At 42.4% G+C, this 45,418-nt stretch carries 49 protein-coding genes and 1 riboswitch (1 of these 50 running past the window's edge); of the genes, 38 read left to right on the top strand and 11 right to left on the bottom strand.

All coding sequences use genetic code 11. The features are described 5' to 3' along the window. Positions 1-139 precede the first annotated feature (139 nt). Entirely contained in the window at positions 140-781 is a 642-nt protein-coding gene (locus KJS58_RS19305) for an NUDIX hydrolase (protein ID WP_213534978.1), read from the bottom strand. A gap of 131 nt (positions 782-912) precedes the next feature. Here KJS58_RS19305 and KJS58_RS19300 point away from each other — a divergent pair, with 131 nt between their 5' ends. Then, positions 913-1,218: a hypothetical protein gene (locus tag KJS58_RS19300; RefSeq protein ID WP_213534976.1), complete on the top strand. Its 306-nt coding sequence runs from the start codon at positions 913-915 to the stop codon at positions 1,216-1,218. Here the strand turns inward: KJS58_RS19300 and mscL are convergent. Then, positions 1,215-1,718 (bottom strand): large conductance mechanosensitive channel protein MscL, encoded by a 504-nt coding sequence (gene mscL / locus KJS58_RS19295; RefSeq protein ID WP_213534998.1) that lies wholly within the window; start codon positions 1,716-1,718, stop codon positions 1,215-1,217. The genes KJS58_RS19300 and mscL overlap by 4 nt on opposite strands. A 197-nt stretch (positions 1,719-1,915) precedes the next feature. After that, positions 1,916-2,016, top strand: a riboswitch (purine riboswitch). Between the two features lie 188 nt (positions 2,017-2,204). Here mscL and KJS58_RS19290 point away from each other — a divergent pair. Together KJS58_RS19290 and KJS58_RS19285 are read left to right on the top strand one after the other, a co-directional pair. Continuing rightward, positions 2,205-2,792, top strand: coding sequence for a xanthine phosphoribosyltransferase (locus tag KJS58_RS19290; protein ID WP_213534974.1), 588 nt, complete (start codon positions 2,205-2,207; stop codon positions 2,790-2,792). Beyond that, complete coding sequence (locus KJS58_RS19285) at positions 2,792-4,129, top strand: nucleobase:cation symporter-2 family protein (protein WP_213534972.1); 1,338 nt, start codon at positions 2,792-2,794, stop codon at positions 4,127-4,129. The genes KJS58_RS19290 and KJS58_RS19285 overlap by 1 nt, the downstream gene beginning before the upstream one ends. A 123-nt stretch (positions 4,130-4,252) precedes the next feature. On the opposite strand, the gene KJS58_RS19280 is transcribed toward KJS58_RS19285, so the two are convergent. After that, positions 4,253-4,591: a DUF4870 domain-containing protein gene (locus tag KJS58_RS19280; protein WP_213534970.1), complete on the bottom strand. Its 339-nt coding sequence runs from the start codon at positions 4,589-4,591 to the stop codon at positions 4,253-4,255. Between the two features lie 199 nt (positions 4,592-4,790). Next, the gene (locus KJS58_RS19275) at positions 4,791-5,075 is read right to left on the bottom strand and encodes a transposase (RefSeq protein ID WP_213534968.1); all 285 of its coding nucleotides are present in this window, start codon (positions 5,073-5,075) and stop codon (positions 4,791-4,793) included. 414 nt (positions 5,076-5,489) lie between these two features. Here KJS58_RS19275 and KJS58_RS19270 point away from each other — a divergent pair, with 414 nt between their 5' ends. The 14 genes from KJS58_RS19270 to KJS58_RS19205 all read left to right on the top strand — a co-directional run bounded on the left by KJS58_RS19270 (position 5,490) and on the right by KJS58_RS19205 (position 18,603). Next, positions 5,490-5,678: a hypothetical protein gene (locus tag KJS58_RS19270; RefSeq protein ID WP_047911489.1), complete on the top strand. Its 189-nt coding sequence runs from the start codon at positions 5,490-5,492 to the stop codon at positions 5,676-5,678. A 163-nt stretch (positions 5,679-5,841) separates the two neighbouring features. Then, positions 5,842-6,591 (top strand): type I methionyl aminopeptidase, encoded by a 750-nt coding sequence (gene map, locus KJS58_RS19265; protein WP_213534966.1) that lies wholly within the window; start codon positions 5,842-5,844, stop codon positions 6,589-6,591. A gap of 497 nt (positions 6,592-7,088) precedes the next feature. Beyond that, positions 7,089-8,174 (top strand): cytochrome c oxidase subunit II, encoded by a 1,086-nt coding sequence (gene coxB / locus KJS58_RS19260; RefSeq protein ID WP_213534965.1) that lies wholly within the window; start codon positions 7,089-7,091, stop codon positions 8,172-8,174. A 56-nt stretch (positions 8,175-8,230) separates the two neighbouring features. Further along, the gene (ctaD, locus tag KJS58_RS19255) at positions 8,231-10,081 is read left to right on the top strand and encodes a cytochrome c oxidase subunit I (protein WP_213534996.1); all 1,851 of its coding nucleotides are present in this window, start codon (positions 8,231-8,233) and stop codon (positions 10,079-10,081) included. Next, the gene (locus KJS58_RS19250; RefSeq protein WP_213534963.1) at positions 10,078-10,704 is read left to right on the top strand and encodes a cytochrome (ubi)quinol oxidase subunit III; all 627 of its coding nucleotides are present in this window, start codon (positions 10,078-10,080) and stop codon (positions 10,702-10,704) included. Before ctaD ends, KJS58_RS19250 begins: the two co-directional genes overlap by 4 nt. A gap of 3 nt (positions 10,705-10,707) precedes the next feature. Then, positions 10,708-11,028: a cytochrome C oxidase subunit IV family protein gene (locus tag KJS58_RS19245; RefSeq protein WP_213534961.1), complete on the top strand. Its 321-nt coding sequence runs from the start codon at positions 10,708-10,710 to the stop codon at positions 11,026-11,028. A 93-nt stretch (positions 11,029-11,121) separates the two neighbouring features. Beyond that, positions 11,122-12,030 carry a cytochrome c oxidase assembly factor CtaG gene (ctaG, locus tag KJS58_RS19240; RefSeq protein WP_213534959.1) on the top strand — a complete coding sequence of 303 codons (909 nt, stop codon included), beginning with the start codon at positions 11,122-11,124 and terminating at the stop codon, positions 12,028-12,030. Between the two features lie 47 nt (positions 12,031-12,077). Further along, positions 12,078-12,542: a DUF420 domain-containing protein gene (locus KJS58_RS19235; protein ID WP_213534957.1), complete on the top strand. Its 465-nt coding sequence runs from the start codon at positions 12,078-12,080 to the stop codon at positions 12,540-12,542. Between the two features lie 388 nt (positions 12,543-12,930). After that, entirely contained in the window at positions 12,931-13,662 is a 732-nt protein-coding gene (locus KJS58_RS19230; RefSeq protein ID WP_213534955.1) for an ABC-2 transporter permease, read from the top strand. 81 nt (positions 13,663-13,743) lie between these two features. After that, complete coding sequence (locus KJS58_RS19225; protein WP_213534953.1) at positions 13,744-14,151, top strand: GntR family transcriptional regulator; 408 nt, start codon at positions 13,744-13,746, stop codon at positions 14,149-14,151. Continuing rightward, the gene (locus tag KJS58_RS19220; protein WP_213534951.1) at positions 14,148-15,074 is read left to right on the top strand and encodes an ATP-binding cassette domain-containing protein; all 927 of its coding nucleotides are present in this window, start codon (positions 14,148-14,150) and stop codon (positions 15,072-15,074) included. Before KJS58_RS19225 ends, KJS58_RS19220 begins: the two co-directional genes overlap by 4 nt. Next, positions 15,071-15,973 (top strand): ABC transporter ATP-binding protein, encoded by a 903-nt coding sequence (locus KJS58_RS19215; protein WP_213534949.1) that lies wholly within the window; start codon positions 15,071-15,073, stop codon positions 15,971-15,973. The genes KJS58_RS19220 and KJS58_RS19215 overlap by 4 nt, the downstream gene beginning before the upstream one ends. After that, positions 15,966-17,279, top strand: a complete 1,314-nt coding sequence (locus KJS58_RS19210) for an ABC transporter permease (protein WP_213534947.1) — start codon at positions 15,966-15,968, stop codon at positions 17,277-17,279. The genes KJS58_RS19215 and KJS58_RS19210 overlap by 8 nt, the downstream gene beginning before the upstream one ends. Positions 17,280-17,397: 118 nt before the next feature. Continuing rightward, positions 17,398-18,603: a TraB/GumN family protein gene (locus KJS58_RS19205; RefSeq protein WP_213534945.1), complete on the top strand. Its 1,206-nt coding sequence runs from the start codon at positions 17,398-17,400 to the stop codon at positions 18,601-18,603. Between the two features lie 136 nt (positions 18,604-18,739). Here the strand turns inward: KJS58_RS19205 and KJS58_RS25680 are convergent, their stop codons facing one another. Both KJS58_RS25680 and KJS58_RS19200 read right to left on the bottom strand, forming a co-directional pair. Further along, complete coding sequence (locus tag KJS58_RS25680; RefSeq protein WP_283771306.1) at positions 18,740-18,865, bottom strand: hypothetical protein; 126 nt, start codon at positions 18,863-18,865, stop codon at positions 18,740-18,742. Then, the gene (locus KJS58_RS19200) at positions 18,858-19,190 is read right to left on the bottom strand and encodes a hypothetical protein (RefSeq protein WP_213534938.1); all 333 of its coding nucleotides are present in this window, start codon (positions 19,188-19,190) and stop codon (positions 18,858-18,860) included. The genes KJS58_RS25680 and KJS58_RS19200 overlap by 8 nt, the downstream gene beginning before the upstream one ends. 292 nt (positions 19,191-19,482) lie before the next feature. On the opposite strand from KJS58_RS19200, the gene KJS58_RS19195 reads away from it, so the two are divergent. Next, positions 19,483-20,007: an HPP family protein gene (locus tag KJS58_RS19195; protein WP_191800153.1), complete on the top strand. Its 525-nt coding sequence runs from the start codon at positions 19,483-19,485 to the stop codon at positions 20,005-20,007. Here KJS58_RS19195 and KJS58_RS19190 read toward each other — a convergent pair. Further along, positions 20,004-20,912, bottom strand: a complete 909-nt coding sequence (locus KJS58_RS19190) for a LysR family transcriptional regulator (protein WP_213534936.1) — start codon at positions 20,910-20,912, stop codon at positions 20,004-20,006. The genes KJS58_RS19195 and KJS58_RS19190 overlap by 4 nt on opposite strands. A 235-nt stretch (positions 20,913-21,147) precedes the next feature. Between KJS58_RS19190 and KJS58_RS19185 the strand changes: the two genes are divergently transcribed. From KJS58_RS19185 to KJS58_RS19170, 4 genes are all read left to right on the top strand, one after another. Then, positions 21,148-21,741 carry an ankyrin repeat domain-containing protein gene (locus KJS58_RS19185; protein ID WP_213534994.1) on the top strand — a complete coding sequence of 198 codons (594 nt, stop codon included), beginning with the start codon at positions 21,148-21,150 and terminating at the stop codon, positions 21,739-21,741. Positions 21,742-21,793: 52 nt separating this feature from the next. Continuing rightward, positions 21,794-23,176, top strand: a complete 1,383-nt coding sequence (locus KJS58_RS19180) for a uracil/xanthine transporter (RefSeq protein WP_249717645.1) — start codon at positions 21,794-21,796, stop codon at positions 23,174-23,176. A 350-nt stretch (positions 23,177-23,526) separates the two neighbouring features. Then, the gene (locus KJS58_RS19175) at positions 23,527-23,856 is read left to right on the top strand and encodes a four-helix bundle copper-binding protein (protein ID WP_213534932.1); all 330 of its coding nucleotides are present in this window, start codon (positions 23,527-23,529) and stop codon (positions 23,854-23,856) included. 180 nt (positions 23,857-24,036) lie between these two features. Next, the gene (locus KJS58_RS19170) at positions 24,037-24,249 is read left to right on the top strand and encodes a TM2 domain-containing protein (RefSeq protein WP_213534925.1); all 213 of its coding nucleotides are present in this window, start codon (positions 24,037-24,039) and stop codon (positions 24,247-24,249) included. 52 nt (positions 24,250-24,301) lie between these two features. Here KJS58_RS19170 and KJS58_RS19165 read toward each other — a convergent pair whose 3' ends face one another. Further along, the gene (locus tag KJS58_RS19165; protein ID WP_213534924.1) at positions 24,302-25,327 is read right to left on the bottom strand and encodes an LCP family protein; all 1,026 of its coding nucleotides are present in this window, start codon (positions 25,325-25,327) and stop codon (positions 24,302-24,304) included. Between the two features lie 309 nt (positions 25,328-25,636). Between KJS58_RS19165 and KJS58_RS19160 the strand changes: the two genes are divergently transcribed. From KJS58_RS19160 to KJS58_RS19140, 5 genes are all read left to right on the top strand, one after another. Then, complete coding sequence (locus KJS58_RS19160) at positions 25,637-26,944, top strand: hemolysin family protein (protein WP_213534922.1); 1,308 nt, start codon at positions 25,637-25,639, stop codon at positions 26,942-26,944. A gap of 72 nt (positions 26,945-27,016) precedes the next feature. Beyond that, on the top strand, positions 27,017-28,063 hold the full coding sequence (locus KJS58_RS19155) for a hemolysin family protein (RefSeq protein ID WP_213534920.1): 1,047 nt from the start codon (positions 27,017-27,019) through the stop codon (positions 28,061-28,063). Between the two features lie 145 nt (positions 28,064-28,208). Beyond that, positions 28,209-28,646 carry a MarR family winged helix-turn-helix transcriptional regulator gene (locus KJS58_RS19150; RefSeq protein WP_213534919.1) on the top strand — a complete coding sequence of 146 codons (438 nt, stop codon included), beginning with the start codon at positions 28,209-28,211 and terminating at the stop codon, positions 28,644-28,646. A gap of 54 nt (positions 28,647-28,700) precedes the next feature. After that, positions 28,701-29,642 carry a ring-cleaving dioxygenase gene (locus tag KJS58_RS19145; RefSeq protein WP_213534917.1) on the top strand — a complete coding sequence of 314 codons (942 nt, stop codon included), beginning with the start codon at positions 28,701-28,703 and terminating at the stop codon, positions 29,640-29,642. Positions 29,643-29,663: 21 nt separating this feature from the next. Further along, on the top strand, positions 29,664-30,719 hold the full coding sequence (locus KJS58_RS19140) for an LLM class flavin-dependent oxidoreductase (RefSeq protein WP_213534915.1): 1,056 nt from the start codon (positions 29,664-29,666) through the stop codon (positions 30,717-30,719). 118 nt (positions 30,720-30,837) lie between these two features. Here the strand turns inward: KJS58_RS19140 and KJS58_RS19135 are convergent, their stop codons facing one another. Further along, positions 30,838-32,811: a glycoside hydrolase family 127 protein gene (locus KJS58_RS19135; RefSeq protein ID WP_213534993.1), complete on the bottom strand. Its 1,974-nt coding sequence runs from the start codon at positions 32,809-32,811 to the stop codon at positions 30,838-30,840. A 122-nt stretch (positions 32,812-32,933) separates the two neighbouring features. On the opposite strand from KJS58_RS19135, the gene KJS58_RS19130 reads away from it, so the two are divergent. The 9 genes from KJS58_RS19130 (at position 32,934) to KJS58_RS19090 (ending at position 42,579) form a co-directional block, all read left to right on the top strand. After that, complete coding sequence (locus KJS58_RS19130; protein ID WP_213534913.1) at positions 32,934-33,761, top strand: helix-turn-helix domain-containing protein; 828 nt, start codon at positions 32,934-32,936, stop codon at positions 33,759-33,761. Between the two features lie 102 nt (positions 33,762-33,863). Continuing rightward, complete coding sequence (locus KJS58_RS19125; protein ID WP_160035186.1) at positions 33,864-34,100, top strand: DUF6953 family protein; 237 nt, start codon at positions 33,864-33,866, stop codon at positions 34,098-34,100. A 191-nt stretch (positions 34,101-34,291) separates the two neighbouring features. Beyond that, positions 34,292-35,953 carry a hybrid sensor histidine kinase/response regulator gene (locus KJS58_RS19120; RefSeq protein ID WP_213534911.1) on the top strand — a complete coding sequence of 554 codons (1,662 nt, stop codon included), beginning with the start codon at positions 34,292-34,294 and terminating at the stop codon, positions 35,951-35,953. 167 nt (positions 35,954-36,120) lie between these two features. Beyond that, positions 36,121-36,690: a TetR/AcrR family transcriptional regulator gene (locus KJS58_RS19115; RefSeq protein ID WP_213534909.1), complete on the top strand. Its 570-nt coding sequence runs from the start codon at positions 36,121-36,123 to the stop codon at positions 36,688-36,690. Positions 36,691-36,786: 96 nt separating this feature from the next. Beyond that, a complete protein-coding gene (locus tag KJS58_RS19110) occupies positions 36,787-38,211 on the top strand; it encodes a DHA2 family efflux MFS transporter permease subunit (protein WP_213534991.1) in 1,425 nt (474 codons plus the stop codon). A 166-nt stretch (positions 38,212-38,377) separates the two neighbouring features. Continuing rightward, positions 38,378-38,758: a BlaI/MecI/CopY family transcriptional regulator gene (locus tag KJS58_RS19105; RefSeq protein ID WP_213534907.1), complete on the top strand. Its 381-nt coding sequence runs from the start codon at positions 38,378-38,380 to the stop codon at positions 38,756-38,758. Beyond that, entirely contained in the window at positions 38,755-40,872 is a 2,118-nt protein-coding gene (locus KJS58_RS19100; protein ID WP_213534905.1) for a M56 family metallopeptidase, read from the top strand. The genes KJS58_RS19105 and KJS58_RS19100 overlap by 4 nt, the downstream gene beginning before the upstream one ends. A gap of 145 nt (positions 40,873-41,017) precedes the next feature. Next, complete coding sequence (locus KJS58_RS19095) at positions 41,018-41,749, top strand: cupin domain-containing protein (protein WP_213534903.1); 732 nt, start codon at positions 41,018-41,020, stop codon at positions 41,747-41,749. A 263-nt stretch (positions 41,750-42,012) separates the two neighbouring features. Then, positions 42,013-42,579, top strand: a complete 567-nt coding sequence (locus tag KJS58_RS19090) for a GNAT family N-acetyltransferase (RefSeq protein WP_213534989.1) — start codon at positions 42,013-42,015, stop codon at positions 42,577-42,579. Positions 42,580-42,645: 66 nt separating this feature from the next. Here the strand turns inward: KJS58_RS19090 and KJS58_RS19085 are convergent, their stop codons facing one another. Both KJS58_RS19085 and KJS58_RS19080 read right to left on the bottom strand, forming a co-directional pair. Then, the gene (locus tag KJS58_RS19085; RefSeq protein ID WP_213534894.1) at positions 42,646-43,905 is read right to left on the bottom strand and encodes an ABC transporter permease; all 1,260 of its coding nucleotides are present in this window, start codon (positions 43,903-43,905) and stop codon (positions 42,646-42,648) included. Between the two features lie 19 nt (positions 43,906-43,924). After that, positions 43,925-44,359, bottom strand: a complete 435-nt coding sequence (locus KJS58_RS19080; protein ID WP_213534893.1) for a MarR family winged helix-turn-helix transcriptional regulator — start codon at positions 44,357-44,359, stop codon at positions 43,925-43,927. 300 nt (positions 44,360-44,659) lie between these two features. Here KJS58_RS19080 and KJS58_RS19075 point away from each other — a divergent pair, with 300 nt between their 5' ends. Further along, a complete protein-coding gene (locus KJS58_RS19075) occupies positions 44,660-45,229 on the top strand; it encodes a hypothetical protein (protein WP_213534891.1) in 570 nt (189 codons plus the stop codon). Beyond that, positions 45,230-45,418, top strand: the start of a protein-coding gene (locus KJS58_RS19070; protein WP_213534889.1) for a hypothetical protein. Its footprint extends 372 nt past the window's final position; the window shows 189 of its 561 coding nt (coding positions 1-189); its start codon is at positions 45,230-45,232; its stop codon lies beyond the right edge, outside the window.

Here is a 45,418-nt window from a genome sequence, read left to right as displayed (position 1 = left end):
ACTCATGAAAAATACTCCGTTCTAAAAAATTGTAATGTTAGTATAACGGGACTTTTCTAGAAAGAAAATAGAAAAACCCCGAATGGTAGTCACTTTTTAAGTGTCTACCATTCGGGGTTCAGTTCAGCAGTCGACTAAGTTACCTTTTCATTTCCTTTAGTTTCTCAAATATGGTGAGATAGTAACTAGGCTGCCTTGTCACAAACTGTTCTGCTCTAATGGTTTCCATGAAGAGTGCTTCTGGATTACCTTCGTTCTGACTAAGAATTCCAATTGCTTGCACTTCCGATACTTTATTCTCGAACAACTCCATCAGATCGGATAGAAGAGCTTCGTAAAGTCCTTGTACTTCACTTTGCTGCAGATGATATTGATATAGCGGCTGAGTATGAAGATAACCAAATACGGAGCTGATTTCTAGGTCTTTGAAGGGTATCCCGTTTACTTCACCATATAACTCCTCTTTTATCTCAAGCAGAGGTGTAAGCTGAGAGTAGGGAACGGCAAGTCCCAGTTCTTCCTCTAGTTCTCTTGCGGCATCTTGTACCGTTTCGCCTGCAGAGAGGTGCCCTGCAGCGGTAATATCATAGCAGGAAGGAAAGGTATCCTTACTGCTCACCCTTTTTTGAAAAAGCAGTTTACGCCCTTCTTCTGTATCTCGTATGAGCCAGCAGTGAAACGATTTATGCCAGTATCCTTTTGCGTGTACTTCAGAACGGGGGGCGGTGCCGATCCACTTTCCATCTTCATTGTAGATATCAAATTGCTCTTCTATTATCATAAGTTTGGTACCTCCCGTGTAATAATAACGTCTTACTACAGATTTACTGAGTTTTCTGTTAGCATGATTACATACAGTTTGGGGAAATGTAGTTATCATATAGGTTTAAACGAATAAGGGGGAGATAAAGAATGGAATGCATCGTTCGTTTTCAAGTTATCTACAAAAATGAAGAGACCAAGCACTTAAGAGGTCTTATTATGCTCGGAGATAAACAGGAAGCTTCTACAGATCAATTGATCCCAATGTTTAAAAAAATAGGATTTGATGTCATGGTTGAAAATAAAGATGATCTTACTTTTAAACCGGTTCGTCCGGATGAACCGTATACTCGAATTCGTGTCACAGAACTCGATACCGGGGAAGAAGTCTACCGGGAAGATGCAAATCTAAGACAGATCCTCGAAAATCTCATTCCTAGATCCCCAGGGCTTTAAGCTTTTGCCTTTTCTGTCCCAAGGATTGGTTCAATCAAGGATGTGCAGTATGAACAGCGTGTCGCTTCAAGCGGTATATCAGATATACAATAAGGGCATGCCCGTGTCGTTTTCTTCGGCTCGGGTTGTTCTTCTTTACGTTTAAATCGGTTGATCGCCTTGACGAACATAAAGATGCAGAAAGCCACAATCATAAAATCGAGAACAACATTAATGAACTGACCGTACCGGAGTACGGGGATTCCGGCTTCTTCTGCCATTGCAAGCGTAGTATATTTGCTTCCTTCAAGGGTGAAAATTCCTTTTTCCAGCGGCAAAAACAGCTGTTCAAAACTGCGATTTCCTAGAATTAGTCCGATCGGCGGCATGAGTATATCGTTAACGAAAGACGTTATAATTTTTCCAAATGCCCCGCCAATAATGACACCAACTGCCAAATCAATGACATTCCCTCGTACGGCAAATTCTTTAAATTCACTTATGATTCCTTTCAAGCAGATGCACTCCTAACATCGTATTATCGCTACCTTCATCTATTTAATCATCTGATAGACTCTCTTGGAAAGCGAAAAGTGAAAAAAATACTGAAAATAACACTTTCTTTTGCAGTATCAATTCGGTATACTTCTACCATCGACCTAACATAAGCTGTCTGTACCTGGATTCAGGTAGATAAAGAGACGCTTTACATTATTTACAAAATACACTTACGTTATCTCGTATATGTGCTGGAATAGGCCAGCATGTCTCTACCCGATCACCGCAAATGATTGGACTACGGGAGAATTAATATAAGGTTACGATAGATAGAAGAGACTTATCGCTAAAGTACCGTCAGTTCTGACGATAGTTAGGGATGGAATTTTGCTTCTATCAGATACCTATGTTCTTCTCCCTTGCTTTTCTGCCGGTTGGGACGGTGGAAGAGAAGGGACTTTTTTGCGTTTAGAGATAACAAACACGATAGCACCAAGGAGGAACAGATGATGAAGCTGTTAAAAGAGAAAGTATTAAATGAAGGAATTGTATTGTCGGATCAAGTATTAAAGGTGGATTCTTTCCTGAACCATCAGATGGATCCGATCTTGATGAAAGAGGTAGGCCGTGAGTTTACGCGAAGATTTGAAGGAGAAGAAATCACTCGTGTACTGACAATTGAATCCTCTGGTATAGCACCGGGCATTATGACAGCACTGGAGCTTGAAGTACCGCTTATTTTTGCACGCAAACAAAAATCACTGACTCTTCGTGAAGATATTCTGGTTGAGAAGGTGTACTCTTTTACAAAACAGGAATCCAATGAAATTACCGTTGCCAAAAAATTTATGAAGCCAGGGGATCGTGTGCTTATTATTGATGATTTCCTAGCGAACGGCGAAGCCGCTTTTGGACTTGCTCGGATCGTGGAACAGGCGGGAGCAGAGGTAGTCGGCATTGGTATCGTGATCGAGAAGGCATTCCAGCCGGGAGGTAAACTTTTGAAAGAGAAAGGGTACCGTGTAGAGTCACTTGTTCGTCTTGCTGCACTTAAGGATGGACAGGTTACTTTTGCCGAAGATGAGGTTCAAGTCTAATGACCCGTGAACGAATATTCGATCGTCATCGTCATCCAGCGAAGACATTTTCACTTGGTCTTCAGCACGTTTTGGCTATGTATGCCGGGGCCGTTATTGTTCCACTAATCGTGGGCAGTGCGCTTGAATTATCTTCGTCCGAACTAACTTACCTCATTGCAATTGACCTGCTGGCCTGTGGTCTTGCTACGTTATTGCAGGTCTGGGGAGGTAAATATTTTGGTATTGGACTTCCGGTTATGCTCGGTTGTGCATTTCAAGCCGTGGCTCCCATGATTCTAATTGGAAAAAACTTTGGCATGTCCTATATTTACGGAGCGATTATCGCATCGGGAATATTCGTTATGATTTTTGGCGGATTCTTCAGTAAACTGATCCGGTTTTTTCCGCCTGTTGTAACGGGGTCGGTAGTAACGATCATTGGCCTTACCTTGATTCCAACCGCTTTGAACGATCTTGGGGGAGGTCAGAATGAGGCCGATTTCGGGAGCATTCTGAATTTGTGTATCGGTTTTGGTGTTCTTATTTTTATCATTCTCATGAATCGTTTCACAAAAGGTTTCCTGCAATCTATTTCTATTCTGCTTGGTCTTGTTGTAGGTACCATCGTGGCCGGCTTCTTCGGTAAGGTAGACTTGACGCCAATGCTAGAAGCAAGCTGGTTCCGTGCACCAGAGCCGTTTCACTTCGGCACACCCAAATTTAATATCTCTGCCGTTCTGACGATGATCCTGGTTGCGATTGTCAGTATCGCAGAATCCACAGGTGTGTTTATGGCTCTCGGTAAGATCTTGGACAAAGATCTGAATTCGAAAGATCTAGCCCGCGGATATCGTGCAGAAGGTCTTGCGATAGTCGTCGGCGGTATTTTTAATTCATTCCCTTATACAACGTATTCTCAGAATGTAGGGCTTCTGCAAATGAGCCGCGTAAAGACGCGCGACGTCATCGCGGTGGCAGGCGGACTGCTTATTATCATTGGTTTTGTACCGAAGATTGCAGCTACCGCACAGATGATTCCTCATTCGGTACTCGGCGGCGCTACGGTAGCCCTTTTCGGTATGGTGGTATCATCCGGTATTCGTATGCTTGCTGAACAGGTGGACTTTAATCGGTATGAGAATCTGCTGATTATCGCTTGTTCTGTGGGAATGGGACTTGGTGTTACGGTCGTTCCTGATTTATTCGCACAGCTGCCAGAAGAGGCTGGGATTCTATTAAACAACGGAATTGTAGTCGGCAGCTTTACGGCAATTTTCATGAATCTCATCTTTAACGGGCTGGGTCCGGCAAAAGAAGTCCCTGGAACCAAGTCTACTGGTGATGAAGCAGCTTAATGCATATGTAAAAAGTAAAAGCCGGTTACGTGATCTCTTTTAGATCATGTAACCGGCTTTTTAATTACATTACACATTTTTTGATAAAAGACTAAGGTGTTTAATGAGATGATACATCCTCTATTACAGTTTACGCATTTGTTTATCAGCTAAATCCCCAACAATAGGCAGTTTTAGCCACTTTCCTTGCAGTGTCGTCACTAACATTACAATCCAAATAACAAAGCCGAGAAGAGATAACAGAGCTGCGAGCAGCGGACCAAATAAGGGAACAAGCCCGCTAAGAATGTGTCCAACTACGATAAAGCCAAAAGCAAACAAAGATTGCAGAGCATGAAACATGACAAATCGGCTTCGTTTCTCCAGTGCAAGCATCACAATTGCTCCTATAAAGGTGAACAGGTAGCATATTGCAGCAGCAATATTCTCATCAAGACCTGTAGATGATTTGAATGGAGACATTGTTCTTCCTCCCTTTGTACAAGGTGCTATAAGTTAGCATATGACGGGGGAGGAGATATTTGAACAGATACAGGAAAATTAATCGCTGATACAAAAATTAGATAAAAATAAATTAGGGTACCCCGTGAACCGGCAAAGCGGCTTAAGTGGATACCCTAATTTCTATAGAAGTAAACTTACCTCACCTAATAAAAGTAAATTAGGAAGGATCTCCGCCTTGTTGCTGACGTCTTGGATTCGTGATTTTTCCTTGTTTATCTGTGTCATTTTCCTTAGGAACCAGTCTAGGATCGGTGATCCCCTCATGATGATTCTCAAACATAAACTCGGTTAATTCCCATTCTGTAGCACCCAATACTGGATCCGATGGGAAATGTTGACCTCTGTAAAGATGCTCTGTAAGTCCTCGTTCATTTGTATAAACTCCGTCAACCTCAACTGTTTCCTTGGATATCGGGAGCATCTCCTTATCTTTTCCGCTCATGATTGGAATGCCTCCTTGAAAGAAATAGTAACCATTATTTCATAAAAATCGTGAAGCGCCAGGCTTCTGGCTTTAAGGTAACCTGATTCAGACATAATTATTCCAAGTAGAGAGACAATAACCATAAAGGAAAGCCATCCGAGGCAAAAATTCGAACTTTGGTAGATAAAATGTAAATTAATTACTTTTTATAAAGTTGTAAAGCTGTACGACTGCTTTGAATATGATACAATGGAAGTGTGATTCAAAAGGAATCATATCGGGTAATTATAGTGTCAGGTACCTGTCTTCTCAGGAGTCCCGGCCTAAAGCTGAATATTGCCGCGCACACTTCTTCATGGTATCAATTTAGATCTTTCTTTTTGCATTCTCTAAACGGAGCATTCACTTTCAACGTTTTGGGAGGGAGTTATCATGGCAACAAAAGGTCATAATGAGGTCAAAGAAAGTTTACGGGAAATGACTCGTATATTCAGGCCGAAGGATCCTAAAAAATTCGTGAAGGAGTATGTGAAAAAATACCGGATAACAGGAGGGTATGAAGAGGAACTGACGCTTGTAGTTGAGCGTGAATTAACCAGACTGAATTCCTCAGTCTCCTGATTCGTTTTTTTGTAAGGCATTCCCGTTGTATTTGCTGATTATATTGCTTTGTTGTTTATAGAACCGCCACCCTGATGAATTTGAAACAGAGAGGCGGTTTTTTTTGCGTCCTTCTCAGCATATATATGGTAAAGATTCCATAAATATAGAGGGGGACGGCCATATGTCGGTAAAGCTTAAAACAAAAGAAGAGATCGGTTACATGCGTGAGGCCGGACGAATCTTAAAAGAATGCCATCGTGAAATTGAGAGAAAACTTGCCCCAGATACGACAACCCAAGAGATTGATGAATTCGTAGAAACCTTTCTCGCTCGAAATGGAGCGGTTCCTGAGCAAAAAGGCTACAAAGGTTATCCCTATGCAACCTGCGCGTCGGTTAATGATATCGTGTGTCACGGATTTCCGAGTGAAAAGCCGCTGAAATCAGGTGACGTTGTCACCATTGATATGGTTGTTAACAAGGATGGATGGCTCGCAGACTCTGCGTGGACCTATGCCATCGGAAAAATCGATTCAAAAACCCAGCGTTTTCTTCGTCGAACCGAGAAAGCTATGTTACTCGGTATTGAAGAAGCGAGGCCGGGTAAAACGATAGGGGACATAGGATACGCCATTGAGAAAAATGTAAAACTATGGCGTTACGGCATTGTTAAACCGCTTGTAGGACATGGTATTGGCAGGTTAATGCACGAGCAGCCAGATGTGTTTCCTTACGGAAAAAAGGGAACAGGGATGAAGCTGGTTGAGGGTATGGTGATTACCGTCGAACCTGTTCTGACCATGGGAAGAACAGGCGCTGTTTATTGGGAAGAGGATGGCTGGACCGTTAGATCAGCAGATGGAAGTATTGGTGCTCAATATGAGCACACGGTAGCGATTACGAAGGATGGTCCGTTGCTTCTAACGATCTAGACTACCAAGTTGCAGGGAAGTGGTTAGGAATCCCGCTCTATCACAAAGCGGGTTTTCTTTTTTGTGGTAAATGATGGATAAAAATACAATAAAGCTCCGTGATAAATGCACATGACAGCATAGAATAGGGATTAGACTCTATAAAATGATACTAGGTTTAATATCTATTTATTTGCACTAATATACATAAATTAACCTATTGGAAAAATAGCTCGAATCCTCCCGTTTTATCCGTATATTGGAAGAAAACAATGGACAAACTCCGGTTTATATCAAACTGAAATCGTTCACAAATCGGGCAGTGGCGCGGTTTTTTTGACTTGGTGAACAATTTGTGAACATGTGTCTAAAGATTGACAAAAAGTTGACGTCAACTTATATTTAATAAGTGATTGTATTAATTGACAGGATTACAACAAAGGTACTAGAACAGGTAGAATAATCGCTTTCTGGAACCAGATGGTAATCAGCGAAAACGGGAAAAGTGGGGTAGATAGGTGATGAAAAGGTGGCAGTACGGAAAACGGATCCTCCTTTTACTGACAGCATTCTCTTTATTATTGTTGTCCGCTTGTGGTCGAGAGGATTTATCTGTAATGAACCCGCAAGGTCCTGTAGCACAAGGTCAGCTTGATTTGATGAAACTTGCTATAACGATCATGGTCGTCGTATTGCTTGTGGTATTTGCCATCTCAGCTTACGTATTGGTCAAGTTCAGACGCAAAAAAGGACAGACTGAAGTACCGGAACAAGTTGAAGGCAATTTCAAGCTTGAGGTGATCTGGACTGTGATTCCGCTCATTCTTGTTGTTGTACTCGCTATTCCTACGGTTGGACAGCTCTCCGCACTCGGTAAAGATTACACCAAAGACAAAAATGCCCTTCAGGTTAGAGTAACGGCTCACCAATACTGGTGGGAATTTAGTTATCCTGATTTGGGTGTGACGACCGCACAAGATCTTATTATTCCAACGAACAAGACGATTTCTTTTGTCCTTGACAGTCAAGACGTAATTCATTCCTTCTGGGTCCCATCCCTTTCCGGTAAGATTGATACCAACTTTGCAGGGGATGACGATACAAAAGGGACAACAAACAAGTTCCATTTTTCCGCACCGAATGAAGGCGTTTACCGGGGGAAGTGCGCAGAGTTATGCGGACCATCTCATGCTTTCATGGAATTCAAAGTCAAATCAGTAAGCCCGGAAGAATTCGATAGCTGGGTTGCTTCTATGAAAGCACCGGCCGTTCTTCCCGAAGATGAGCAGCTTGCAGAGAAATTCAGATCTGCCTGCCTAACATGTCACGCTGTGGGAGATCAAGGGACTCCAGTCGGTCCGAATCTCACAGGAATCGGCAGCAGAGAATCAGTAGCCAGTATGCTTCTGAACGAACGTGAAGGCCAAGAGGGAGCTTCTGTTGAAGATAACATGAAACAGTGGCTTCATGATCCGCAAGAAGTGAAACCAGGCAACGAAATGCCGAATCCTAGTGATCTAGGACTCACGACAGAAGAAATTGATGCCCTTGCTGAATACTTGGCGAGTTATAAGCTTGAATATGAAACGAACAGTGCGGATTGAGAAGGAGGTACACAACGTTGGCTCACGCTCATACGGTTAAACGGTATACCGGACTGATGGATTGGATTACGACGGTTGACCATAAGAAAATTGCAATACTTTATTTGATGGCAGGCGCTCTGTTTTTTGGTATCGGCGGTATCGAAGCGATTTTGATCCGTCTCCAGCTGATGGAACCATATAGCAAGATTGTTAGTACACAGCTATTTAATGAACTGATTACGATGCACGGTACAACGATGATCTTCCTAGGCGTTATGCCGATTATCTTTGCTTTTATGAATGCAATCCTCCCTCTTCAAATTGGGGCGCGGGACGTAGCATTTCCATTCCTTAATGCACTGGGTTTCTGGACGTTTCTCTTCGGAGGAATCCTGCTGAACCTGAGCTGGGTGATGGGCGGAGCTCCGGATGCCGGATGGACTTCTTATGTGCCGCTGGCAAGTTCCGCATACAGTGAGACACATGGGGTTGATTTTTACACCATTGGACTGCAGATTGCGGGTCTCGGTACGCTGATCGGGGGGATTAACTTCCTCGCTACGATTATTACGATGCGTGCACCAGGGATGTCCTTTATGCGCATGCCGATGTTTGCTTGGACGACATTTATTACATCCGCTATGATTCTATTTGCTTTTCCAGCGATTACGGTTGGGCTTGTCCTGTTAACTTTTGACCGGATTCTGGGTGCAAACTTCTTTAGTATAGAAGGCGGCGGTAACCCTGTATTATGGCAGCATATATTCTGGATCTTCGGGCATCCCGAAGTATATATCTTGATCTTGCCGGCCTTCGGTATTATTTCAGAAGTTATTCCTACCTTCTCAAGAAAAAGATTGTTTGGATACAGCTCGATGGTATTTGCAACGATCCTGATTGCATTTTTGGGATTCATGGTATGGGCGCATCACATGTTTACGACCGGTCTCGGTACGATTGCTAATGCACTATTCTCTATTTCTACCATGCTGATTGCCGTACCAACCGGGATCAAAATATTCAACTGGCTCTTTACGATGTGGGGAGGACAGATTCGCTTTACAACAGCGAACTTGTATGCGATCGGTTTCTTACCTACCTTTGTAATGGGCGGGGTGACGGGTGTTATGCTCGCATCAGCACCTGCGGACTTTCAGTTCCATGATACATACTTCGTTGTAGCACACTTTCACTATGTTATTGTGGGTGGTCTCGTACTGGGCATATTTGCAGGACTCACCTACTGGTGGCCAAAAATGTTTGGACGTCTTCTTAATGAGACGCTTGGCAAAATTACGTTTTGGTTCTTTATTATTGGGTTCCATCTCACCTTCTTCGTTCAGCATTTCCTCGGTCTTTTGGGAATGCAGCGCCGGGTTGCAACCTATGCGCCGGATCAAGGGTTTGATGAACTGAACTATATTAGTACCATCGGAGCATTTTTGATGACTATCGGCGTTATTTTGTTCTTAATTAATGTGGTTATTACTTTCAGAAAACCAGCGGATGCACCTAATGATCCTTGGGAAGATGGCCGTACACTGGAATGGTCCATTCCATCTCCGCCTCCAGAACACAACTTTACGCAAATTCCGTTGGTACGTGGTCTTGATGCTTGGTGGAAAGAAAAAATGGCAGGCAACACAGAAATGACACCTGCAGAGCCGCTTGGTCCTATTCACATGCCTTCTGCCACACCGCTTCCATTCCTGATGTCTGTAGGGATTTTCATTGCAGGTCTGGGTTTTATGTTCTCAAACGACGAGTTTGGCAACGGATTTATGAACTTCCTATTCAATAATTATATCGTGGTTATCATTGGTCTTCTCATTACATTCGGATCTATGGCCGCACGTTCCTTGTTCGATGATCATGGATGGCATATTGATCCCGAGGAACTGGAAGATAAGGGGGCTAAGCTATGACATCACCACATACAGAAGCTGTAAACGGTCAGCTGCCTCACGAACCTGAAAAAGCAACACTGGAAGGACGCAACAAGGTCCTTGGTTTCTGGCTTTTCCTTGGAGGAGAGGCGGTACTGTTCGGTACTTTGTTTGCTACATTCCTTGCGCTTCGTAATCAGACAGTAGAGGGTCCTACAGCAAATGAACTGTTCCATCTGCCCCTTGTGGGAGCTGCCACATTCATTCTGTTAGTGAGTAGTTTAACGAGTGTTTTCGCTATTCAAGCCATGCACAAACATGATGTTAAAAAGCTGATTTTCTGGCTTATTGTTACGGTTATCCTTGGACTTGGCTTTCTTAGTTTAGAGATCTATGAATTCTATGAATACATTGTTCACAAGAACTTTGGTATGACAACAAGTGCTTTTAGTTCCGCCTTCTATACGCTTGTTGGATTCCACGGTGCTCACGTCGCATTTGGTATTGCCTGGATTGGCATACTAATAGGGCAACTGTACAAAAAAGGGTTGACGGTCGTCACCGCACCCAAGATCTATGTGTCTGCGATTTATTGGCACTTTATCGATGTGGTATGGGTATTCATCTTTACGGTCGTTTATCTACTGGGAAAGGTGGTTTAATCCATGGCAAGTCATGAACAGGCTGGCAATAACAGTGTCAAGCATCGTCATCGCCCGGAAGGGCCAGAAAAGCATGTGGTTGCCTTTATTTTCTCCATAGGTTTAACTTTGATCGCTTTTGGAGCAGTGGCTGCAGGCGGAGTGAACACAACCTTTACGATCATTCTCTTGCTCACAATGGCGGTTCTACAAGTGGTTATCCAGATGGCTTACTGGATGCACATGAAGGACAAAGGACATTTTATTCCTCTCATCTTTATGGCATTCGGATTTTTCGTGGCCTTTACGGCCATTATTACCGCGTTATTTTGGGTATGGTGGTAACAACAGTAGAAGGCGGCGAATCTTTTTCGCTGCCTTTTCTCCTTTTCATAAATCCATTTATTTACTGTCATGAAGCAAGGCAGGAGGGAAATTATGCTTGGACTAGAATACTTTAGTTTTGGGGACGTATGGAGTCCATTATTTTTGGCTTTGATGCTTATACTGACAGCACTTTATTTTGTAATGGTTGGCCCGCTTGCTTATGGTGCAGGAATAACGGAGAAGACGACCTCACGGCAGAAAATTATGTTTGTATGCGGGATGTTTATTCTCTATATGGCACAAGGAGGCCCGATTAGCCTACTGGGACATACCATGTTCACCTTTCACATGATTAGTATGGCGCTGTCTTATATCGCTGCACCGCCGCTGCTTATGAGAGGGATTCCATCCTGGGTTTGGCGTAAAGTTCTTGACTATCCATTAATAAAATCTTTTTCCTTCTTAGGAAAACCTATTGTGGCGGCACTTTTATTTAACGGACTATTTTCGATCTATCATATACCGATCGTGCATGACTACGTCATGCTGAACTTTGCAGTACATAGACTTTATTACATCGTTCTATTCATTGCGTCGCTCCTGATGTGGGGATCCTTAGTTCATCCTGTTCCAGAGCGGGACAGGGGATCAAGCCTTGCTAAGATCGGGTTTATTTTTCTAAACATGGTACTGCTTACGCCGGCCTGCGGGCTTATTATCTTTGCTTCAGAACCATTGTTTGCAACTTATAGTGATCCAAACGTTTGGGCGACTGCGATGGGGTACTGTTACTCGGGTGATCCTCAGATCCTCTTGCAATCTGTCGGCGGACCCTCTTACTTTAATTTGTTACCGAATGCACAGCAGGATCAGCAGGTAGGCGGAGTGATCATGAAGATGATCCAAGAATTGATTTTTGGAATTATGCTCGCGTATGTCTTTTTTCAGTGGTACAAGAAAGAGCGGAGTGAAGAGGAAGAGATTATTCCAAACGTATCTAAGCAGGTAGACGAGATATAGGGTATTACGTAAGATTCACCAGCATGAAGGACACGGGGGGAAGGAACATGGATTTATATTTTTGGCTGCCTACACTAAGTACGGCTTTTATCGTGATAAGTGCAGTACTGGTGGGGATCGGATGGGTACTTATTATCCGGGGGCAACGAGAAGCGCATAAGAAAATGATGCTTGCCGGTGCCTGGGCAGCAATTCTGTTCTTCATTATCTACAGTTCGCGCACAATCATTGTAGGAAATACGGCTTGGGGCGGGCCAGATCATTTAAAGTTATTCTATCAAGTGTTTCTTATTTTCCATATTGTAATGGCTACCGTGGGAGCGATATTCGGAATTACAACCCTCCTATGGGGCTACAAAGAAAAATATGCAAAACACAGGCGGCTCGGCAGAGTAACTTCTATGATCTGGTTCTTCACTGCCACAACAGGGGTCCTTGTGTATACACTGCTCTATATCCTTTATCCAGGAGGACATACGAAGCCTGTCTGGGAAGTTATTATAGGTGCTTAAAGATATAAGGCATGAATGATTCATGATGTGAACGATCAAGCAAAAAAATAATGAAATACGAGCAAAGGAGACGAGCGTCTCCTTTTTTTGTGCGGAAAATGCCCTCTAATCTGTAACTGTGCTTCCGAACAATGCTCTCTGAACTGTGCTCTCCGAACTTGTGCTCTCCGAACTTGTGCTCTCCGAACTGTACTCTCTTAACTGTACCCTCCTAACAGTGTCCTCCCAACAGCTCTCCTTACCACTGTTCTTACTAGGTGTTCATAGGCTTTATCGTTATTTTTTATTTCATGGAAGAAAAAGGTTGACATGGACAAGCTATGGTTTATATACTGTGTATAAAGATATATACAGTAATCACACCTAGATCGGTGGAGGGGATGGAATCATGACGGTAACAATATGGAAGCAAGCTTGGTGGATGACGAAAACGGAACTTAAGCGAGACCGACTTAATTGGATCTGGACAATTCTCTTTACTCTATATACAGCGGCAATTACGGGAGGCTTTCTTACCGGTACGGGGTTAAGAGGTATGGAAGCTCAGGTACACACGCTTTTAGTAGATAATATATTCCTGCTTTTTATCCCGTTCTTGGGCTTCTTTTTCTCGAGAAGATCATTCCGTTATTTACAGGATGACTCCTATACCCAAATGTTATCGTATATGCGAAGATTACCGATACCTGCATCTACCATCATATGGAGCCGTATATTTCAGATGCTGGTTGCCTTTGCCGTTAACGGTGTCATCTATTTCACTGTAATCTATTTTCTTGCCCTGCGGTTTGAACATTTTAGGTTTGATCAAGTTCTCGCTTTTTCACTACTATGGATCGGGTATGGAGTTATCTGGAACACATTTTTTATCTACTGGGAATTGCTAGTGAGCGGGAAAGCTTATTTTGCATATACGACGTTAGCTTTTGTTGTATTCTTTTTCATCGCGCTCACAGCAGCCATACTTGATTGGAACCTGATTCAGTTTTCGATAGAGCATAGTCAGCAGTGGGGGTTACTTGCTCCAGGGATGTGGATTATGCTTGTATCTGGAATCGTGCTGATGATATTTTCTTTTAAGCGTACGAAGAAAAAAATGTTATTAAGAGATGTAAGCTAATATCGTCCATTTTGTTCGGGGCAGTTAGTGAACAGAGCGAAGAAATACCAATCATTTTATAGTAAAGGGGGAGGCAACCGCGTGAACATACCTATACAGATCAATGAGAGTAGCGCTGAACCCTTATATTCCCAGATAGAGAGTCAATTGCGATCGCTTATTATTACTGGTCAAATCAAGGAGGGGACATTATTGCCCTCAATACGTGAATTTGCTAGCAATCTTAGATGCAGTGTCATTACTGTCCGAAGAGTATATCAAGACCTAGAGAATGAAGGTTTGCTTCGTACGAAGCAAGGTACAGGAACCTTTGTTGCTCAGGTAGGGATAGATAAAAAAGAAGATTACAAACAGGCTGCAGTAAAAGAGGCCCTGATTCAGGCGGCAAAAGTAGGCAGATCGGTCGGCAGCACTCGTGAAGAACTGGATCACTGGTTCTCTGAAGTGATGAATGAGTTCTATAGGGAGAAGGAGGAGACAGAGAAATGACCGAACACTCAGTAATCTCCATGCAAGGGGTGTATAAATCAAGAAAAGACAGAACAATCGGACCCATTCACCTAGAACTGCTTGAAGGATATATTTATGCACTTGTCGGGCCGAATGGTTCGGGAAAAACAACGCTTCTGAGTATGCTGCAAAAAGTGGTGATTCCTGAAGCAGGACACATTTTGTGGTTTGGTGAGCAATATGATAAGGAGGAACTTCCGCTTGAGCTCCGCCAGAGAATAGGATCCGTCACTGAGTATTCAAGCCCAGAGGAGGATCGACTTACCGTAGAAGAAGCAGCCGAATTCCGAGCATTCTGGTATCCCCGCTTCGATGCCGCTTTATTCGAAGAACTGCTTACCAAGTTTGAGGTACCCCGAGGCAGCAGATTAAAGAAAATGTCCAAGGGAGAACGGCGCAAGTTTGAGTTAGCCGCCGCGCTGGCTGTTCGGCCTAAACTGCTGATTTTGGATGAACCCTCTTCGGGGCTGGACCCTTTCGCATGGAAGCAGATGCTAACAGAGCTCCAGCTGTATATGCAGCAAGGGGATACTACCATTATTATTGCGACTCATATTGTTGATGAGATCAGAAAGCTGGCAGATTACATTATCCTGATGCACAAAGGACAGACGCTCGGCATGGTGGAGAAGGATCTTTTGCTTGATAGCTGGCGAGAGATTTGGTACGAAGGGGAGATCAAACCTGCTCATTTGCCTGGAGTTTTGGAATGGTCAGAGGAAACGGAACGGATTCGTAGAATAGTAACAACGCGTGCAGCAGATGTACTTGAAGTGTTAGAGGAAGCGGGTCTGCTGCCGCTGAAAGCAAGAGTACTGGAGCTGGAGGAAATTTTAATGTACTGGATTCAGGGGCATGGACCTGCAGGCTGGGAAATGAAAAAGGGGGAGCATATCAAATGAATCGACTCGAACTGAACCAAGTAATGAAGCAGTATGGAGACAAACTTGCTGTAAATGGGGTCACTCTTTCGGTGAAAGAAGGAGAAATCTATGGATTGCTTGGTGCCAATGGGGCAGGGAAAACGACAACGATGCGTATGGTGCTTGGACTTATTTATCCTGATGGGGGACAGATCAGCTACAACGGCAAATCATTCAGTCCTGAACTTCAGCATCTGATGGGTTACTTGCCTGAAGAACGTGGAATGTATCCGAAGGTGAAGGTAAGTGAACAGATCAATTACTTAGGTCGTCTACGCGGAATGTCAGCAAAAGAGGCGGACGAGAGCTTAAAATACTGGCTTGAAAAATTTGAGGTGCCCGAGTATTACGACAAACGAATTGAAGAACTTTCTAAGGGGAATCAGCAGAAAATGGGATTCATCGCAGCTGTTGTCCATCGCCCGCAAATCCTGATTTTAGATGAAGCATTTAGTGGTCTTGATCCCGTGAATGTGGAGCTGCTGAAATCAACGGTAAAAGAAATGCGAGATGAAGGGACTTCCATCTTGTTCTCGACACACCGAATGGAGCACGTCGAAGAGCTGTGTCAGAATATCACCATACTTCACCGCGGTAATTCCGTAGTAGAGGGAAGCATTAGAGAGATTAAATCTAGATACCCGCGGGAACAGGTACGTCTGATCACTTCAGAAGAAGTGAGTGGACTGGAGCTGCTTCCGGGTGTTACGAAGGTGGAACGAATGGAGCGAGGCTATCTGATTACGATTCGTTCCATGGAGGCGGCTCAGCTTGTGCTGCAAAAAGCATTACAAACCGCCACAGTGGAGCATTTTGAGATCAAAGAACCGACACTGAATCAAATCTTTATCAAGGAGGTAGGAACAGGTAATGAATAAACTTGGGACGATTATCGGATTTACCTACAAGCAGAAGGCGAAGACGAAAGCTTTTAAAGTGACGACCCTCATCCTTGTCATTCTCATGACGATTGGTATGAATCTTCCCTATATTATTTCCTCTTTTACAGGTGAAGAGAAAGAGAACAGCAGCGCTACACGTGCGGAGGTTCCATCCATTGGTCTTGTGATATCGGATCCTGAGCAGCAAGCTGTTGGGGATGAACTAAAGCTCTATACCGACGGTCTCCTTACTCCTGTATTTAATCTTGTATCCTACGAATCAGCAGACGAATCGAAGTTAAGCCAGGATATAAATGATGAGATTATTGATGGATACGTAACTCTTGAGAATATGGAAGGATCTGCTTCACCTTTGGCTACCTACTATTCTCCAGACGGGGATGTATCTTCCGAAGTGGCAACGTGGCTGCAACTTGCCATTCAAAATGCGAAAACAAAAGTGATCGCACAGAACTCGCTTACCGAACAACAGATTGCAGATATCAGCACACCGGTATCTCTGATTACGAAAGAAATTAATGTAGAAAACAGTTCACCTACCGCAGATACAGAGGATGCCGCTTCACAAGGTGTGAACTATGCTTTTGTCTATGTGCTCATGATTCTATTCTTCTTCTCTACCGTAATGACAGGGAATATGATTGCTTCCGAAATTACCGCAGAGAAAAGCTCACGGATTATGGAAATTCTGATCACCAGTGTGTCTCCACTGACACAAATGTTTGGTAAAATCATCGGTATTTTCTTGCTGAGTTTGACACAGATTGGGATCTTTGGACTTACGATCTTCGCAAATCTCATGCTGCCTCATAATAAAGAAATGCTCAGTTCCATGAACATTGATTTAACTTTACTTAATCTGGATGTACTCTTTTACGGACTATTATTCTATATCTTTGGTTATTTCTTGTATGCGGTTCTGTTTGCTGCGATTGGTTCCATTGTCAGTCGTACAGAAGATTTAGGTCAGGCGCTTACACCAATGACGATGCTGTCTCTGGCTGCTTTCTATATCGGGATCTTCAGTATGGGAACGCCGAACAGCTTACTTGTTCAAATCTCAAGTTATGTGCCGTTCACTGCTCCAACGGTGATGATCCTTCGGGTCGGAATGGGAGAGATCGCAGTTTGGCAGATTTGGGTATCGTTAGTCATTTTGATTGCAGCGATCTTAGGTTTCGGATGGCTGTCCGCGAAGATTTATCGTACGGGCGTACTGATGTACGGTAAACGTCCGAGCGTAGCGGAACTTCGTAAGGCGATGAAGGCTTTTAAAATGTAATTAAAATATAATTGCACACACAGCAGCCCAGCCACAGCAGCACGTTTATAATGAGTTGATTTTTATTTAAGGTACTACTGGATTACATTCTATTATTCATAAATAAGGAGAATCTAACATGAACCATTGGAAAAAATCGCTCTTATCGCTCATTATTTCAGCAGGTATGCTCGCCTCAGCCGCCCCTGCATTAGCTGCACCACAGCAACCGGTACTAAAGATAAACGATCAAAAAGTTGAATTTGCAACAAGTACACCTATAGTTGACCAGGGCACAACGATGGTGCCGCTGAGAACAACACTCGAGGCTCTAAATGTTAAGCTGTCCCATGTCCAGAATGGAACCATTCAAGCGGTTGTTGACGGCAAGCAGATCACGCTGAAAAGTAAGACGAAACTGATTAACGGTGTAACCTATGTTCCAATTCGTACGGTGGGTGAAGCCGCAGGTTACGAAGTTCACTGGGATCGAAATTCCCGCACTGTACTTTTGGTTTCCAAGACATCGGGTGAAGCTGCTCGCGGTTTCATGTGGGAAGTGGAGAACAACGGGAATACCGTATATCTCGTTGGATCGATGCATGTTGCAGATGATAGTTTCTACCCACTGCGTTCAGAGTATGAGGAAGCTTTTGCTGAAGCGGATTATTTAGGTGTAGAGATCGATATTAGCAAAGCCGTAGATGAAGAGCAACAAAAATTGATTACGAATATGGGAATGTACCAGGATGGAACTACGCTGAAGGACCATGTGTCCAAGGAAACTTATGCGAAGCTTGAAGAAATTCTGAAGCAAAATGGAATGGAAAAGAATGCACTAGATGCATATAAGCCTTGGGTGGTCGAGACAACGATCAGTACTCTGAAAACAATGACAGCAGGGTACGAAGCAGCTGCAGGTATTGATCTGTATTTCATCCAGAAAGCGATGGAGCGCAAAATACCAGTTCTGGAGCTAGAATCCTATGAGTCCCAACTTGGCATGTTTGATGATTTCTCCAAGGAGCTGCAGGAGCGGAATTTGAAGACTGCGCTAGACGATTTTGATACCCTTGATGATAGTGTGGACCAAATGGCCGATATGTGGAAATCAGGGAATGATGAAATGTTACTTGAATTCACCAACAGCATGGCTGTCGAACCTGAGTTTTATAAAGCGATGCTGGTCGATCGAAATATCGGGATGGCAGATAAAATCGACGGTTACCTGAAAAGCGACAAGAAAGAAGAATATTTCATCGTTGTTGGCGCAGGACACTATTTGGGTGAACATGGCGTTATAAAGCTGCTTCAGGATAAAGGGTACACAGTGGTACGTAAATAAAGGATTAATTTTAAAACAGTGGTTTGTGTGATTGAATTTATTAGATCATGCCTCCTTAGGACTGACGGTACACCTGTTTGGGTGAGCCGATGAGTTCAAGGGGGCATTTTTTAAAAAAACAAGATCATGACTTTGATCATAGTAGATCTTTTGTTTTTGCCAACTTAACAGTGAGGAGTCCTGATAATGGTTTTCCATTTTTAGCGGCGATGCTGATCCAGTGAGTACCTGTTGACCAAGGTTTAATACCCTTTTTAGCCAACTGTTCGCCAGGAGCTAAGGTAAAAAAACATCTTTTCTTTTCCTGTAAGTGTATTCTGGGTAACCCTGACAGTGACAGTATCAGATGATGTGTTGTGAATCCAGATCTTTGCCCAGCCGTAATATGGTTCGATATAGAAATTATTTTTATAGGTAGTGCCTAAAAAGGACTCGTTTTTATACTCATAATCAACATCAAGAGTTTGGATGTCTTGGGATCGGGTCACTGTTTCGTTTGAGGCAAACACAGGAATTACGCTCAGAACGGTGACACTAGCTAAAGTGAATGCCATCACTATCTTGGTTACATGGTTCATTTGTTTCATAGTAATAATATTCCTCCAAGCTTGTAATGTAGTAAATATTATCCAATAAAACGTATAAGAGAGCAACTTTTTCGCTATGCGTTCTTTAACTGATCGGAATAAAACGCATAACAAAAACATGATGGGGGCTGAATGCAGCCCACTTCATTAATTGAAACCGTTCCCCTAAAATTCATTTATTTAAACCAGCTCATTTTATGGGTTGGTTTTTTTATTTTGGAAAAAAACTCTTTACTTTTCTAAAGAAATTTGGTTTTGTGTATAAAGAAAATCATAAGGAAAGAGGTAAGCCATGAAAAGAATGAACGTCGAAGGGTATCTATTAAAGATGAAAGGAGCAGGCAGCAGTCCGCTGCAAATTGATGTAAAAGATTCACTAACTGGACTGATCGGGGGATTCTTAACCATCTCGATTCTAGCATTTCTCACAAGTATGACCTCTTCTGAATGGTTAATGGCTCCATTTGGAGCAAGCTGTGTACTCGCATTTAGTGTATGGAATGCTCCTTTATCACAGCCCCGTAATATTATCGGCGGTCACTTTGTATCGGCACTCGTTGGGTTAGCAGCCTACCATCTCATTGGAGCTAAACCTTGGGCGATCGGACTTGCTGTGGGCTTAGCAATTTCACTGATGATGTTAACGAAGACGACCCATCCGCCAGCTGGAGCAGACCCCATCATTATTATGCTGGGCGGATATGGGTGGAGTTATCTTGTTTCACCTGTACTTATTGGTTCTCTGATCATCGTGCTCATCGCACTCATCATCAACAACATGCGGAGTAATCGTGCATATCCGACTTTTTGGATCTAGTTATAAGAAGATATAGATGAAGAGGAAGTAAGTAACTCAATTAGTTTTTGAGCGGACTTGCTGAGATAATGCTGTTTTAGCCAGATCACGGCAGAACTAGAGGTGGCTTGAGGACCATTAATTTCATATGTCTGAATATCACGGTTATCATATCGGTGTAATGAGGAACGCGGGAGTATAGATGCCCCAAAACCGGAAGCTACAAGTTCTACCAATATCCCAATATCGGAACATTCCCCGACAATAGCAGGGGAGAGTCCTCGAGCATGAAATTGATCCAAAATTAAGTGATAGAGTCCAAGTCCCTCCGTGCTAGGGAGGATAAGTGGATATTCCGAAATGGCCTCATAGGAAATAGCACCGTTTGCTGTGACCGGTTGAGGCGGGGAATCCTCTTTTCCTGTGACAAAGTATAAAGGTTCTGCGCCTACAATCGCGTAATCATAATCTTCAAGTGAAATGGGGAGGCGCACAATCGCTACATCAAGGATCTTTTCTTTTACTAGCTTAGCAAGTGTGTTTGTCTCATTCTGCTGAATTTTGAAGGTTACTTTGGGATAAAGGGTGCGAAACGTACTCAAAATCTCAGGGAGCCGCTCATCAGATAGTGTATTAATTCCAATAGAAAGTTTACCTCGTACACCAATTCCCGATTCTTTCACTTCGGCTTTCGCTTCTTCCATCATCCGTGTGATGCTGAGTGCATGCTCATACAGTGTTTTACCTGCAGAGGTAATCTCAAGGTGACGTCCATTACGATGAAACAGCGGTACACCGAGTTCCGTTTCCATCATCTTGAGCTGCTGACTAAGCGGAGGCTGAGACATGTGGAGTCTCTGTGCAGCGGAAGTCACCTGCAGTTCTTCTGCAAGCGCGATAAAATAACGTAATTGCTTAATATCCATAGGTAAGCTCTCCTTGTCGATATCTATATGAATTCCATATACTTTTGCAAGGTATTAAATATTTTTAATATAGTTATGCTCATGATACCATACAAACATAGCATAGCGATGGAGGGATAATGTGAGGTTGCCTGGAGCAGGAATCATTTGTGTACTTGTACTCATGCTTTTAGGTTGTAATCATCCTTCGAATGAACCATCCAGGGAAGAAGTAAACAAGGAAGGTGGAGAAGTGATGCCAACAGAACTAATCAAGGCAGCTGAACGTGGTGAAACAGACCGAGTCTTAGCATTAGTGGAATCAGGTGTAGATATAAATACAACAGATGCCAAAGGACGAACAGCGATCCTGGCAGCGACTCATAACGATAAGCAAGATACGGTAAAAGCATTGATTGATGCAGGGGCCGATCTCAATCTCCAGGATCAACGGAATGACAATCCACTGCTCTATGCAGGTGCCGAGGGCAAGTTAGAGATCGTGAAGCTAATGGTGGAAGCTGGAGCGGATACCCGCATAACGAATCGTTTTGGCGGCACTGCCCTTATTCCTGCTGCTGACCGAGGTCATGTGGAGATTGTAGAGTATTTACTTCAGCATTCGGATGTAGATATTGATCATGTTAACAATTTAGGATGGACTGCTCTGCTTGAAGCTGTCATTCTTGGCGATGGCGGGGTAAACCATACCCAAATTGTGAAACTGCTTGTCTCTCATGGAGTGGATGTTAATCTGGCCGACAGTGATGGGGTTACGCCTTTACAGCATGCCAAGAGGCATGGTTACACCGAAATGATTTCCATTTTAGAACAGGCAGGGGCTAAATAAAGATATACAAAGATTATGTAATTATGATGGTGAAAGATGGGAAATAGAAATGATGGAACAGTTGAAATCAAGATATTCATTTAGTGTGCTGCTTGCCGGTGTGCAGTGGCTTTTCTTTTTGTTTACAAACACAGTTATGGTACCCCTATCCATTGGTCATGCACTTGGGCTTGCGCCGGGTGAGATTGCGGGGTCGATGCAGCGTTCCTTCATACTGACCGGAATTCTCTGTATCATACAAGTGATATGGGGGCATCGTTATGCTCTCATGGATGGGCCAGCTGGCGTATGGTGGGGACTTGTTCTCAGTATATGCGCGTCTGCACCGGCGATGGGGCTTTCTCTCGCATCGGTCGCAGCAAGTCTAACCAGCGGTTTTGTCTTATCAAGTATACTCGTAATTATCCTTACGCTGTGCGGATTTTTAAAAGTACTTCAGCGTATTTTTACGCCAATTGTTATGGGTGTATATTTGCTTCTGCTCACATTTCAGCTGGCCAACACCTTTTTTAAAGGCATGATCGGATATGATCAGACAGGGAAGTGGGATTTGTCGCTTGCTGGTCTGTCACTCTTCATTATTGTGGTTGTCGCCATTATTCATATTAAAGGGAAAGGTAAATTCGGACAGTTTTCTTTGCTGAGCGGAATTGTTGTAGGCTGGATTGCTTATGCGATTTTGTTCGGGGGCGGAGAGAGTGCGCGCTCTGTTGCGGAAGGAGCAAATGGAGTGTGGCACTGGTTTCCATGGGGAACACCACAGCTTGAGCCGGGGATTATCTTAGTTGGTCTGATCGCGGGCCTTGTGAATATGACGAATACCTTAACGAGCTTAATCGCAGCAAGTAAAATGTATCAGAGAGAGACAACAGAGAAACAGTACAGAAGATCATTTTTGTTTACGAATTTCTTTTCCATTCTGGGCGGTTGTCTCGGGCTCATTCCCTTTGGTACGTTTGCTTCCTCTATTGGTTTTCTTGAAAATACAAAGGTACTGCGGCGAGCTGCTCTATTTGCAGGCTCCGTCATGTTTATCTTGGTAGGGGTATTTCCTTCTCTTAGCGGATGGTTAGCGCAGCTTCCTTTATCCGTAGGAAATGCAGTGCTTTTTGCAGCTTACTTGCAGATGTTTGGTACAGCGATTCGGACGTTCCAAGGGGCAGTTTTCAATCCCAAAACGATCTATCGTGTGGCTCTTCCGGTACTCATAGGAATCAGCATCATGAATATACCTTCTTCTGCGTTTACCGAGTTTCCACCGCTCTTAACCCCGATTCTGTCTAATGGACTTGTGATTGGGGTTGTCATGGTAATTATCCTAGAGAATTTTGTGCGCTGGGATAAATATGAGACGAAAGCACCTCAAAAAGAAATGAATGCTGCAGCTGAGTCTGCTGTTAAAGAGAAGGTTGCGACAGCGACTTCTGTTAATTAATTATTCGAAATGTTCGTATGCACTATAAATAAAAGAATTTTGTTCTAAAGTATTCATTAGATATGAAGACCAGCCTGCTCGATCCTTACCATGGGTCGGGCAGTTTTTTTGTTGATGAAAATACGGTGTAACGGTTGGCTTTAGGAAAACTTCTGATAGTGCAGCATAGGCCGAGTTGTGGTTCGTATTCAGAGAAGGTGAGATTGGAGAGAGTAAGTCTTCGATCTGATGTGAGGGATCTGCACTGTGACTTATCGATATAATTAATAAATGTTACTATATTTCGTCCTAGGGTAATAGAGAGTAGGGATTGATTCTATTTACATAAACATAGAGAGGAGTTGCATACAATGATAAACCAAAATTACAAAGAGTGTATTGAAGCGTGTTTAAAATGTATGGCTGCTTGTAACCACTGTTATTCATCTTGCTTGGATGAGGAACACGTTGAAATGATGAAAGAATGCATCCGACTGGACCGGGAATGTGCTGATCTATGCGAGTTTGCAGCGCATGCCATGTCAATGAACAGTAGTTATGCGAAAGCCATTTGTCTAGCTTGTGCAGAGGCTTGCGAAGCATGCGGTAACGAATGTAAAAAACATGACCACGACCATTGTCAGCAATGTGCAGAAGCATGTTTTGCTTGTGCAAAAATTTGCCGTGAAATGGCAGCTTAATGGATCAGGTTATAAAGAAGTAAAGAAAGATGGGCTCTGTATGAACAGGGTTCATCTTTTTTGATTTTTTTCCTATAGTTATTGTAGCAGCAGATCATATAGTCTTTAATTTTTGTCTTTTCAAAATGGTGATTTTTAAAGAATATATGATACAATGCAATAGCTTGGGAGGTGAAAGAAATGAAGAATAAAGTGGTAGCCGGTGTACTAGCTATTCTGCTTGGATCATTAGGTATACATAAATTTTATTTAGGAAGAATTGGTTGGGGCATAGCGTACCTTCTTTTATCATGGACGGCCATTCCAGGATTTCTGGGGCTGATTGAGGGGATTATTTATCTCGTGAAATCGGATGAAGATTTTAACGCCAAATATAATAGCAAGTATGTATAATACATGATGCAACAGCCATTACCCCGTAGGAATACCGGGTAATGGCTGTTTTTTAATAGGTTGAAATTACTTCTGTATCTTCTTTATTTTCCACATCTTCTTCATGATCTGCGGAATCTTGTCCGGAGCCGAGTACTTCTTGAACGTATGCTTTTAGTTCATCTGGATCTTTGACGGTAAGAACAGCTGCACCGCCAATCTTTGTCTCTTTAATCAAATTCATAGGAGGTATTTGCTCAGTAGCTTGGAGATTGCTTTGAACCCCAAGAGCGGCAAGCTTCCAGATATCATTAAATGTAAGGTTCGTATCAATATATGGGTTGACTCCCTTCAGGATCGAAGGAAGCCTTGCCATGGATGACGTGGTTTTCAGTTTCTCAGCAATGGCTCCCAGCAGTTTACGTTGCCTTTCTGTTCTAGAAAAATCCGACATCGCATCATGTCTAAAACGGACATACATTAATGCTTTTTCTCCATCAAGGTGCTGAAATCCCTGCTTTAAATCGATATCGTATTCATGGTTATCTGCCTTGCTCACATAATATAAATCTTTTTCTACTTCGATATCTACGCCGTCCACTGCATCCACGAGTTTGATGAAGCCTTGGAAGTCGGTGTACACATAATACGGAATGGGAATTCCTAAAAGGTCACTTGCCGCTTGCATTGCTATGTCTGGACCATGGGTAATAGCCGTATTAATTCGATTGTTTCCATAGTTCGGTATTGCGGTATATGTATCACGTAACAGAGAGAACAAGGAGATTTTCTTTGTAACTGGATCTATTGAAGCCACTAGCATCGTATCAGACCGCGGGATCTCACCCTCAGAGAAACCTCTCGCATCCACACCCATAAGAAGCACGTTTACAGGCTCGTCGCCTTCCCAAACCGGGGGCTCTATGGCAGAGTCCTGATCTACCTTTTCAATATTGTAAAAAGGCGAGTCTTCTCCTGTTTTTTGCAAGTCTCCAAGTTCATTTGCGATAGAAATAAAATAGTAACCCCCCGCGAGTAAAGCAGCCAGCGCAATCAATGTGATAACAGTAATCAGGGCTTGTTTTGTTTTCTTGGTCATCAGGTATTATCCTTTCAAATCAAGTGAGATGAGGTTTCTTAGCTTAAGGGTCATTTACCAAGTTTAATTATAAATAAATGCAAAGATGACGTGCTAATCTTTTAACTTACAGTTCTCTTACGAAATTGTAATATAGGTAAGTTTAGAGATTTTTAGATTATATGGTATCGTTGAAACAAGCAAACCGTTACGTTGAGCTGTATGGTTTTCTTATTTTAATCCATATGGATTACGAAAAAGGAGGCAGGACTCAAACTCACTTAGAATGAAACTATTTTTGGAGGTGAATCCCTCAGCTGAGGGAAGTCATTGGACATTGTAACCATTACGAATTTATTCATACTTTTTATATTAATTGGACTCACTGCTTTTTTCGTTGCATCCGAATTTGCTGTTGTTAAAATACGTATGTCTCAGATCGACCAACTCATTGCCGAAGGCAATAAAAAAGCAGTCTTGGCGAAGAAGGTCGTCGCAGATCTAGATTATTATCTTTCAGCCTGTCAATTAGGTATTACGGTTACGGCGCTCGGACTTGGGGCTCTAGGAAAACCGACGGTGGAACGCTTATTATATCCATTATTTGATTACTTGTATGTACCAGAATCGATTGCTTCTGCTGCTTCTTATGCGATTGCTTTTATTTTCGTAACCTTTCTGCATGTGGTAGTGGGAGAGATGGCACCGAAGACAGTAGCGATTCAATACGCTGAGAAGATAACCATGCTGCTTGCTGCACCCCTTTATTGGTTTGGTAAGGTGATGTATCCATTCATTTGGGCATTAAATGGGGCGTCACGTGTCCTACTTCGTGCTTTTGGTGTTAAGCCTGCGGGGCATGATCAGGCCTATTCGGAAGATGAGCTGCGAATTATTATGAATCAAAGTTATGAAGGCGGCGAGATTAACCAGACGAAACTTGCCTACATGGAAAATGTTTTTTCTTTCGACGAGCGCGTTGCCAAAGACATCATGGTCCCTAGGACAGAACTGATTACTATAGATCAGGATATGGAGTATGTAGATATCATTCCTATTTTAGATCAATACAATTATTCCCGTTATCCTGTCATTGAGGCAGGGGACAAAGATCGGATTGTTGGGGTAGTGAATGTGAAGAAAATGCTGCCCTATATTGTTGCTAAAAAAGAAAGCAAGCTCTCTGATTTCATTCGGGAACTTCCCTATGTTGTTGAAAATACAAGGATTCAGGATGCCATGATTAAAATGCAACAGCAACAAGTGCATATGGCCGTCGTTATTGATGAATACGGAGGTACATCCGGCATCCTTACCATGGAAGATATATTAGAAGAAATTGTAGGCGAAATTCGTGATGAATTTGATGCGGATGAAGTAGCGGATATACAAAAAACAGGGGAACATGAGTATTTGATTAACGGTCGTGTCCTCCTGAACGAACTGGAGAAGCAGTTTGGTTTCATTTTTGAGGGCGATGAAGAGATGGACACCATTGGAGGTTGGATTCAATATCATAAAGGTACAACGGTTGAGACCGGTGATGTGATTGAACATGGAGAATTTACATGGACTGTCGCAGAGATGGATAACTATCAGATTAAGCAAGTTATTCTTCAGCGTGTTCATCATAAATAGAGGGATTCTCTTTTGATGAAAGAAAGTAAGATCAATTTCTTGGAGGTGAATCCCTCAGCCTGAGGGAATGAATTGGACGGAATAATTGCGTTAAACTTAGTTTTGGTCGCTGTATTTATTGGACTCACCGCTTTCTTTGTCGGAGCGGAATTTGCAATTCTTAAAGTACGGATGTCCAGGATCGAACAACTGATTGCGGATGGGAATAAGAAGGCGATAACTGCCAAAAAAGTAGCACATGATCTTGATTATTATCTATCAGCCTGTCAGCTCGGTATTACCATTACTGCGCTTGTACTTGGTGCGTTGGGTGAACCGACGGTTGAAAAAATACTGCATCCGATTTTTGATCATTTTGATGTACCAGCAGCTCTAGCAACGGTGCTGTCATACACCATTGCCCTCGCTATTATTACATTTTTACATGTGGTTATCGGTGAATTAGCACCTAAGACACTAGCTATTCAGTTTGCAGAAAAGATGACATTACTACTTGCTACACCGCTTTATTGGTTCGGTAAAGTCATGTATCCGTTTATTTATGCACTGAATGGTTCAGCTCGGATCTTGCTTCGTATATTTGGGGTGAAACCTGCCGGCCACGATACCGTGTATTCGGAAGAGGAGCTCAAGCTGATTGTGAATCATAGCTATGAACGTGGAGAGATCAATCAGATAGAACTGGATTACCTGGAGAACATTTTTGCATTTGATGAGCGATTGCTTAAAGAAATTATGATCGAACGCGAGCAGATCGTTACTTTAAGTAGCGGAATGTCCCTTCATGAGATGATGGAAGTTCTAAACCAGAATGAATACACGCGGTATCCTGTTATCGAAGAGAGAAATAAACATCGATTTATTGGATTTATTAACACGAAAGAAATGCTGACAAGTATGGCTGCAGGAAGAGAATGTAGAATGGGTGAATTTATCCATGATATGCCTCGCTTCTCGCAGAACGCTTCAATTAAAGATGTTCTCATAAAAATGCAGCAAAGTCGTGTTCATATCGCGGCTGTAACGAATGAAGAAGGAATTACGATAGGGCTTGTTACGATGGAAGATATCTTAGAAGAAATTGTAGGGGATATTCGTGACGAAGCTGTGTTGACCTAATAATGGCCTGCCTGGATCTTTTGATGATCGGGCAGGCTTATTTTTATGAATTAGAACGTTTATCTTTAATTTAAGATAAAAAGCTTGCATATTTATCAATTGAGTAGTAAAGTGATAGTAGAAACAATGACTTGAGGGGATGCCAATGGAGAAAAACACACTAGGTTCATTAATATGGTTACGTCTAGTGCGCTTTACTCACCAGAGCAATCAATTATCCAATGAATTTTTGAAGCAGTTTGATCTAACGACCGCTCAATTTGATGTTCTTATGCAAATATCGGTCTACCAACCACTGACTCAATCGGAACTCGCTGAGAAAGTAACCGTAACACAAGGCGGTATTTCTCGTATGTTAGCTAGGCTTGAGAGAGAGAAGTATATCGAGCGTCAGCAACACTGGAAGACGAAAACAATTCGTTTGACTGAAAAAGGGGAAGAAGCACTTACCCAAGCAATGACACACCAAATTAAATTTCAATCTTCCTTTTTTGATGAAGTACTAGATGAAGAAGAGAAGAAAACATTATATCGATTAATGACACGCGTTCATAAACATAGCCAAACGAAAAAATTGCCATAGCGGTAATTTTTTTAACTATCACTTGATTAGTCAATTAATAAAGGAGAGATTATTATGTATACCATTTCAGGCCATCATCATATTTCTATGCTCACGAAAGATGCGAAAGAAAATAATCAGTTTTATACAAAGGTATTAGGTTTACGCAGAGTGAAAAAGACCGTAAATCAAGATAACCCTAGTATGTATCATCTGTTTTACGGTGATGTAACAGGAAGCGCAGGAACAGAACTATCCTTTTTCGAAATGCCTCGTGTTGGGAGCACGATTCGTGGAACGAATAGCATTAGCCAGATTGGACTACTTGTCCCGTCCTATGAGAGTTTAGTTTTTTGGAAAAACAGATTCGAGGTACTTGATGTACAGCACGGAGAAATCACCCAATATGCGGGGAAAGATGCGCTGTATTTTGAGGATAACGAAGGTCTCCGAATGGTGCTGCTGAACAATGATGGATTAGAAACTCCTGAATACTGGTCAGCATGGAAAGATTCTGTGGTGCCTGTAGAGCATCGTATATTGGGGCTTGGTGCGATTGAATTAACCGTACGTTATGCAGATCGATTAGACAAAACCTTAAAGGAGCTCCTCGGTTATGTAGAGGCATCTCGTTCGGAGCATGAAGTAGTGTATCAATCCGTAGCCGGACAGTCCTTTGGAGAAATTGTAGTGAAACAGCAAGAAGGACCTATAGAAAAACCGGGAAAAGGCAGCATTCATCATATTGCGATCCGTGTGAAGGACGAGGAAGAATTGCGCTATTGGGATAAGGTTATTAACGAACAGGGATTCCGCACTTCAGGGATCGTAGACCGCTTCTACTTCCAAAGTTTATATTTCCGTGAATCGAATGGGATTTTATTCGAAATGGCGACAGATGGTCCTGGATTTACAGCAGATGCAAGTGTAGAGTCGCTTGGAGAAGGACTGGATCTTCCTCCTTTCTTAGAAGAGAGACGTGCCGAGATTGAAGCGAACTTGCAGCCAATCGATTGATTACGAAGGAGAGATATAGAGATGGAACAATACCGGATAGACACAAATAAAGGCATTGAATTTGGATTATATTCTATTGGTGAGCACTTAATTGATCCTATGACAGGGAAACGTATTCCTGCGCAGCAACGTATTCATGAATTGATTGAAGCGAGCCAATTGGCGGATGAAGCGGGACTGGATGTTTTTGCCGTAGGGGAAAGTCACCAGAACTATTTTACGACACAAGCACATACCGTAATTTTGGGAGCAATTGCACAAGCTACGAAACATATTAAAATAGCGAGTTCAGCAACGGTACTCAGTACCTCAGATCCTGTTCGTGTGTACGAAGATTTTGCAACGCTCGATCTAATATCAGGCGGTCGTGCTGAGATTGTTGCAGGGCGCGGATCAAGAGTGGGAGCGTATAGCTTACTTGGGTATGATGTTCAGGACTATGAAGAATTGTTTGAAGAGAAGATGGAACTGCTTATGAAACTGAACAAGGAAGAGTTCGTTACATGGGAAGGTCAGTTCAGAGCACCGCTGAAACATGCAGGGATCTTACCACAACCACTCCATGGTCAAATGCCGATATGGCGGGCAGTAGGCGGACCTCCAGCGAGTGCAATAAAAGCGGGACGTGCAGGAGTTCCGATGATGCTGACCACGCTTGGTGGACCTGCGATAAACTTCAAGCAATCTGTAGATGCCTACCGTATGGCTGCAGAGGAAAGTGGTTTTGATCCTGAAACCTTACCTGTAGCAACGACAAGCTTGTTCTATACTGCAAAGGATTCACAGGATGCCCTTCGTGATTATTACCCTTACCTTAATGCAGGGATGAGAGCACTGAAAGGGAGTGGCTATCCGAAGCAACAATTCACACAAGCAATAGATTACCGTGATGCACTAATGGTGGGCAGCCCAGAGCAAATCATTGAAAAAATGCTGTATCAACATGAATTATATAATCAACAACGTTTTATGGCTGAAATTGATTTTGGTGGAATGCCAATGGATAAAGTAATGAAAAACATTGAACTGATCGCAACCGTAATTATGCCGGCAGTTAAGAAATATACAGCAAAATGAGCAGGGAATAGAGATAGAACTTGCTAGATCGATCGTGGGTTTAAAAGTGAGAAGAGCCAAGTCTAAATAGACTTGGCTCTTCTTTGAATGGTACTGAGGTTGCGGTGTTATATTTTAATTAGGACTGTTCTCGGATCCAAACCTGCATCTCACCTGGTGTACGGTTGCCCCATAACGTGTATGGAACAGCCAGCAGCCGCTGGGCTTCCTGCTTCGGCGATGCAGTAGAGTAGAGAGTGTCTTTCTGTTCTGTATCTTCTTCTTGACGGATACCGTCTATTTCAAGGAATACAATTTCATCATTCCATATGCCGGTTACTTCGCGAATCTCAGCATCTGCCGGCAGACGAACGGATGTCAGTGGAGAGACGTTATCCATTTCTTCCAGACAATAAACGAGCGGACCGCGCTGAAGGGCTACACGGCCTGCGTTTGCTCTCACGTTTGAATGAGAATAGAGGCGCCGTGCTTGCATATCAAAATGAATGGACAACTGATCGCCTTGCTTCCATGTGCGTTTGAAGTAGGCATATCCATCTCGAATTTCAGCCGTAATTTCTTCTCCATTCACGCGGAAGGAGGTGTCCTGAGACCAGGATGGTACACGTACCGCTAGAGTGAATATTCCATCGCCTTCTACTTCTTGGACTTGTAAACTTGCTAGTCCTTTCCAAGGTAATTCACTTGTAAGCTCAATTGTCGCTTTACTAGAGCCGAGCGTGACCTGTGTTTCATTACCGATATATAGATGGGTATAAAGCGTATCCTCGCTTGCAGTAAAGATGTATGAGCCAAGGGAAGATAACAAACGGGCAACGTTAGGAGGACAGCAAGCACAGCCATACCATTTTTGGCGAACTGCTTTCACATGATGTTTGCCTGGATTTCCTTTGCTCGCTTCCGGCCATACTTCCATCGGATTTACATAGAAATAATGTTTTCCATCCTCAGCGATTCCGGCGGTTACCGTATTGTAGAGTGCGCGCTCCATCACATCTGCGTATTCACCTTTCATCTCTGCTTGAAGCATGCGTCTAGCAAAGAAAATAAGGCCAATGGATGCACAGGTTTCGGAGTAATTCGTATCATTAGGCAGGTCATAGTCAAAAGTAAAGGCTTCCCCGTGATGAGTTGAACCGATGCTGCCATTAACATACATTTGCTTATGGACAATGTTATTCCATAATCTTTTGCAAGCATTCAGGAGTTCCTGATCCCCTTTAAGGATGGCTAAATCCGCCATTGCCGTATACATGTAGACCGCACGTACCGCATGGCCTACGGCTACTTCTTGCTCCCGAACGGGTTTGTGCGCCTGCCAGTATTCGAGGCTAGGGAATTCTTTCTGTACAACATCTCCTGTCCAGAATGACTTCCGTCCCCGGCGTTCCCATTCTTCGTGGAAGAAACTTGGTTGTTGACCTCTTTCATCAATAAAGAAAGAGCTGAGATTCAAGTATTTTGTATCGCCAGTTACTTGGTACAGTTTAATGAGAGCAAGCTCAATCTCCTGATGACCATCATATCCTCGAATTTGACCGGGCTCTGGTCCATATGTAAGGCAGATGAAGTCAGCGAATTTCTTTGCTACATCCAAAAGTTTGGTTTTACCTGTACCTTCGTAATAGGCAACAGCCGCTTCAATTAAATGACCCGCCGTATAAAATTCATGACAGTCATGCAGATTGGTCAGTCGTTTATCCGGTGCAGCAACCATGAAATAGGTATTGATGTAACCGTCCTCATCTTGTGCAGCGGCAATCAGGTCAATGGCTTCATCCGCGATCTTGGCAAGGTCAGGGTCTGGGGAATTGGATAGGGAGAAGCCAACGGCTTCGAGCCATTTGTACAGGTCAGTATCCTGAAATACAAAACCATGGAACTCACCTTCCTCAAGTCCGGCAGCAATGCGGAAATTACGAATAGCTCTGCTTGGTTCAGCGTCAGGGATCGCATCATTGAGTGCATCCCATTGGTAAGGGATAACGGTATTTTTAACAAGTTCAACATAAGGAGTCCAATAGGAATCGTTAATGGCTATATTTTTTAGCGGTAAAGGCTGAGATTGAAACGCACTGGATACTTTATTCATGATCTCACTCTCCATTTCATGATCTTTTATTACATCATAGTGCAGAATGCTGCCCTTTGTCGGTAGAAGGTAAGGTATAATAGGTGTCAAAAACTGACCTCATAATGAGAGGGAAGGAGGAAATGAATTTGTTATCCCTTTATTTGCAGCAACCGTATACTTTTGTGATGGGCGGACGCTTCCTATCGGATGAATCTTGGTCTCATATGGACCGGACGATCGAAGATTATGAACTGATTATTGGCGTATCCGGGGTGATTTTTATCGAAGTAAATGGGTTAATGTATGAAGTGAAAGAAGGGGATGTTCTGCTGCTTGAACCTGGAGAAAGACACCGTGGGTACAAGCTTTCCCAGCCTGGAGTTTCATTTTACTGGTTTCATTTTTTATTACCTGAACAAGCACCCTCTGATGTAGCAGAATCATACGGACAAATTCCAAGGTATGCAAGATGCCCAAATCCAAACCGAGTACATATTTTAGCACGTCAGCTTCTGCATGCAGGGAGCGGCGGGTATCGAATAGGGAGAGCAGGAGACTATTTTCTGACCACTCTTCTCATTGAACTCGCAGAACAGCTTCAAGATGCAGATGAGTATTCGGCACTGAATCCGCAGCTCCCCGAACTTCTCGAATGGATTCGTCTGCATGCACAAAGTGAAGATATTTCAGTAGAGAAAATAGCAGATCAAATGGGATATAACAAAGATTATTTATCTCGTATGTTTAAGAAAAGGTTTGGTGTTGGCGTGCTGGGTTACATTCACCGATTAAAGCTCGATGCAGCCAAAGAAGCACTGACAGGTACAAACTTACATATTAAAGAAGTTGCCGCGCTCGTTGGTATAAAGGATGATAAACAGTTTGCCAAATGGTTCAAGCGCTTGGCCGGTGTGACGCCTACATCATACCGAAGGGAATTCCGTCTGACCAAACTGAATAAGGAGTAAGTGAATAAAGCTGCAATCATGAATAGAAACAAATGGACCCGTAATGTGTTAAAATGAATGAAAACCTAGAGTTATACACGGTATTGAAAGGGAAGATAAAGAATGTCATATACAGCTGAACAGGTAGCCGAATGGATGGTAGAGGAAATTCGTTTTAAGGGGAATTTATATCAAGAAGATGCCATTCGCTATGTACGGGAACATTTTGGAGAGGAATTCGTATTTGTTAATGAGAATGGAAATGCCTCACTAGAGAAAGAAGTGAAGAAAGCTTTCCGTAAACTTCATAAGGGACGAATCGCCTGGGATCGAGATGGATTTATGTGGGGCTGGACCTAAGAGAAATACAAACACGATCCGTGTAATGGGTCGTGTTTTTTACTTGCATCAATGAATAGAGGCGGTAGTAATCGCTCGGCAAGCTTTTCTTGAAATATAATCCTTATAAAGGTTTATCAACAGGTAATATCTATAAATATAGTGTATACTTTGGGTAGGTTTCATCGCGTCGTATGAAATAGAGGTGAACTATGATCAAGGACAAATCACGTTTCTTTCAAAATTTTGAAGAGGCTGCAAGTCATATTATTGATGTGTTGAAGTCTCTGATCCAAGCAGAGACTATTTTTATAGCTACGAATGATGGTGTAACGAATAAGATATTGAAAGCTTTTAACAGAGCAGAGATCCTCGTACAGGAAGGGGTTTCGCTTCCTTACAAGCAATCGTATTGCAGTTTGGTTGGCAGAGAACCGGTTGTTATCTCGAGTACTCTGGAGCATCCAATAACGAAGGAATTAGATATTACAGAGCAGATAGGGAATCACTCCTTTGTTGGAGTGCCGATTAGTTATAAGAGCGGAAGATTATTTGGAACGTTATGCGTGCTTGATAGCAGCTCAGCGGTAATTAAAGATGAGGATATTCAGACGCTATCTTCCATGGCGATGTTCTTGTCTTACATTATTGAACTGGAAAGAATTATCGATCTTGAAGTGAAGCGGAATGAAATGCTATATCGAGATAAGAAAGAATTTGAATTGAAAGTCCAGAAGTTACGTAATGAAGTACAAATGGCTGATCAGATGACACAACATAAATCAGAATTTCTGGCCATGATCACTCACGAACTTCGTAATTCAATAAATGGAACGATAGGCATGTCCGATCTACTAGAAACAACGGAGCTTTCGGAGCAGCAACAGGAGTATATGGATCTATTGAAGTCAAGCAACAATTCGCTGTTGTCACTTGTAAATAATATTTTAGACTATAGTAAGATTGAAGCTGGCAAAGCTGTACTGGAAGAAGATCCGTTTGATCTTGTTGCTACAGTAGAAGATTCCATTTATACAGTGGCTCCTAGGACATTAGGCAAGCCCGTTGAAGTTATTCTTGATGTAGCTCCAGACATCCCCACATATCTCCTCGGTGATGCTGAGAAAATAAGGCAGATTCTGCTTAATTTTCTGAGTAACGCAGTGAAATTTACGCATGAAGGTGAAATCCTTGTATGTCTGCGTCTTTTGAATTCTTCGGATGAGGATCAGGTGTATATTCAAATTACCATTCAGGATAGCGGCGTAGGTATAGCAGAAGAGAAAATATCTCAGTTGTTTCAGTATTATTACCAGGCTCATGAAAACGACCATATTCATCACTACGGTGGAACAGGGCTTGGTCTTGCTATCGCACAAAATTTAGTGAACATGATGGATGGATCTATTGAAGTAGAGAGTAAGGTTTCTGAGGGGACAAAAATCAGTATTATTCTTGGGTTTAAAGAATATGCCGGTTATGATAATCTACCATTCTCCTCATCTGTTCTGAAACAGATGAAGATCCTGATTATTGATGATAACGAAACAAGCAGGCAATCCCTGGGTAGACTCTTGAAAAGCTGGGGGATTGAACAGACAGAAGTAGCATCTACAGCGGAAGCGATGATCCACATCCAGTCGGGGTTAACTTATGATTTGCTATTAATGGATATCAGTATAGAAGAATCATCCGATATTAGAGCATACCTCGGTGAGGATGTGCCCATTGGACTTCTAGCCCCCATTGGAACGACATTGAATGCCGAGCAGAAGAAGAGGTATGAGTTCTTAACATTTAAACCTTTCCGAAGATTGCAACTATATAATGCGCTGATTGCCTTCCAAACAAAAAAATTAACAGCAAACATATAGATTAAATAGAGACATCAATGCTCTGAGTTTTCCGTAATGGAAGGCTCAGAGTTTTTTTGTATTACTAATAAATAATAGATTGACAGTAAATAATGACCTCTATACAATAATAAAGTCTGAAAATAAGTAGACCAGTCACTATATTTTATGAGAAATGGGGGAAAAGATTGAATTCAAAGAATGACTCCAGAGATAATATCCTTGCTGCAGCAACACGTCTTTTTCACTTGCAGGGTTATCATGCAACGGGTCTAAATCAGATTCTGAAAGAAAGTGGAGCACCGAAAGGTTCCTTGTACTATCATTTTCCGAATGGAAAGGAACAACTGGCTATAGAAGCTGTACATAGGATGGCTGAATTTGTAGAAGCGGATATCCTGAAAAGTCTGAATAAAGAAGTCAGTGCGGTAACCGGAATTCAGAATCATATTTTAAAAATGGTAGATTGCTTTAACGAGGTAGATACACTCGAAGGGATTCCCATCGGTATCGTTGCTGCTGAAACGTCGCTGATCAGTGAACCGTTGCGACTCGCTTGTCAGGCAGCTTTTGAAAAGTGGGAAGAAACATATCGCATATGTTTAATAAAAGAGGGATTTGAACTTGAGCATGCTACGAAGTTATCCATGCTCATTAACAGTATGATCGAAGGAGCCATTACGCGCTGTCTTACGAATAAAAATGGACAGCCGCTGCAGGTGGTCGCCGAATATTTACCCACTTTACTTAAAAAATAGAGCCGAAATCTCTCATGTATTGCAGACATATTATATAGACTGGTCTAAATATAGATAAATAGTGATAAGAGGAGTGTTTTTTTGAGTCAGCATACGATGTCATCTTTAGAAAAACCGGCAATTAGGCCGGTTCCCATTACCATTGCACTGATGATTGGTGCTTTTATTGGTTTACTTAGTGAAACAGCACTTAACATGGCATTTACCGAAATCATGAGTGATTATGGTATTGAAACCCACGCGGTTCAGTGGTTAACTACAGGCTATCTGCTTGTGCTCGGAATTCTTGTTCCTGTCTCTGCCCTATTACTGCAGTGGTTCTCTACAAGACAACTGTTTAGTGCATCATTACTATTCTCGATTCTGGGTACACTTGTGGCTGCTATGGCACCTAGTTTTGCCGTACTGCTCGTTGCTCGTGTAATTCAGGCCATCGGAACAGGACTATTGTTACCGCTGATGACTACGGTAATTCTTGTTATTTTCCCGGCACACAAACGCGGAACCGTAATGGGAACCATGGGTCTTGTTATTACGTTTGCTCCGGCTGTAGGTCCGACATTGTCTGGTCTTGTCGTTGATAAACTCAGCTGGCACTGGATCTTCTGGTTCTGTCTGCCGCTGCTTATTTTAACTTTCTTCTTTGGCTTGAAATTCATGCAAAATGTATCTACCATTACAAAACCGAAGATTGATATTCTATCTGTGTTGCTTTCAACCATTGGATTTGGCGGTATTGTATATGGATTCAGTAATGCAGGAGAAGGGGCAGGTTCATGGGGCGATTCACTCGTCATTGTTCCGCTGCTTCTGGGAGTCATCGGACTTACCTTGTTCGCAATAAGACAATTCCGTATGGAAAAACCTATGCTTAACCTGCGTGTATTTAAATTCAAGATGTTTACCTTTGGCGTTATCATTGTATTTATTTGTATGATGCTTATCTTGTCGGCTTCCATCTTGCTGCCACTGTACTTAAAAGGTGGACTATTGTTAGCTGCTTTCTCTGCCGGTCTAATGCTGCTGCCAGGGGGAATCGTGAATGGACTGATGTCACCCTTTACAGGCCGACTGTTTGACAAGTTTGGACCAAGAGTACTTGTATTCCCTGGATTCATCATTACTACGCTATTCACATTCTTGTTCACAAATGTAACAACCGACACTTCGACAATTGCTGTTATTCTGATGCATACCGGTCTCTTTATCGGGGTGGCGATGATTATGATGCCTGGTCAAACCAATGGTCTTAATCAATTGCCGAAAGAGTATTATCCAGATGGAGCCGCTGTAATGAATACGCTGCAGCAGATTGCAGGTGCGATCGGTACAGCAATTGCGATTAGTATTATGTCTGCGGGTCAGATGACATATATGGCTGATCATGCAGGTGATGTGAATGATCCGATCTTTATGTCAGGAGCTCTGACAGCAGGCGTACAAAATGCATTCATGTTCGCTTTTATTGCTTCTATTATTGGACTCATCGTCTCTTTGTTTGTACGAAGAGTGAAGGTGTAAATAAAGTTGAGAGAACCTGTTGGCTTACAAGCCAGCAGGTTTTTTTGTGCTTTAGTTAATGTAGAGGAGAACTAGTAAACTATTGACACTTACCGATTACAAGTGTAAACTTCAACCAAACACTATCGATTACAAATGTAATTATATAGAATGGAGACGGTGATAAATGAATGATGTTCCACGAATTTCAGAAGCGGAGTGGGAAGTGATGAAGGTCTTTTGGAAGCAATCACCTGCTACTGCAAGTGACGTGATGAATGAACTGCGTAATGATAAAGAGTGGAAGCCCGCTACAGTGAAATCACTGATTAATCGGCTGTTGAAGAAGAAGGCACTTGAATTTCATAAAGAAGGTAAAACGTATTTATACTCTCCGCTAGTAAGTGAGGAGGAGTGTGTAAAGGCCGAAAGCAAGTCGTTTTTACGGCGGTTATATGGCGGGGCACTGAAACCGATGTTTGTGCAATTCTTGAAAGATGAGAAATTAACAGAAGAAGAAATTAAGGAACTGAAATATTTATTGGATAAAAAATCAGGTGAGAAATGAGCATCGTTCATCTGCTTACGGAAGGGGTGCCTTCCTTCTTATTATGGCTTGGTAAGACGTCACTCATGGCTTCTGTGGTGGTCATTGTCATACTAGGGATAAAAACACTGCTACGGGACCGGCTCCCTGTAAAATGGCAATATGCTTTATGGTTGGTTCTGATTATGAGACTTATACTGCCATGGGCTCCAGAAAGTTCTTTTAGCTTATACAACCTATTTCCGAAAACAACAAACTCCTCCACAGAAACCATGTTTACAGATGTGGGTGATTACGAAATCACTTCTTCATCCTTGTTGACTGAAGATGAGGAGATGAACGGGAGAAACCATAGTACTGGAGACGTTGCTCCAGTGGAGGACATGGTAGGTGAGGATACGGTAGGCGTTGAAAATGCTGGAGTTCGGCAGCAGCAAGCTCTACTTTTGTCAGAAATTCCATGGCTATATGTGAGCGTTTTCCTGGTTTGGGTGTTGGGTGTTAGTATACTAGCGTTCCAACTATGGAAGATGAATCGAAAGTTTATTAGGGCTCACATTCAGAATGGCATTAAAGAGGATGCACATACGCTGCAGTACCTAAAGGAATGTAAGAAATCCATGGGTATCAAAAGAGCAGTTAAGCTGAAAGTTACAGATGCAGTAGAAGGACCTGCCTTGATTGGGGTTTTTCGGCCTCAAATATTACTTCCTGCATCTGTTGAAGAGGAGTTTTCAGAGAAAGAATTAAAGTACATTTTCCTTCATGAACTTGTGCATTACAAGCGTAAGGACATTCTAGTGAATTGGGTTATGTTATTTCTACTCGTAGTGCACTGGTTCAACCCCGTTCTCTGGTATGCCTATCGCAGAATGCGGGAAGATCAGGAGCTGTCATGTGATCACAAAGCGATTTCATATGTTAAGGGCAGCGAAGTGAAGGAGTATGGATACACGATCATTAAGTTACTGACAAAGAGGTCAAATATACCAAACTCGCATCTGCTTTTTACTGCTAATTTCTCATCAGACAAGCTGCAGATCAAAAGGAGAATCATGATGATAACCAAGTTTCGGAGAAAATCAATCTTATGGTCTGCCCTGGGATTAGTAGTCGTTGCGACTTTCATGTTAGTAGCTCTAACGAACGCGAAAGCAGATAGTAAATATGCCGGTTTAGAGAGAGAAATCATAGAGATGACGAAGCAAAATGCTTCTCTTTTAGATAACGTAGATTCATCCATTCGAGCTACAGCTGAGGAATCAATCCATGAGATGATGAGACATTTGGGAAAGCCGCTTCCTTTAATTAAAGTAGAGACGGTTTCAGAAACGAATCAAGTTTTCTTCGAATTCAAAGGAGACGGGACAGGTAGGAACTATATATGGGTGAATGAAGATACTGGAAATCTGGAAAGAGCCATTATGAGTCTCGATCTTCCCATAGAACGTCTTGAGCCGGGGTTGGTTGAAAGAGCTGAACATACCTTGCAAGAAAAAGGATATGAAAGTGTTGCGGAGTTCGATATCCCAGTGCATCGTCATATAAAATACGACATTAAAGGTTTGGAACACTATACAGGAGGGGAGACATTAGGAATACAAACTGTTTTAAAACAGGGTAAATCCACTGAAGTTATTTTTACGAATGGTGAGGTCTATCGGATTTCATTTAAACTGCCTGTTAACAAGGTTTCAGACGCAAAGATAGAAGCGGCTAGGCAAGCATTATCTTTATTAAATGAAGATGTACTTCAGACCGATGTAACAGATGTTTTCTTTTCCTATGACAACTTTGGTGCAAATCAGAGTCTAATGTTGAGGTTCGGTGAAGCAGGAGATGTATTCATGCATCCAGATCGGAATGAAATTCAGGGAATCCGGGATGGTTCCATACCTGTTACAGGAACGGTAGGATACTCTAAGCCAAGACTTAGTTACGGTGATGAACAGTTTCGAAGAGAGTTCTCCTACCTTGCTGAACAATTATTTCATATAGACTTGAAGGGATACGATTTAAGCAGAGTAACAAAGTCTCCCGGTTCTTTCACGTTTGAGAAGAGTGGGGAGCGTACTGTTCATATGACTATTAACCCCTATGGTGAGATTATTGGTGTGAGCAGAGATGAAGGCTGAGTAAATTCATTTAAAGGGATGTTCTACATTTTTCGTCATGTCTGGAGAATAAGTGATTCGTATGAGCAATAGACTGAAAGAAGTGATGCCGAATGTATCGGATGAATTCTTGATTCGGAGTTAATCATTTCTGGAGGGATAAATAATGGCGGTGTCTTATATGGATTTTACATCTCCGGGTGTACAGTATTTTTACGATTTGAGAAATAACAGAAGCTTCACCAAGGACAGAGGTAACTATATCAATGCACTTGGTGTTAAGCAGCTGAATACACTCGGTGACAATTCTTTGCTCGATATTTATTTGACGCGTGGCAATATTGTGGAACCTCATATTCATCAGAATGCTTCAGAGCTTGTATACTGTATTTCCGGTGCAGCCGTGATTTCCATAATTAATCCTTTCACAAAAGAAGTCATTCAAGTGCCGGTCTCTCCAGGTCAGGTCGGAAACGTGCCGCAAGGATGGTTCCACTGGGAGATGGCGACTGAAGATAACACTCACTTGCTGGCTATCTTTGATGCACCAACACCGGAATTCATTGCTGTATCGGATTTCTTACGACTCGCGCCACCGGAAGCCGTTGCACATACGTATTGCTTGGATGAAGCTACGTATAAAGCTGCCATTGCTCCAATTAGTGATACGGTTGTAATTGGTCCTCCTGCAAATTGTACAAAGTATCACCAGCCCCAGCCTAAGCCTCAGCTGTATGCCCAAAGTAACGGTACAGTTTATCCCAATTATGGTCAAAGGCAAGGAAATTACCCGCAGCAGGGAAACACACCGATACCTCATGGATATACGAATCATGGGCCAAACTACGGTGGACCTAGCCCTTATAGGCATCCTCAAGGTAATAAGGATGGAATCTGACCGTGTCCCCCGGACGCGGTTTTTTACGTAGTCGCAAGTTAGAAATGGGCTCCCGCTTTTGTATATCTTGCCTCAGATGACTCAAGTTAAGTTACTGGGCAGGTTATGCATGTATATAGAGGCACAGCATGGGCTCTTAAGTTCACAGTAATAAACGATTTAGAAATATTCTTTCTCTTTAGAAGCAAACTGGATTCGGATACAATTAGTCCAGAACTAGAAGCATGGAATCATACATAGAGAAGGGAATGAAGAAAGAGATCATGGAAGAGAACTTTATACCCAAAGTGTTACAAGGAAAGAAAGTATATCTTAAACCCTTAAATGCAAGCGATGCGAAAGCATATTATAAGCAGCTTTTTAATGTAGAAACAAGAAGACTGACCGGCACGAAGGCGATTTTTAATTATGAGCAGATCGTAGAGTATATAGATAGAAAGCGGGGAGATGATTCTTCCGTAATTTTGCTGATTGCCTTGCAGGAAACAGATGAACTCATCGGAGATATTGTACTGCAAGACCTGGACTATACAAACCGGAGTGCAAACCTGAGAGTTGCAATTGATCAATCAGAACATCAAGGGCAAGGCTATGGAACTGAAGCACTGCGTCTTATGCTGGATTATGGGTTTGGTATATTACAGCTTCACCGGATCGAGCTGAATGTGTATGATTTTAATGAACGGGCTGTGCATGTCTATGAGAAGGTGGGTTTTAAGGTAGAAGGGCGCCAGCGTGATGCTTTGTTCTACAATCATAAATATCATGATGCGATTCTCATGAGCATGCTCGAAGGTGAGTACCGGGAGAAATATCGGAATGTAAAATGAAAAAACGGCACGAGTTGATAAGCCTTTACGCTGATCAATCGTGCCGTTTTCTATATGCGATTAAGTTTAAGCTGAAACAGCAGTCTGTGCCGAACGACTTGAATCCTGCTGTTGATTATGATGATTCTTATTTGCTTGATTTCTTTTCCATAGGAATACAATGACGATGATTGCGGAAAAGAGAAGGAAGAAAGTAGGAACGATTAGTAACGCCTTTCCAAGACCAGCTTCCATATTACCGCCGTAATAGAGCAATGAACGCATGCCATCAAGCATGTAGCGAATAGGCATCATATTGCCAACGATCCGATGGAAATCGGGAAGGTTTGTAACCGGAATCGCTCCGCCGCTAGCAAAGATTCCTAAAATATTGACAGGAAATGCTGCCAACATGGCCCATTTTCCAAATAACATTCCGATCATTTTGAACATAGCAAACATCGTCATCGTGCATAGCAGAGTAAATAAGAAAACTTGAATGATGCCTGACGAGTGGAAGCTTCCATAGAGTCCAAACACCGCTAATGGAATTACGGCTGCAACAGCGATCATTAAGATAGCACTGAGCAGAATCTCCGTTGCAAACACCTTTGAATAGGTGAGAGGAACGCCATGGCTCTTCAGATTATCGCTAATACCACCTATATACCCATGAATCATCTGTGTTCCCATAAGCCCGGTAATGGATGCGATTAAGACAATCATAAACGGGGTCATTCCTTTATTGGTATCTGAAGGAAGCCCGAGCACGCTTGTCACCCTGTATTCGATAGGGTGGTCAAGCTGAGATGCGGCCATGGGAGATAGAAGTGCTTGTTGTTTTGTCATATCTGCTTTTATTCCGCTGCTAACCATATCAGAAATCGATGAGGCTAGGGTTTGCAATACACTTGTTGAGATGCTTGAAGCCATCTGTGAAGCTCCATCATTTAATAATATTTCAACGGGTACGGCGGTAATATTAGCTTCTCCAGATAAGAACGATTGCTGTAAGGCAGAAGTCTGTTCACTAAAATTAGCGGGAATAACCAAAGCTCCGTTTGCTTTGTTTTCTTTTATCGCCTGTATAGCGGTTTCTTTTGAACTTTCAATCTGCCACTCAAATGAGTGTCCATTCTGCTGTTTCACAAGGTTAGAGATGATCGCTTTACCTTCCGGCGAGTCTGCAAACCCCGAGTCCTCGCTCACCAGAATGAGCGGAAAATCGTGCATTCGCTGATCGGCACCGCTAAATACGGGCAAGTAAATCAGGATCATGCTCAGCATTAACACGGCTACAGACCAGACCGGAAACCACGCGAATTTAATTTTTAATAAGTTCTTCAATTGATGTAAGCTCCTTTAATTACTTCAGTTTACGATTTAGTAAACGAATACTTAGGTATACCATTTCTTTATCCTCTTCATCCAAATGCTCAAATTGTTCCTTGACTGACTGATCCATTTCAGGAATATAAAGGACGTCATTGCCTTTATCGGTAAGCGTAATTCGGTGACTTCGTCGATCCTCTGGATTATCTAGGCGAGTGACATAACCTCTTTGTTCAAGTGAGTCTACCAAATAAGTGATCGAAGCCGCTTTGATTTCTAGATACTGGGCCAAATGTACAGATAGACAAGGTCCTTCTCGTTGAACTTTTGTTAAAATTGCAAATTGATTCAATGTTAAATCATATTTTCGCAGATGATCTACGAAAGCCTTGATCCGGTAATTCGTCAATTTTTGTTCCAACTGATTATAAGTGTCCATTAGCATGTCTAGAGAAATTTGATGATCCAAAAGTATTGCTCCTATTCGTAAAAATAGTATTAGTGAAGAAGTATTATACTTAGAATGTCCTAAATAGTAAACTGTATAATCGACAATTTAGTTAAAAAAATCGAAATTAATGAAATTAAATATCTTTTTTGTGAACATTATCATTGTTATTAGAGATGAAGTAGTGAGGGGGATACACCCATATAATGGTTAGGCGTAACTAATAATATGAGGTAATATAAAGGGAAATATCCTAATATTTATCGCAATCATTAATATTTATCGTTTAGGATATAGACGGAAGTGAATGGTGGTGAGCTCTTGGGAAAAACAGTTTCAATATGGACCATCACAGGGTCCATATTTCTGATCATCTTGTTTGCCGTACTTATTGGGAGAGAATACGATAAACAGGAGCAGCAACAAATAAACGGCAAGGCTTTTACGTACTCCTATGGCCTCACTGCATCTTCATTACGTGCGTCAACCTATTATACGGACACTGTCTTAAACAGAGCAGGGGCATTAAATCGGGATAGCGCAAGAGAGTTATTTTTAGGGTACACTCGTTTAATCAGAGCGGCAGAAGAGATCAGACAACTCCGTAGTAATCATTTTGAAGTAGAAGAACTGAGTACGGAAGCTTTAGAGAACAAGCTTAAGGAGCTCGGAGTAGAACTTTTGTCACATTCCTCGAAAATACTTGAAGGGACAGGTGACCGTAGGGAATTAAAGAAAACGCGTATGGTTATTCACGAACTGCAGGAGCAAATTCCTGACCTGCCGAGTGATACAAATTATAAAGATTTTCCAGAAGAGCAGAAAAAGGAACTTATTCATCTTCTGAATCGCATTTCGGCACAACTGGAGAAAGGGCGGGGTGGTACCTAAGTGAGAAGCTTCTTAACAAAATACATAAAAGGAATAGCCATTATAACGTTAACCTGTGCTCTGGTAGCAGGGGGATGGTACGTATTTTTACTGGTGGATGGAAAGTCTCTCATCTCGGATGGGATGAAGGAAAAACAAGTGTACGATCAGTTTCGTACAGAGCTTGCACGTACGAATGAGCTGCTGAGG

Origin of the sequence: Paenibacillus sp. J45TS6 (assembly GCF_018403285.1) — a bacterium.
Lineage (GTDB): Bacteria > Bacillota > Bacilli > Paenibacillales > Paenibacillaceae > Paenibacillus.
This window is presented reverse-complemented; position numbering and strand designations above follow the sequence as displayed.

Coding starts and splice junctions, on each gene's coding strand:
- KJS58_RS19305 (WP_213534978.1), bottom strand. CDS start 781: ATGATAATAGAAGAGCAATTTGATATCTACAATGAAGATGGAAAGTGG.
- KJS58_RS19300 (WP_213534976.1), top strand. CDS start 913: ATGGAATGCATCGTTCGTTTTCAAGTTATCTACAAAAATGAAGAGACC.
- KJS58_RS19290 (WP_213534974.1), top strand. CDS start 2,205: ATGAAGCTGTTAAAAGAGAAAGTATTAAATGAAGGAATTGTATTGTCG.
- KJS58_RS19285 (WP_213534972.1), top strand. CDS start 2,792: ATGACCCGTGAACGAATATTCGATCGTCATCGTCATCCAGCGAAGACA.
- KJS58_RS19280 (WP_213534970.1), bottom strand. CDS start 4,591: ATGTCTCCATTCAAATCATCTACAGGTCTTGATGAGAATATTGCTGCT.
- KJS58_RS19275 (WP_213534968.1), bottom strand. CDS start 5,075: ATGAGCGGAAAAGATAAGGAGATGCTCCCGATATCCAAGGAAACAGTT.
- KJS58_RS19270 (WP_047911489.1), top strand. CDS start 5,490: ATGGCAACAAAAGGTCATAATGAGGTCAAAGAAAGTTTACGGGAAATG.
- map (WP_213534966.1), top strand. CDS start 5,842: ATGTCGGTAAAGCTTAAAACAAAAGAAGAGATCGGTTACATGCGTGAG.
- ctaD (WP_213534996.1), top strand. CDS start 8,231: ATGGATTGGATTACGACGGTTGACCATAAGAAAATTGCAATACTTTAT.
- KJS58_RS19250 (WP_213534963.1), top strand. CDS start 10,078: ATGACATCACCACATACAGAAGCTGTAAACGGTCAGCTGCCTCACGAA.
- KJS58_RS19245 (WP_213534961.1), top strand. CDS start 10,708: ATGGCAAGTCATGAACAGGCTGGCAATAACAGTGTCAAGCATCGTCAT.
- ctaG (WP_213534959.1), top strand. CDS start 11,122: ATGCTTGGACTAGAATACTTTAGTTTTGGGGACGTATGGAGTCCATTA.
- KJS58_RS19235 (WP_213534957.1), top strand. CDS start 12,078: ATGGATTTATATTTTTGGCTGCCTACACTAAGTACGGCTTTTATCGTG.
- KJS58_RS19230 (WP_213534955.1), top strand. CDS start 12,931: ATGACGGTAACAATATGGAAGCAAGCTTGGTGGATGACGAAAACGGAA.
- KJS58_RS19220 (WP_213534951.1), top strand. CDS start 14,148: ATGACCGAACACTCAGTAATCTCCATGCAAGGGGTGTATAAATCAAGA.
- KJS58_RS19215 (WP_213534949.1), top strand. CDS start 15,071: ATGAATCGACTCGAACTGAACCAAGTAATGAAGCAGTATGGAGACAAA.
- KJS58_RS19210 (WP_213534947.1), top strand. CDS start 15,966: ATGAATAAACTTGGGACGATTATCGGATTTACCTACAAGCAGAAGGCG.
- KJS58_RS19205 (WP_213534945.1), top strand. CDS start 17,398: ATGAACCATTGGAAAAAATCGCTCTTATCGCTCATTATTTCAGCAGGT.
- KJS58_RS19200 (WP_213534938.1), bottom strand. CDS start 19,190: ATGAAACAAATGAACCATGTAACCAAGATAGTGATGGCATTCACTTTA.
- KJS58_RS19195 (WP_191800153.1), top strand. CDS start 19,483: ATGAAAAGAATGAACGTCGAAGGGTATCTATTAAAGATGAAAGGAGCA.
- KJS58_RS19190 (WP_213534936.1), bottom strand. CDS start 20,912: ATGGATATTAAGCAATTACGTTATTTTATCGCGCTTGCAGAAGAACTG.
- KJS58_RS19185 (WP_213534994.1), top strand. CDS start 21,148: ATGCCAACAGAACTAATCAAGGCAGCTGAACGTGGTGAAACAGACCGA.
- KJS58_RS19180 (WP_249717645.1), top strand. CDS start 21,794: ATGGAACAGTTGAAATCAAGATATTCATTTAGTGTGCTGCTTGCCGGT.
- KJS58_RS19175 (WP_213534932.1), top strand. CDS start 23,527: ATGATAAACCAAAATTACAAAGAGTGTATTGAAGCGTGTTTAAAATGT.
- KJS58_RS19170 (WP_213534925.1), top strand. CDS start 24,037: ATGAAGAATAAAGTGGTAGCCGGTGTACTAGCTATTCTGCTTGGATCA.
- KJS58_RS19165 (WP_213534924.1), bottom strand. CDS start 25,327: ATGACCAAGAAAACAAAACAAGCCCTGATTACTGTTATCACATTGATT.
- KJS58_RS19150 (WP_213534919.1), top strand. CDS start 28,209: ATGGAGAAAAACACACTAGGTTCATTAATATGGTTACGTCTAGTGCGC.
- KJS58_RS19145 (WP_213534917.1), top strand. CDS start 28,701: ATGTATACCATTTCAGGCCATCATCATATTTCTATGCTCACGAAAGAT.
- KJS58_RS19140 (WP_213534915.1), top strand. CDS start 29,664: ATGGAACAATACCGGATAGACACAAATAAAGGCATTGAATTTGGATTA.
- KJS58_RS19135 (WP_213534993.1), bottom strand. CDS start 32,811: ATGAATAAAGTATCCAGTGCGTTTCAATCTCAGCCTTTACCGCTAAAA.
- KJS58_RS19130 (WP_213534913.1), top strand. CDS start 32,934: ATGAATTTGTTATCCCTTTATTTGCAGCAACCGTATACTTTTGTGATG.
- KJS58_RS19125 (WP_160035186.1), top strand. CDS start 33,864: ATGTCATATACAGCTGAACAGGTAGCCGAATGGATGGTAGAGGAAATT.
- KJS58_RS19120 (WP_213534911.1), top strand. CDS start 34,292: ATGATCAAGGACAAATCACGTTTCTTTCAAAATTTTGAAGAGGCTGCA.
- KJS58_RS19110 (WP_213534991.1), top strand. CDS start 36,787: ATGTCATCTTTAGAAAAACCGGCAATTAGGCCGGTTCCCATTACCATT.
- KJS58_RS19105 (WP_213534907.1), top strand. CDS start 38,378: ATGAATGATGTTCCACGAATTTCAGAAGCGGAGTGGGAAGTGATGAAG.
- KJS58_RS19100 (WP_213534905.1), top strand. CDS start 38,755: ATGAGCATCGTTCATCTGCTTACGGAAGGGGTGCCTTCCTTCTTATTA.
- KJS58_RS19095 (WP_213534903.1), top strand. CDS start 41,018: ATGGCGGTGTCTTATATGGATTTTACATCTCCGGGTGTACAGTATTTT.
- KJS58_RS19090 (WP_213534989.1), top strand. CDS start 42,013: ATGGAAGAGAACTTTATACCCAAAGTGTTACAAGGAAAGAAAGTATAT.